Source organism: Bacillus sp. LR--39 (genome assembly GCF_053613335.1).
Genome location: NZ_JBSIOT010000001.1, coordinates 626,318 through 682,067, shown reverse-complemented (window position 1 = coordinate 682,067; position 55,750 = coordinate 626,318). Strand labels below are relative to the sequence as shown.

General features: G+C 47.9%; 63 protein-coding genes, 2 pseudogenes and 1 riboswitch (2 of these 66 cut by a window edge). Of the genes and pseudogenes, 13 read left to right on the top strand and 52 right to left on the bottom strand.

Annotation, left to right across the window (positions count from 1 at the left end; translation table 11 throughout):
• A protein-coding gene (locus ACWHAR_RS03520; RefSeq protein WP_007409427.1) for a segregation/condensation protein A crosses the window boundary here: on the bottom strand, window positions 1-505 show its 5' portion. The gene continues 251 nt to the left of window position 1, outside the view; 505 of the gene's 756 nt are visible here — the first part of the coding sequence; its start codon is at window positions 503-505; its stop codon lies beyond the left edge, outside the window.
• Window positions 506-712: 207 nt separating this feature from the next.
• On the opposite strand from ACWHAR_RS03520, the gene ACWHAR_RS03515 reads away from it, so the two are divergent.
• Both ACWHAR_RS03515 and ACWHAR_RS03510 read left to right on the top strand, forming a co-directional pair.
• Window positions 713-802 (top strand): YjcZ family sporulation protein, encoded by a 90-nt coding sequence (locus ACWHAR_RS03515; protein ID WP_003153376.1) that lies wholly within the window; start codon window positions 713-715, stop codon window positions 800-802.
• Window positions 803-889: 87 nt separating this feature from the next.
• Complete coding sequence (locus ACWHAR_RS03510) at window positions 890-1,411, top strand: DUF309 domain-containing protein (protein WP_032873229.1); 522 nt, start codon at window positions 890-892, stop codon at window positions 1,409-1,411.
• Window positions 1,412-1,476: 65 nt separating this feature from the next.
• Here the strand turns inward: ACWHAR_RS03510 and ribT are convergent, their stop codons facing one another.
• The 9 genes from ribT to ACWHAR_RS03465 all read right to left on the bottom strand — a co-directional run bounded on the left by ribT (window position 1,477) and on the right by ACWHAR_RS03465 (window position 8,133).
• A complete protein-coding gene (gene ribT, locus ACWHAR_RS03505; RefSeq protein WP_003153373.1) occupies window positions 1,477-1,851 on the bottom strand; it encodes a GNAT family N-acetyltransferase RibT in 375 nt (124 codons plus the stop codon).
• Between the two features lie 116 nt (window positions 1,852-1,967).
• Window positions 1,968-2,432, bottom strand: a complete 465-nt coding sequence (gene ribH, locus ACWHAR_RS03500) for a 6,7-dimethyl-8-ribityllumazine synthase (RefSeq protein WP_003153372.1) — start codon at window positions 2,430-2,432, stop codon at window positions 1,968-1,970.
• 32 nt (window positions 2,433-2,464) lie between these two features.
• Window positions 2,465-3,661: a bifunctional 3,4-dihydroxy-2-butanone-4-phosphate synthase/GTP cyclohydrolase II gene (locus ACWHAR_RS03495; RefSeq protein WP_003153371.1), complete on the bottom strand. Its 1,197-nt coding sequence runs from the start codon at window positions 3,659-3,661 to the stop codon at window positions 2,465-2,467.
• A gap of 14 nt (window positions 3,662-3,675) precedes the next feature.
• Complete coding sequence (gene ribE, locus ACWHAR_RS03490) at window positions 3,676-4,323, bottom strand: riboflavin synthase (RefSeq protein ID WP_032873228.1); 648 nt, start codon at window positions 4,321-4,323, stop codon at window positions 3,676-3,678.
• A complete protein-coding gene (gene ribD, locus ACWHAR_RS03485) occupies window positions 4,304-5,419 on the bottom strand; it encodes a bifunctional diaminohydroxyphosphoribosylaminopyrimidine deaminase/5-amino-6-(5-phosphoribosylamino)uracil reductase RibD (protein WP_032873227.1) in 1,116 nt (371 codons plus the stop codon). Before ribD ends, ribE begins: the two co-directional genes overlap by 20 nt.
• Window positions 5,420-5,550: 131 nt before the next feature.
• A riboswitch (FMN riboswitch) is annotated at window positions 5,551-5,697 on the bottom strand.
• 120 nt (window positions 5,698-5,817) lie between these two features.
• Window positions 5,818-6,162, bottom strand: coding sequence for a hypothetical protein (locus ACWHAR_RS03480; RefSeq protein ID WP_007409423.1), 345 nt, complete (start codon window positions 6,160-6,162; stop codon window positions 5,818-5,820).
• Window positions 6,163-6,407: 245 nt separating this feature from the next.
• Window positions 6,408-6,983 (bottom strand): signal peptidase I, encoded by a 576-nt coding sequence (gene lepB, locus ACWHAR_RS03475; protein WP_032861567.1) that lies wholly within the window; start codon window positions 6,981-6,983, stop codon window positions 6,408-6,410.
• An 80-nt stretch (window positions 6,984-7,063) separates the two neighbouring features.
• Window positions 7,064-7,555 (bottom strand): CcdC protein domain-containing protein, encoded by a 492-nt coding sequence (locus tag ACWHAR_RS03470; RefSeq protein WP_032873224.1) that lies wholly within the window; start codon window positions 7,553-7,555, stop codon window positions 7,064-7,066.
• Between the two features lie 146 nt (window positions 7,556-7,701).
• The gene (locus ACWHAR_RS03465; protein ID WP_003153363.1) at window positions 7,702-8,133 is read right to left on the bottom strand and encodes a peptidylprolyl isomerase; all 432 of its coding nucleotides are present in this window, start codon (window positions 8,131-8,133) and stop codon (window positions 7,702-7,704) included.
• A 284-nt stretch (window positions 8,134-8,417) separates the two neighbouring features.
• Here ACWHAR_RS03465 and ACWHAR_RS03460 point away from each other — a divergent pair, with 284 nt between their 5' ends.
• Window positions 8,418-9,317 (top strand): DUF1002 domain-containing protein, encoded by a 900-nt coding sequence (locus ACWHAR_RS03460; RefSeq protein WP_032873222.1) that lies wholly within the window; start codon window positions 8,418-8,420, stop codon window positions 9,315-9,317.
• A gap of 44 nt (window positions 9,318-9,361) precedes the next feature.
• Here the strand turns inward: ACWHAR_RS03460 and lysA are convergent, their stop codons facing one another.
• From lysA to ACWHAR_RS03340, 24 genes and pseudogenes are all read right to left on the bottom strand, one after another.
• The gene (lysA, locus tag ACWHAR_RS03455) at window positions 9,362-10,681 is read right to left on the bottom strand and encodes a diaminopimelate decarboxylase (RefSeq protein ID WP_025649809.1); all 1,320 of its coding nucleotides are present in this window, start codon (window positions 10,679-10,681) and stop codon (window positions 9,362-9,364) included.
• Between the two features lie 124 nt (window positions 10,682-10,805).
• Window positions 10,806-12,287, bottom strand: a complete 1,482-nt coding sequence (locus ACWHAR_RS03450; RefSeq protein ID WP_007612331.1) for a spore germination protein — start codon at window positions 12,285-12,287, stop codon at window positions 10,806-10,808.
• Window positions 12,241-12,849, bottom strand: a complete 609-nt coding sequence (locus ACWHAR_RS03445) for a stage V sporulation protein AE (RefSeq protein WP_087920769.1) — start codon at window positions 12,847-12,849, stop codon at window positions 12,241-12,243. The genes ACWHAR_RS03450 and ACWHAR_RS03445 overlap by 47 nt, the downstream gene beginning before the upstream one ends.
• A 3-nt stretch (window positions 12,850-12,852) precedes the next feature.
• Entirely contained in the window at window positions 12,853-13,203 is a 351-nt protein-coding gene (gene spoVAE, locus ACWHAR_RS03440) for a stage V sporulation protein AE (RefSeq protein ID WP_007409415.1), read from the bottom strand.
• Complete coding sequence (gene spoVAD / locus ACWHAR_RS03435; protein ID WP_015240132.1) at window positions 13,204-14,220, bottom strand: stage V sporulation protein AD; 1,017 nt, start codon at window positions 14,218-14,220, stop codon at window positions 13,204-13,206. It abuts the gene before it with no gap.
• 11 nt (window positions 14,221-14,231) lie between these two features.
• Window positions 14,232-14,684, bottom strand: coding sequence for a stage V sporulation protein AC (gene spoVAC, locus ACWHAR_RS03430; RefSeq protein ID WP_007612334.1), 453 nt, complete (start codon window positions 14,682-14,684; stop codon window positions 14,232-14,234).
• A 12-nt stretch (window positions 14,685-14,696) separates the two neighbouring features.
• Window positions 14,697-15,121 (bottom strand): annotated as a pseudogene (locus ACWHAR_RS03425) (stage V sporulation protein AB).
• The gene (locus ACWHAR_RS03420) at window positions 15,111-15,731 is read right to left on the bottom strand and encodes a stage V sporulation protein AA (RefSeq protein ID WP_032873220.1); all 621 of its coding nucleotides are present in this window, start codon (window positions 15,729-15,731) and stop codon (window positions 15,111-15,113) included. The pseudogene ACWHAR_RS03425 and the gene ACWHAR_RS03420 overlap by 11 nt, the downstream one beginning before the upstream one ends.
• Before the next feature lie 126 nt (window positions 15,732-15,857).
• Window positions 15,858-16,625, bottom strand: a complete 768-nt coding sequence (gene sigF, locus ACWHAR_RS03415) for an RNA polymerase sporulation sigma factor SigF (RefSeq protein WP_032873218.1) — start codon at window positions 16,623-16,625, stop codon at window positions 15,858-15,860.
• Between the two features lie 11 nt (window positions 16,626-16,636).
• Window positions 16,637-17,077, bottom strand: coding sequence for an anti-sigma F factor (gene spoIIAB, locus ACWHAR_RS03410; RefSeq protein WP_003153347.1), 441 nt, complete (start codon window positions 17,075-17,077; stop codon window positions 16,637-16,639).
• Window positions 17,074-17,427, bottom strand: coding sequence for an anti-sigma F factor antagonist (gene spoIIAA / locus ACWHAR_RS03405; protein WP_007409411.1), 354 nt, complete (start codon window positions 17,425-17,427; stop codon window positions 17,074-17,076). Before spoIIAA ends, spoIIAB begins: the two co-directional genes overlap by 4 nt.
• A gap of 95 nt (window positions 17,428-17,522) precedes the next feature.
• Window positions 17,523-18,692: a D-alanyl-D-alanine carboxypeptidase family protein gene (locus ACWHAR_RS03400; RefSeq protein ID WP_029973633.1), complete on the bottom strand. Its 1,170-nt coding sequence runs from the start codon at window positions 18,690-18,692 to the stop codon at window positions 17,523-17,525.
• A 136-nt stretch (window positions 18,693-18,828) separates the two neighbouring features.
• Entirely contained in the window at window positions 18,829-19,647 is an 819-nt protein-coding gene (locus ACWHAR_RS03395) for a purine-nucleoside phosphorylase (RefSeq protein ID WP_007409407.1), read from the bottom strand.
• An 11-nt stretch (window positions 19,648-19,658) separates the two neighbouring features.
• Entirely contained in the window at window positions 19,659-20,843 is a 1,185-nt protein-coding gene (deoB, locus tag ACWHAR_RS03390) for a phosphopentomutase (RefSeq protein WP_015417748.1), read from the bottom strand.
• 160 nt (window positions 20,844-21,003) lie between these two features.
• On the bottom strand, window positions 21,004-21,894 hold the full coding sequence (gene xerD / locus ACWHAR_RS03385) for a site-specific tyrosine recombinase XerD (protein WP_007612347.1): 891 nt from the start codon (window positions 21,892-21,894) through the stop codon (window positions 21,004-21,006).
• A gap of 7 nt (window positions 21,895-21,901) precedes the next feature.
• Window positions 21,902-22,129 carry a YqzK family protein gene (locus ACWHAR_RS03380; RefSeq protein WP_003153331.1) on the bottom strand — a complete coding sequence of 76 codons (228 nt, stop codon included), beginning with the start codon at window positions 22,127-22,129 and terminating at the stop codon, window positions 21,902-21,904.
• A 114-nt stretch (window positions 22,130-22,243) separates the two neighbouring features.
• Entirely contained in the window at window positions 22,244-22,693 is a 450-nt protein-coding gene (fur, locus tag ACWHAR_RS03375; protein WP_003153330.1) for a ferric iron uptake transcriptional regulator, read from the bottom strand.
• A gap of 112 nt (window positions 22,694-22,805) precedes the next feature.
• Window positions 22,806-23,450, bottom strand: coding sequence for a stage II sporulation protein M (spoIIM, locus tag ACWHAR_RS03370; protein WP_007409404.1), 645 nt, complete (start codon window positions 23,448-23,450; stop codon window positions 22,806-22,808).
• 104 nt (window positions 23,451-23,554) lie between these two features.
• Window positions 23,555-23,755 (bottom strand): annotated as a pseudogene (locus ACWHAR_RS03365) (hypothetical protein); the annotation flags it as partial.
• 56 nt (window positions 23,756-23,811) lie between these two features.
• Entirely contained in the window at window positions 23,812-24,102 is a 291-nt protein-coding gene (locus ACWHAR_RS03360; RefSeq protein ID WP_032873216.1) for a hypothetical protein, read from the bottom strand.
• Between the two features lie 111 nt (window positions 24,103-24,213).
• Window positions 24,214-25,527: an NAD-dependent malic enzyme gene (locus ACWHAR_RS03355; RefSeq protein ID WP_007409402.1), complete on the bottom strand. Its 1,314-nt coding sequence runs from the start codon at window positions 25,525-25,527 to the stop codon at window positions 24,214-24,216.
• A 12-nt stretch (window positions 25,528-25,539) separates the two neighbouring features.
• On the bottom strand, window positions 25,540-26,946 hold the full coding sequence (nhaC, locus tag ACWHAR_RS03350; protein WP_032873214.1) for a Na+/H+ antiporter NhaC: 1,407 nt from the start codon (window positions 26,944-26,946) through the stop codon (window positions 25,540-25,542).
• Window positions 26,947-27,087: 141 nt separating this feature from the next.
• Complete coding sequence (gene aspA, locus ACWHAR_RS03345) at window positions 27,088-28,515, bottom strand: aspartate ammonia-lyase (protein WP_003153322.1); 1,428 nt, start codon at window positions 28,513-28,515, stop codon at window positions 27,088-27,090.
• A 37-nt stretch (window positions 28,516-28,552) separates the two neighbouring features.
• On the bottom strand, window positions 28,553-29,542 hold the full coding sequence (locus ACWHAR_RS03340) for a type I asparaginase (RefSeq protein ID WP_003153321.1): 990 nt from the start codon (window positions 29,540-29,542) through the stop codon (window positions 28,553-28,555).
• Window positions 29,543-29,718: 176 nt separating this feature from the next.
• On the opposite strand from ACWHAR_RS03340, the gene ACWHAR_RS03335 reads away from it, so the two are divergent.
• Window positions 29,719-30,072 (top strand): helix-turn-helix domain-containing protein, encoded by a 354-nt coding sequence (locus ACWHAR_RS03335; protein ID WP_032873211.1) that lies wholly within the window; start codon window positions 29,719-29,721, stop codon window positions 30,070-30,072.
• Window positions 30,073-30,082: 10 nt separating this feature from the next.
• Here ACWHAR_RS03335 and ACWHAR_RS03330 read toward each other — a convergent pair whose 3' ends face one another.
• Complete coding sequence (locus ACWHAR_RS03330; protein ID WP_032873209.1) at window positions 30,083-31,246, bottom strand: TIGR00375 family protein; 1,164 nt, start codon at window positions 31,244-31,246, stop codon at window positions 30,083-30,085.
• Window positions 31,246-31,800 carry an NUDIX hydrolase gene (locus ACWHAR_RS03325; RefSeq protein ID WP_003153317.1) on the bottom strand — a complete coding sequence of 185 codons (555 nt, stop codon included), beginning with the start codon at window positions 31,798-31,800 and terminating at the stop codon, window positions 31,246-31,248. Before ACWHAR_RS03325 ends, ACWHAR_RS03330 begins: the two co-directional genes overlap by 1 nt.
• Before the next feature lie 78 nt (window positions 31,801-31,878).
• On the opposite strand from ACWHAR_RS03325, the gene mciZ reads away from it, so the two are divergent.
• Together mciZ and ACWHAR_RS03315 are read left to right on the top strand one after the other, a co-directional pair.
• Window positions 31,879-32,001 (top strand): Z-ring formation inhibitor MciZ, encoded by a 123-nt coding sequence (gene mciZ, locus ACWHAR_RS03320; RefSeq protein WP_032873207.1) that lies wholly within the window; start codon window positions 31,879-31,881, stop codon window positions 31,999-32,001.
• 62 nt (window positions 32,002-32,063) lie between these two features.
• A complete protein-coding gene (locus ACWHAR_RS03315) occupies window positions 32,064-32,984 on the top strand; it encodes an aldo/keto reductase (protein WP_032873204.1) in 921 nt (306 codons plus the stop codon).
• Between the two features lie 32 nt (window positions 32,985-33,016).
• On the opposite strand, the gene ACWHAR_RS03310 is transcribed toward ACWHAR_RS03315, so the two are convergent.
• Window positions 33,017-33,241, bottom strand: a complete 225-nt coding sequence (locus tag ACWHAR_RS03310) for a YqkE family protein (protein WP_007409396.1) — start codon at window positions 33,239-33,241, stop codon at window positions 33,017-33,019.
• A gap of 122 nt (window positions 33,242-33,363) precedes the next feature.
• On the opposite strand from ACWHAR_RS03310, the gene ACWHAR_RS03305 reads away from it, so the two are divergent.
• Window positions 33,364-34,278 carry an alpha/beta hydrolase gene (locus ACWHAR_RS03305; RefSeq protein ID WP_032873505.1) on the top strand — a complete coding sequence of 305 codons (915 nt, stop codon included), beginning with the start codon at window positions 33,364-33,366 and terminating at the stop codon, window positions 34,276-34,278.
• Window positions 34,279-34,317: 39 nt separating this feature from the next.
• Here ACWHAR_RS03305 and ACWHAR_RS03300 read toward each other — a convergent pair whose 3' ends face one another.
• The 5 genes from ACWHAR_RS03300 to ACWHAR_RS03280 form a co-directional block, all read right to left on the bottom strand.
• On the bottom strand, window positions 34,318-34,557 hold the full coding sequence (locus ACWHAR_RS03300; protein ID WP_003153307.1) for a DUF2552 family protein: 240 nt from the start codon (window positions 34,555-34,557) through the stop codon (window positions 34,318-34,320).
• The gene (locus tag ACWHAR_RS03295; protein WP_025649817.1) at window positions 34,532-34,894 is read right to left on the bottom strand and encodes an iron-sulfur cluster biosynthesis family protein; all 363 of its coding nucleotides are present in this window, start codon (window positions 34,892-34,894) and stop codon (window positions 34,532-34,534) included. The genes ACWHAR_RS03300 and ACWHAR_RS03295 overlap by 26 nt, the downstream gene beginning before the upstream one ends.
• A 71-nt stretch (window positions 34,895-34,965) precedes the next feature.
• A complete protein-coding gene (locus tag ACWHAR_RS03290; RefSeq protein ID WP_032873202.1) occupies window positions 34,966-35,934 on the bottom strand; it encodes a GNAT family N-acetyltransferase in 969 nt (322 codons plus the stop codon).
• A complete protein-coding gene (locus tag ACWHAR_RS03285; protein ID WP_015240143.1) occupies window positions 35,931-36,275 on the bottom strand; it encodes an antibiotic biosynthesis monooxygenase family protein in 345 nt (114 codons plus the stop codon). Before ACWHAR_RS03285 ends, ACWHAR_RS03290 begins: the two co-directional genes overlap by 4 nt.
• Window positions 36,276-36,286: 11 nt before the next feature.
• A complete protein-coding gene (locus ACWHAR_RS03280; protein ID WP_007612374.1) occupies window positions 36,287-36,757 on the bottom strand; it encodes a GNAT family N-acetyltransferase in 471 nt (156 codons plus the stop codon).
• A gap of 215 nt (window positions 36,758-36,972) precedes the next feature.
• On the opposite strand from ACWHAR_RS03280, the gene ACWHAR_RS03275 reads away from it, so the two are divergent.
• From ACWHAR_RS03275 to ACWHAR_RS03255, 5 genes are all read left to right on the top strand, one after another.
• The gene (locus ACWHAR_RS03275; protein WP_032873199.1) at window positions 36,973-38,199 is read left to right on the top strand and encodes a DNA polymerase IV; all 1,227 of its coding nucleotides are present in this window, start codon (window positions 36,973-36,975) and stop codon (window positions 38,197-38,199) included.
• Window positions 38,200-38,214: 15 nt separating this feature from the next.
• Window positions 38,215-38,559: a YolD-like family protein gene (locus ACWHAR_RS03270; protein WP_007409390.1), complete on the top strand. Its 345-nt coding sequence runs from the start codon at window positions 38,215-38,217 to the stop codon at window positions 38,557-38,559.
• 100 nt (window positions 38,560-38,659) lie between these two features.
• Window positions 38,660-38,866 carry a YqzH family protein gene (locus ACWHAR_RS03265; protein ID WP_003153294.1) on the top strand — a complete coding sequence of 69 codons (207 nt, stop codon included), beginning with the start codon at window positions 38,660-38,662 and terminating at the stop codon, window positions 38,864-38,866.
• Window positions 38,867-38,939: 73 nt separating this feature from the next.
• On the top strand, window positions 38,940-40,010 hold the full coding sequence (locus ACWHAR_RS03260; RefSeq protein WP_032873503.1) for an AI-2E family transporter: 1,071 nt from the start codon (window positions 38,940-38,942) through the stop codon (window positions 40,008-40,010).
• Between the two features lie 91 nt (window positions 40,011-40,101).
• The gene (locus ACWHAR_RS03255; RefSeq protein ID WP_007612383.1) at window positions 40,102-40,269 is read left to right on the top strand and encodes a DUF4083 family protein; all 168 of its coding nucleotides are present in this window, start codon (window positions 40,102-40,104) and stop codon (window positions 40,267-40,269) included.
• Window position 40,270: 1 nt separating this feature from the next.
• On the opposite strand, the gene ACWHAR_RS03250 is transcribed toward ACWHAR_RS03255, so the two are convergent.
• The 5 genes from ACWHAR_RS03250 to ACWHAR_RS03230 all read right to left on the bottom strand — a co-directional run bounded on the left by ACWHAR_RS03250 (window position 40,271) and on the right by ACWHAR_RS03230 (window position 44,826).
• Complete coding sequence (locus tag ACWHAR_RS03250; protein ID WP_029973629.1) at window positions 40,271-40,660, bottom strand: VOC family protein; 390 nt, start codon at window positions 40,658-40,660, stop codon at window positions 40,271-40,273.
• A 24-nt stretch (window positions 40,661-40,684) separates the two neighbouring features.
• The gene (coaA, locus tag ACWHAR_RS03245) at window positions 40,685-41,644 is read right to left on the bottom strand and encodes a type I pantothenate kinase (protein ID WP_032873194.1); all 960 of its coding nucleotides are present in this window, start codon (window positions 41,642-41,644) and stop codon (window positions 40,685-40,687) included.
• A gap of 74 nt (window positions 41,645-41,718) precedes the next feature.
• Window positions 41,719-43,068 carry a D-serine ammonia-lyase gene (gene dsdA / locus ACWHAR_RS03240; protein ID WP_032873192.1) on the bottom strand — a complete coding sequence of 450 codons (1,350 nt, stop codon included), beginning with the start codon at window positions 43,066-43,068 and terminating at the stop codon, window positions 41,719-41,721.
• A gap of 16 nt (window positions 43,069-43,084) precedes the next feature.
• On the bottom strand, window positions 43,085-43,861 hold the full coding sequence (locus tag ACWHAR_RS03235; protein WP_032873190.1) for an SDR family NAD(P)-dependent oxidoreductase: 777 nt from the start codon (window positions 43,859-43,861) through the stop codon (window positions 43,085-43,087).
• Window positions 43,862-43,866: 5 nt separating this feature from the next.
• A complete protein-coding gene (locus tag ACWHAR_RS03230) occupies window positions 43,867-44,826 on the bottom strand; it encodes an MBL fold metallo-hydrolase (protein WP_032873188.1) in 960 nt (319 codons plus the stop codon).
• Window positions 44,827-45,222: 396 nt separating this feature from the next.
• Between ACWHAR_RS03230 and proC the strand changes: the two genes are divergently transcribed.
• On the top strand, window positions 45,223-46,062 hold the full coding sequence (gene proC, locus ACWHAR_RS03225; protein ID WP_032873185.1) for a pyrroline-5-carboxylate reductase: 840 nt from the start codon (window positions 45,223-45,225) through the stop codon (window positions 46,060-46,062).
• Between the two features lie 36 nt (window positions 46,063-46,098).
• On the opposite strand, the gene ACWHAR_RS03220 is transcribed toward proC, so the two are convergent.
• The 5 genes from ACWHAR_RS03220 to ACWHAR_RS03200 form a co-directional block, all read right to left on the bottom strand.
• Entirely contained in the window at window positions 46,099-46,845 is a 747-nt protein-coding gene (locus tag ACWHAR_RS03220) for a polyketide synthase (RefSeq protein WP_014305356.1), read from the bottom strand.
• A gap of 59 nt (window positions 46,846-46,904) precedes the next feature.
• Window positions 46,905-48,152, bottom strand: coding sequence for a hydroxymethylglutaryl-CoA synthase family protein (locus ACWHAR_RS03215; protein ID WP_032873183.1), 1,248 nt, complete (start codon window positions 48,150-48,152; stop codon window positions 46,905-46,907).
• 57 nt (window positions 48,153-48,209) lie between these two features.
• Complete coding sequence (locus ACWHAR_RS03210; protein ID WP_032873181.1) at window positions 48,210-49,364, bottom strand: cytochrome P450; 1,155 nt, start codon at window positions 49,362-49,364, stop codon at window positions 48,210-48,212.
• Between the two features lie 81 nt (window positions 49,365-49,445).
• On the bottom strand, window positions 49,446-55,661 hold the full coding sequence (locus ACWHAR_RS03205) for a beta-ketoacyl synthase N-terminal-like domain-containing protein (RefSeq protein WP_032873179.1): 6,216 nt from the start codon (window positions 55,659-55,661) through the stop codon (window positions 49,446-49,448).
• Window positions 55,658-55,750, bottom strand: the final stretch of a protein-coding gene (locus ACWHAR_RS03200) for a type I polyketide synthase (protein WP_032873177.1). It continues 6,063 nt past the right edge of the window; 93 of the gene's 6,156 nt are visible here — the last part of the coding sequence; the start codon falls outside the window, past its right edge; the stop codon is at window positions 55,658-55,660. Before ACWHAR_RS03200 ends, ACWHAR_RS03205 begins: the two co-directional genes overlap by 4 nt.

Here is a 55,750-nt window from a genome sequence, read left to right as displayed (position 1 = left end):
GCCGCGTGATTTTTTTACGCTGAAGCACCTTTTGAAACGCGCCGATCATGTCATAAACGGTCACCGACAGTTTCTGCTCGGTCTGTTTGATTTCTTTTGCATACTCACTTAAATCACTCGGCGGCTTTGTAAATGACTTTTGTCTTTCTTCTTCCCGCTCTTTTAAATCCTTCGCAGCGGTTTTATACTTTCTATACTCAATCAGTTTTTCAATCAGCTCGTCCCGAGGGTCTTCTTCTTCAAGCATTTCGTCTTCAAACAGTTCTTCCTCTTGTTTCGGAAGCAGCATTCTGCTTTTAATACTGAGAAGCGTCGCCGCCATGACCAGATATTCACTGGCGACATCAAGTTCAAGCTCTTGCATTGTATGTACATATAATAAATATTGTTCAGTAATGGTTGCCACGGGTATGTCGTATATGTCGATTTCAAGACGGTTAATCAGATGAAGCAGCAGGTCCAATGGGCCTTCAAACGTATCAATTTTCACTTGATATTCTACCATTATCTCACCATTTTCAATATCACTCTCATTGCCGGAAAAACTGGCTACCCTTTAGTATAATCCACCGAAATGCTCTCGTCCAATACTTTTATACACGTCCTCCGTTATTTAGAAAATACTGAAAAAGAAGATATACGCCTATACCTTTAAAGGCGGATGCACATATGATAGCCGTGTAAACTTGAAACAAAGGGAGGCTGATTTCACATGAGCGGAGCTTGTTTCGGCGGAGGTTTTGCATTAATTGTCGTTCTGTTTATTTTGCTCGTTGTCGTAGGAGCATCTTACATCTGCTAGTTCCTCAGGCTTCAGGCACCAAGCCGCTCTTTTTTCCTTTTCATAGCGCTGTGGTACACTGGTTTTAGCATAAAAGGAGGAAGCGGCTTGTATCCTAAAGCTTATATCGGCTTTTTGGCCGAATTTCACGCATCAAGAGATTATTTTGAGTGTCATGAACTGTTAGAGGAATATTGGAAAGAAAGCACGGCTGAAAAGCGGAGCATTCATTGGGTCGGCCTGATTCAGCTTGCCGTCGCTCTGTATCACCAGCGCAGGGGAAATGAAGCCGGGGCGAAACGGCTGATTGCCAACAGCTTACGTATTCTCCGGTCTGAAAAGCAGGCGGTCTGTTCTCTCGGTCTCAGCCATCCGAAGCTGATTGAGCTGATAGAAACGCTGGCAGACGATATAGAAGCGGGCCAGCCTTATAAAAGTGTTATGCTGCCGATTACAGATGAAGCCCTGAAAAAAGCATGTCTTGCCGAATGCCGCCGAAAGGGCTATACATGGGGGCAAGACGGCGTATCAGATACCTTTCTTATTCATAAACACCGCCTGCGGGACAGGACGGATGTCATTAAGGAACGCGAACGGGAAATTGAGAGAAGAAAAAAAAGCAGAGGCTGACGGTCAGCCCTGCTTTTTCTATATCAAAACAGCTCCCGAAACCGTGAAGATTCCGGGAGCATTTGTCAGTTATTATATGAGATATCCTGATCTTTTTGATGTTGACAGCGTTCAAAAAAGCTTTGCGTTAATTCATTCGGAACGAGTGCCTCCGTTTTGAACAGACGTTTTAAGGCGTCCATCATTTGCTTTCCGATTCCTTGATGGCGGTGAGAAGGATTCACGCTGATATGCCGGATTTCAACTTCTGAGTCCTTTTTTTCGACTCCGATCGCTCCGACGATATCTTCATCCTCTTTCCAAAGAAAGAGCTGGCGGCCAGTATCCGTTTCATAGTCCTTTATTGTCTGCTGAAGCTGCTTGAGATCTTTTTCATTCGGCATAAATGACAGAAGACCCATCGCAATCTTTTCAAACGATTTTTTATAACGAATTAACATAAAAACCCCTCTATATCCAAAATGTCCATTCATGTTCTATCAAACGGATACATAAAGGCGATCCGTTTCCTCACATTATATCATTTTCGCCGCTGTTTTAAACGCTTTTCAACAAATTATTCAAATGAACGGTTTAAGTTTGCCATTTCAATGGCAGATACCGCGCAATCCGCTCCCTTATTTCCGGCTTTTGTTCCGGCTCGTTCGATGGCCTGCTCAATGGTTTCAGTCGTCACGATGCCGAAGATAACCGGGACGCCCGTCGCCGTTCCCGCCTGGGCAATGCCTTTTGCCGCTTCATTGCAGACATAGTCATAATGCGTTGTCGCTCCTCTGATAACCGTGCCGAGCGTAATGACGGCATCGTATTTTTTCGTTTCCGCCATTTTCTTTGCCGCAAACGGGATTTCAAATGCTCCCGGCACCCAAGCGACGTCAATGTCGTTTGATTCTACACCGTGGCGAAGCAACGTGTCTTCCGCTCCGCTTAACAGCTTGCTCGTAATAAATTCATTAAATCTGCCGACGACGATTCCGATTTTAAGTCCTGTTCCTACTAGGTTTCCTTGTATGATATTCATATGTTATCCATCCTTTTTTGTGAGATTTGTTTTTAGAAATGAAGCAGATGTCCAAGTTTTTTCATTTTGGTCTGTAAATATTGCTTGTTATGCTCACTCGCTTCCATTTGAAGCGGCACCCGTTCTGAAATGCTGAGACCGTATCCTTCGAGGCCGGCGATTTTCCGGGGGTTGTTGGTTAAAAGTTTCATATGCTGAACCCCTAAGTCGCGGAGAATCTGGGCGCCGATGCCGTAGTTGCGCAGATCAGGCAGAAAGCCGAGCGCTTCGTTCGCTTCAACCGTGTCATACCCTTGTTCCTGCAATCGGTACGCCTTCAGCTTATTGATTAAACCGATTCCTCTGCCTTCCTGGCGCAAATACAATAGAACGCCGCGGCCTTCTTCAGCAATTTGCGCAAGCGCGGCATGAAGCTGAGGTCCGCAATCACAGCGATGGGATGCAAATACATCGCCCGTCAGGCATTCTGAGTGCACTCTGACAAGAACGGGTTCGCTGTTAAACGGGACATCCCCCATGACAAAGGCGAGATGTTCTTTTCCGTCAACCTCGTTTGTATATCCGTAAACTCTAAACGTGCCGAAGTCAGTCGGCAGCGTAATATCAACTTCTCTGTTCACAAGTGTCGTAATGTTGTAACGGTACTCTATTAAGTCTTTTATCGTAATCATTTTCAGCTGGTGGCGTTCGGCGATTTCGGCTAACTCCGGCACTCTGGCCATTGTGCCGTCTTCATTCATAATTTCACAAATGACGCCCGCTCCCTGAGATCCGCAGGCTTTTGCAAGATCAACGGCTGCTTCCGTATGGCCGGCCCGCTTCAGGACGCCTCCTTTTTTTGCGATTAAGGGGAAAATGTGGCCCGGACGCTGAAAATCGTCAGACACAGATTCTTCGTTCAACAGCGCCTGAATGGTAAAGGATCGTTCCTGCGCGCTGATGCCCGTTTTTGTCAGCCTGTGGTCAATACTGACCGTAAACGCGGTCTCATGTGAGTCCGTATTATGATCAACCATCGGGTGAAGATCCAGCCGGCCGGCGATGTCTTCAGACAGCGGCGTGCAGATCAGGCCTCTCCCATGGGTCGCCATAAAATTAACCACTTCCGGCGTGGCATGCTCAGCCAGCGCTACGAAATCTCCTTCGTTTTCTCTGTCTTCATCATCGACAACAATGATGACTTCACCTTTTTTCAGCGCCTCTAACGCCTCTTCTATCGGATGAAACATATCGATCTTCCTTTCTAAAAGCCGTTCTCGCTTAAAAAGGCTTCCGTGATAGTTTGATTGCTTTTCGTTTGTTCTGTTTTGTGCAAAAAGCGGTATAAGTATTTGCCGATCATGTCACACTCAATATTTACGGTCGATCCGACTGTTTTCGTCTGAAAAATCGTTTCTGAGATGGTATGCGGAATGATGGATACCGTTACGCTTTCGTCTGATAAACCGAAAATCGTCAGGCTCACGCCGTCTACCGTAATTGAACCTTTCAATACGAGCGTTTTTGTCAATTCCGGCGAAAGTTTTAAATCGTAATAGACCGCGTTGCTTTTTTTCTCGATCCGCGTAATTTCCGCCGTTCCGTCCACATGCCCTGATACAAAGTGGCCGCCGAACCGTCCGTTGGCGGACATCGCTCTTTCCAGGTTTACTTTACTGCCTTTTGACAAGCCGTTCAGCGAAGTGGCTTTCACTGTTTCCGGCATAACATCAACCGTAAATTGATTGTCAGAAAATCCGGTTACGGTCAGGCAGATGCCGTTTACCGCAATGCTGTCGCCAAGCTTCACATCACTTGTCACTTTTGGAGCGGCGATGGTTAATGCCATGGAAAGGCCTGTCTTTTTGATTGCTTGGATCGTGCCTGTTTCTTCAACGATTCCTGTAAACATCGTCACCATCCTTTCCATCTTTAGGTATGGCCGTCAGTTTTATATCCGGCCCGATTTGGGTGATTTGTGTGAATTGTAAATGGGGGACATCTTTCATTGATTGAAAACCTTCACCGGAGATCAAGCTGGGAGCAAGCGTTCCTCCGATTAATTTAGGGGCGAAATAGAAATGAAGCTCTTGGAAACAGCCTTCCTTGACAAAACTTCCGTGTACGGATGCTCCGCCTTCCACATAAACGGACATTATGCCGTTTTCAGCAAGAATGCTGAGCACCTCAGGGACGTGAATGCGGTCTGTTTCCAGCGGAATAACTTTTATTCCGAGTGCGGTCAGCCGGTCTTTCTTTTGCACGTCTGCACCTTTGGCCGTAAATATCCATGTCGGCGCAGCGCCGTCAGTGAGCACATTTGCCGTTTCAGGAATGGTCAGCTTTGTATCGAGAATCACTCTGACCGGCTGCTTCACCGTATCGGGAAGCCTGCAGGTCAGGCTCGGATTATCAGCTTTGACTGTGCCTGCTCCGACAAGAATGCTTTGATGCGATTTCCTGTATTGCTGGGCATCAAGCCTTGCCGCCTCTGATGTAATCCATTTGCTGTCACCGGTTTCAGTCGCTGTTTTCCCGTCAAGGCTCGCGGCCGCTTTCAAGGTGACATACGGAAGTCCGGTCCGCATGAAGTGAAGAAACATTTTATTCAGCTCTTCTGCCTGCTGCCTGAGAAGTCCGGTTTTCACTTCGATGCCCGCTGCTTCCAGCATTCCGATGCCTTTTCCGGCTACAAGCGGATTCGGATCTTTCACAGCGATGAACACCCTTTTTATCCCCGACTTTATTATCAGTTCGGCGCATGGCGGTGTTTTTCCGTAATGGCTGCAAGGCTCCAGCGTCACATACAAATCGGCGCCTTTTGCGTGTCTGCCGGCCATATTAATCGCGTGAACCTCGGCATGCGCTTCTCCGTATTGCAAATGGGCGCCCATTCCGACGATCTGTCCGTTTTTGACGACGACAGCGCCGACAAGAGGATTGGACTGTGTCTGTCCTTCACCGCGTCTGGCAAGTTCTATTGCCGTATTCATATAATATTCTTCCATCGTTATCCCTCCCTTCTTCCGCGCAATTTGGCGTCAAAAAAGCCCCGAATGTTTACACAGTTCGGGGCTTTTCCAGTTTTAATCCATAGGAAATAAGACTATACAGTAAGTTTATTTTTTGCATAGCTTCTCTCATCCTTCTCCCATCCAGACTTTCACTGTCGGCTTCAGCTTTTCACTGAATCCACCGTATACAGATGCATACGGGTCACGGGCTGTAAAGCGCAAAACGCCTTATTACCGCCGGTCGGGATTTTCACCCAGCCCCGAAGGATACAATCAATATTTTTTTGTCCTTATCCGCTATTATAACATCCTTTGCGGCAGGCGCAATGAATTTGCACCTAATTATTCAGAAAAATAAAAAGCGCCCTTTTCTCATAAAAGGGCGCCTTTATTTATTCGTTCACTTTGACGACCTTCAATAAGCCGTCAATCCGGTTTGATTTGCTGAAATACGCTTTAATCTTATCTCCCTTTTTCACATCGGAGAGATCCTGCTTCAGCTTGTCGCCGTTAAAAATAATTTTTGTGCCGTTTTCTGCCGTACCGTGGTACTCAGTTCCTTCGATTTTCGTAATTTTATATGTTTTGACTGTATATTCTTCTTTTTCCTGGGACAGGGTTTGTCCGATTGCAGTCGGCACGTCTTTCAGTTCAATATCGTTTATGACCATATAACCGCCCGCTAATAACAGCAGCAGTACAAGTAAAATGGCTGCTTTTGTTTTAATTCTTCCCATTTTTCTACCTCCAGCCCGTATCAATCTATTCATTACTATGTCATATTCCTTTTGTTCATGAATAGAAAACCGTTCTTCCCTGCGTGAGTTACTCATATAACGTTTCATAAAGGGAAGATGTTTCATGTATCTGTAAAACTTTCTATCTATTAAATAGATATACGAATTTATGTTCTGTTTTTGAGGGTGGAAAGATAAATTTATATAAAAAAGCAGTTTTCTTATAAGAAAACTGCCTGTACGGTTTATTTCGTCTTGCGAATTTCGTTAAACGGGAAGAAGACGAATTTTGAAGTACCCGCTATTTGTTTTTTCGTAAAAAGACCGAGGCCGTTGCGGCTGTCCATAGATTCTCTGCGGTTATCACCCATGACGAAATATTTGTCGTCCGGCACCTTCACCGGGCCGAAGTCTTCTGTCAGCCGGTCATAGCCGTCTTGCTTCGCCTTGTGCTTGTTTGCCGCTAAATACGGTTCGGACACTTTTTTGCCGTTGATATACAGCTGATCGTTTTTCATTTGCACCGTGTCGCCGGGGAGTCCGATAATCCGTTTGACATAGTGTTCATTTTCTCCGTTCAGAACGACGATCTGGCCGCGTTTGAAGTCGCTTATGTATTTGACCGTCATATTGACAAAGATTCTCTCGCGGTCATGCAGCGTCGGATCCATTGATCTTCCATCAACGAGATAAGGGGCAAATAAAAAGTTTCGGATGAGCAGTGCCAGAACGACAGCGATGATAATGGCTTTCGCCCAATCAAGTACGGCGCTTTTTTTAGAAGTTTTTTCTTTTTCTGATTTCAAGTGATTTCCTCCCATTAGCCATGGTCGTTTTTATTTTACCATGAATCCCTGCACAGAGGGCAAATAAGCCCCGCACCTCATCCATTTTTTTCATTTTATAAGCCGGATCTGCTGATTTTACGGTATTTCACGAAGCTTCCGATCCGCCAAATGCACAAATACACAAAAGCAAGTTCCATCGTTAAAACGGCGAATTCCGCCGCGTCAATGTTTTTGAAATATTGGCTGAGCGCGATACGGATCGCAATAATCGCGATAATGACATATTTAAAGTTTTTATTCCGCTTGGAGTAGACAAAGCCGTCTTCCCGGATTTCATAGGCGGTTTGCGACAGCATGATGACACCGAATACCGCGCCTAACAGTCCGGCGATGGCGAGCTCCCAAAGAGCGGGAAAATGAAACGGCTTTCCCGGGATATTCATGAGCTGGCTGACGCTGAATGTAAAAATGACGGCGATAATTAAAAGCGGGAGAATGATGCCGAAGCCGCCGCCTTTAATCGGCCTGTTCCCCTTTTTCACCCTGAACCAAATTATAAGTGCGAGAATGATAATGACAAATAAAACGGTTGCCAATTGAACCAACGTTTCTACCTCTTTTCATTGTTGTAATCGGTCTTTATCACTATACCAGAGGAACTGCTATCGTTCATATATGTATTTTTTCATGATTTACACATGAGAATTTTCATATACATAAAAAAAACCCGCCTGAAAAAGGCGGGTTTTCATTATCCTTCTACACGGATTTCTTTCATTTTGTCCCCGTTAGACATGTTTTTCGCATGCTCTAAACCGCTTGTCACTTTTCCGAATACAGTATGAACGCCGTTTAAATGCGGCTGCGGCTCATGTACGATGAAGAATTGGCTTGAACCCGTGTCTTTACCGGCATGCGCCATTGATAAAGAACCGGCTTCGTGCTTATGCGGATTGCCTTCTGTTTCACATTTGATCGTTTTTCCGCTTCCGCCCATGCCTGTCCCAGTCGGATCTCCGCCTTGGCTGACAAAGCCCGGAATCACGCGGTGGAAAATAACGCCGTCATAAAAGCCCGTATTCGCCAGGTTTTCAAAGTTAGCGACTGTATTAGGCGCTTCATTCGGATAAAGTTCAAATTCGATTCTGCTGCCGTTTTCCATTTCGATGTAACCAGTTTTCATTCTCATTCCTACTTCCGTATTGTTTTTTGTCAAAGCCTTCTTCAATATGAATTTCAATTGTAAGCCGGCTTTCTTTTTGATATTCTTTTGAAGGAAGAGGCCTCTGCTCTTCTTTTCGCGGCTATTATACCACACCTTCAGCCGGAAAACGAATCTCCCCGCTTCCGCAGAAAGAAAATGAAACCTGAACAGCTTCACAGCCGTCTATGTATCGGAACTGCTTCACGCAGGCCCTCACAAACCGCTTCAAAACGGCATTTGTGAAAAGAAGGAGGTTAACCGCTTTGAAAAAAATGTGGATTGGATTGCTGGCGGCGGCCGTTGTATTGTGCACAATACCGAAAATCAGCCTGGCCGATGCCGCAGTCGGAGATGTCATCGTCACACTGGGGGCGGATCTGTCAAACGAAAACCGTCAGAAAGTGCTTGACGAATTAAATGTCCCTGATAACGCGACAAAAGTGACGGTCACGAATAAAGAAGAACATGAATATCTGGGAAAATATATATCGAATGCCCAAATCGGCACAAGAGCCATCTCTTCATCATCCATCACGGTGGCAAAGAAAGGGTCCGGGCTTGACGTTAAGACTCATAATATCGATTCCATCACGGATGAAATGTACTTAAACGCCCTGATGACAGCAGGAGTGAAAGATGCGAAAGTATACGTGACGGCGCCGTTTGAGGTATCAGGCACCGCAGCATTAACGGGAATCATCAAGGCTTATGAAGTCTCATCAGACAAAGCGATTTCAGAAGATGTAAAACAAGTCGCCAACCAAGAGCTTGTTACGACATCAGATCTCGGGGATAAAATCGGAGATAAAAACGCCTCCGCGCTGATCGCAAACATTAAAGATGATTTCGCGAAAAACGGTGTGCCCGATACAAAAGTAGGAATCGAGAAAAAGGTCGATGATGCGGCTTCAAATCTTAACATTACACTGACTGACGCTCAAAAAGACCAGCTCGTTTCATTGTTTAATAAAATGAAAAACGCCAAGATTGATTGGGGCCAAGTCGGCAGCCAGCTCGATAAGGCAAAAGACAAAATCACGAAGTTCATTCAATCCGATGAAGGCAAAAGCTTTGTTCAAAAAGTCATTGATTTCTTCGCTTCGATTTGGAATGCGATCGTGTCTGTATTTACAGGAGACAGCGGATCAAGTTCTAACAGCTGAATGCAAAAAGAGACCGGACGCCATTGTTCCGGTCTCTTTTTTATTTATTGTTTGACCCCCGTCTTAAACGGCAGATCCAGTTTTACAATGTCTTCATAAGTTTCCCTTCTAATGACAAGATGCGCTTCGCCGTCTTCCACAAAAACGACGGCGGGACGCGGAATGCGGTTGTAGTTGTTAGCCATGCTGTATCCGTACGCTCCCGTGCAGAAAACGGCGAGAAGATCGCCTTCTTTCACTTCCGGAAGATCTATATCCCAAATGAGCATATCACCGCTTTCACAGCACTTACCCGCGATGGATACCGTTTTGTCGTGGTGTTCTCCGATTCTGTTTGCCGATACGGCTTCATATTTCGCCTGATACAGCGCAGGACGGATATTATCGCTCATGCCCCCGTCAACCGCTGCATATTTACGGGTGCCGGGCACTTCTTTTTGCGAACCGATGGTATAAAGCGTCGTTCCGGCGTCTCCGACGAGCGAGCGTCCCGGTTCAATCCAGATCTCCGGAATGTCAAAAGCGTGCAGCGCTGCGTTTTCTTTTACCGCTTCGATAATTTTTTCCACATAAACGGCGGGATGAAGGGGTTCATCTTCCTCCGTGTAGCGGATGCCAAAGCCGCCCCCTAAATTCAGCACTTCAGAGACAAAGCCGAATGATTCTCTCCATTCATTCAGTTTTGTGAAGATTTTTTCTGCGGCCAGCACAAAGCCCGCCGTATCAAAAATTTGTGATCCGATGTGGCAGTGAACGCCGAGGAGGCGGATATGGTCTGACTGTAATACTTGTTCAATCGCCTTTTCTATTTGCCCGTTATGCAGATCAAAACCGAATTTGGAATCTTCCTGTCCCGTCGTAATATAATCATGCGTATGCGCCTCTACCCCCGGAGTGATGCGCAGAAGCACATCCATTGTGCGCCCTGATTTGCGGCACAGTTCCGCGAGTAAGGATATTTCATAAAAATTATCAACGACAATGCAGCCGATTTGATGATCGAGCGCCATTTTCAACTCTTCTTCGCTTTTGTTATTGCCGTGAAAATGAATCCTGTCAGCCGGAAAACCAGCCGCAACCGCCGTAAACAGCTCTCCGCCGGATACAACGTCCAATGAGAGCCCCTCCTGCTCAGCGAGCTGTATCATCGCAACAGAAGAAAACGCCTTGCTCGCGTACGCGACCTGCGCCTTTAAATCCGCATCAATGAATGCCTGTTTAAAGCTTTTAGCGCGCTCACGTATTAAAGCCACATCGTAAACATAAAGAGGCGTGCCGTAATGCTCCGCTAAATACAGCGCGTCCACACCCCCGATTTCCAAATGACCTAGTTTGTTTTGTCTGCTTGTGCCATGTAAGAACAATGCTCATTCCCTCTTTCTGATCCGCATATGGGTGATAAGGACAGCTTCTTTTGAGCTGTCCTTATACAAGTCCCGTATAAGTTAAGACATACAATATCATAATCTTCTGTCGGTTTCAATGCGATTATGAACCGCTTGGCTGTCTTTGACGGTCTTTCGGGTGAACAATGCTCGGCCTGACTTTCGCTCCCGGCACTGTCGTCCGGACGAGCACCTGCCACAGCGCCTTGCCGTTAAACGGTAAAAACGGCCATAAATACGGCGTGTGAAACGAGCGGATATTCGCCATTATGATCAGCAGCAATGTAAAGCCTATCACAAAGCCTTTCACTTGGAAAATGGCCACGAGAACCATTAAGATGAGGCGTATCATTTTATTGGCGAGGCTGAGCTCATAGCTCGGCGTGGTAAATGATCCGATGGCGGCGATCGATACGTACAGAATCACTTCTGCTGAAAACAGCCCCACCGCTATGGCGATTTGACCGATCAGCACCGCCGCAATCAGACCCATGGCGGTGGATAAAGCGGTCGGCGTATGGATCGCGGCCATCCTGAGAAACTCAATCCCCAAATCGGCCAAAAAGATTTGCAGAATGATCGGGATATGCGTATTTTTATTTAAACCGATAAAATCCAGTCTTTCAGGCAGAAGAGACGGTTCAAGAACAAAGAGGAACCAGATCGGAAGCAGGACCGTTGAAGCGATAATACCGAAGAATCTGATCCATCTTAAAAATGTTCCCACTGAAGGCGCCTGCCTGTATTCTTCCGCATGCTGAACATGGTGAAAAATCGTTGTCGGCGTTATGATCACGCTCGGTGACGTATCAACGACGATGATGACGTGCCCTTCCAAAATGTGATTGGCGGCCACATCCGGCCGCTCCGTGTATCTGACCATCGGAAACGGGTTGTAGCCCTGTTTGACGATGAATTCTTCCACCGTTTTATCAGCCATCGTCAATCCGTCAATGTCAATCGCATTCACTTCGTTTTCGACGATGCTGACAAGGTCCGGATCCGCGATGTCCTCTATATACACAATGGCAAGATCGGTCTTAGAGCGCTCGCCGACTTTCGTAATTTTGACGCGGAGCCTTTCGTCCCTGATTCGTCTTCTTATCAATGCTGTATTAATGACGATATTTTCGATAAAACCGTCTCTTGCTCCGCGGACGACCTTTTCCGTATCCGGTTCTTCAGGTGTGCGTCCGGGGTAACTTCTGACGTCAACGATAAAGGCGAAGCCCGCGTCTTCAACGATAACGGCGACAAGTCCGGAAAGCACCTGATCCGTTACTTCGTCGAGCGTTTTGACTTTTTGGACCTGCTGATTAACAAGCCTGTTTTCAACAACGTCAATCGCTTCATCCGCATTCTCGTCATAATTATTGATGTCGACGAGCTGTTCCATTAAATGAACGATAAACAAAGTATCGGTTAATCCGTTGACAAAGTAAATCTGGACTTCCCGGTCTAATACTCGAACTTTGCGGACGCCGACATCATAGCTCGTTCCCATACCGACGCGGTCTTTAAAAAATTGTTCATTTTTTCTAGGATCCCGGTACACCTTGATCATGTTTTCCGGTTTTTCCGGCATGGCTTTCGCTCCTTTCTAAAATGAATTCGACCGCCTTCATCGTGATCGGCGAGCCTTTGGATATGTCATCTTTTCTCCCCATCTTTCCTATGTCGCCGATGCCCACAATGAGGGGAACGTCCAATTTATCCAGACAATACACCGTATCTCCGTTCATTCTGTGCTCGTCCATTTCTCTCATTCCGGTTTTATCGACGCCAAACTCCGTCACTTCTCCATCACGGTCAATGGAGACATCGACTTTCGTCCATTCAGCCTGATGGGTCTTAGAAGCGACCGCAATCACCCCCAGCACTTCAATGTCCTGATGTGAGGCGACATATTTCAGCGCCGTTTCGCCCGGCCCTTCCCCTTGCAGGCCTGAATCGTCAAACATGACAAACACCGGGTCATTCGGCGCGGCTTTAATCAGCTGAACAAGTTCGGGGCCGCTTCTCGTTGACGGATTGCCTTTTGATTGGGAAATACACCGTCCGCCTGCTTGTTCCGCGGCATATTCAATTGTTTTGGCGGCGTATACGTCCCCGTCTGTCACAAGAATGACCTTCCGTTTCGTCATCAGGCATTATCCTTTCGGTTTAAAAATAACGGCTACAAGAAATGCGAATAAAATCGCTGAAGATATACCGGCGGAAGTAAGTTCAAAAATCCCCATGGCGATCCCGATAAATCCATGCTCGTGAGCTTGATGCATGGCGCCGTGCAATAAGCTGTGACCGAAGCTGACGATGGGAACCGTCGCGCCCGCGCCCGCGAATTCGATAAATTTGTCATATATTCCGAACCCATCTAACAAGGCGCCGATGACGACAAAAGTTGTCATTACATGGGCGGGTGTCAGTTTAAAAATGTCAAGCAGCAGCTGACCGATAATGCATATGATTCCCCCGCAAACAAAAGCCAACAGATATTCCATTTATGATGCACCTCCCGCCCGCTCAAATACCACACCGTGCGCGATGGTCGGAATGGTTTCCTTCTGCTGGATCATTGTCGGACTTAAAAGCGCTCCTGTCGCGACAACGAGTACCCTGTTTAGAGTCCCTGCTTTTAATTGGTTAAAAATATGTGTGTACGTAACAAGCGCGGAGCAGGCGCAGCCGCTTCCTCCCGCAAACACCTGCTGGTCCGGCGTATAGATGAGAAGACCGCAGTCATCGTGTTTCGTTCCCACGGGATAGCCTTCTTCTTTGAGCAAATCTTTCACGATCGGCGAGCCGACGCCTGAAAGGTCACCCGTTAAAATCAGATCATAATCATCCGCCGTACGGTTCAAGTCCTGCAGGTGCTGTTTGATTGTGTCGGCGGCAGCGGGCGCCATGGCGGATCCCATATCGAACGGATCTGTTATTCCGAGGTCGCTTACTTTTCCCACTGTTGCGCTTGTAATCTTGATATCAGAAGGGTTTTGGCTGATAATGACCGCCCCGCCCCCCGTGACCGTTGAAGTGGCGGTATCCGGTTTTTGCCCGCCATACTCCGTCGGATTGCGGAATTGCCGTTCTGCCGTCGCGTTATGGCTGCTCGTGGCTGCGATCGCCCGGTTCGCAAAACCGCCGTCAATGAGCGCGGATGCGACGGCAATCGTTTCCATTGAAGTCGAACAGGCGCCGAACAGACAGAGGAACGGAATTTTCAGATGTCTGGCGACGTAGTTGGCGGTCACATTTTGATTTAAAAGATCCCCCGCGAGCAACAAATCAATATCGCTCTTTTTCAAATTCTGTTTTTGCAAAGCGGAGTTGATGGCATCTTCCATTAACTGACGTTCCGCCATTTCCCAGTTTTTCTGATTGCAATGCATTTCATCGTATGTCTTATCAAACAGCGAACCGAGCGGGCCGTCTTTTTCTTTCGGTCCGGCTGCCGTCCCCGCCGCATTTACAAATAACGGGTTTTCAAATACCCAGGTTTGCTTTCCGGTCAATTTCATTTTTTCTCCTCCTACGAAAACAGTTTTTCACAAGCAAACCGTATCAGGCCTACGATATAGGCTGCCACGACGCCGAATACAATGACGTTTCCCGCCAATTTAAACATGTTTGTCGCTACCCCGAGCACGAGTCCTTCACTTCTGTGTTCCAGAGCGGCGCTTGTCATACTGTTTGCAAAACCTGTCACCGGCACGGCTGAACCCGCTCCGGCAAACTGCCCGAGTCTGTCATAAATACCGAATCCGGTCAAAAGGGCGGATATTAAAATAAGAGTGGCGGACGTCGGGTTGCCCGCTGTTTTTTCATTAAAATTAAAAAAGTGGATGTAAAAGTCTTGAAGAGCCTGCCCGATCAGACAGATCAAACCGCCGATCAGAAAGGCTTTGACGCAATTCCAAACATATGGCGGTTTCGGCTGATAGTCTTTCACTTTTGTTTTGTAATTTTCTTTTAAGTTTGTCACGTCGGTTCCTCCTTATGAATGATGGATAAAATACAGCCAATGAAATAAAGAGCCGGCTATTTTGCCGAACACAATGGCCATCAGCAATATGATGATTTTGCTGCCGAAGCCGATCCGTTTGGCAAGAATGGGAAGCACATTCAGCACTTCTGTAAGCGCGGCGGCCAGCATGCCGACAAACATGCCGGCCAAAAGCCCGACCGGAACGGCCAGCCATTCAGATAAAAAAAATGATTCATATTTAAGGTTTCCCAGCCGCCGAACACAGCTCCTGAAATAACAGCTCCTTCGTAGGCCTGTACAAAGCGCATTGTTTTTGTCAGCTGCATAAGGCGGGGGACGATTCCCATAACGGTTAAAAAAGCCACAAAGCCCGCACCCACGGTCAGCCCTCCGCCAAGCCCGACAAATATAACGAAAAGAATGCTAACGATCATGCAGATCTTTCATCGTCTCTTCATTTTCGTGCATTGCGACATAGTGATCGAGATCAAGCTGATAATTAAACATCTCGACTTCCAGCGGGCTTGGCTCTTCATTCAGGCGTTTTTTGAAGATGTGATTAAAAAAGACGATCATACCGAGACCGAGGCCGATGCTGTATGGAATCTGAAGCAGATACGGATATTCATTCCGTTCGCCCGTTATGATTTCATATAAGGCGATATGAACTTCTCTCATACTGACATCTTCATGAAAATTCATAATGGCAAGACATGAACCGATAAAAAGCAGGAGCCAGACACCGACGAATAAAACGGCTGACAGCTGCTTTTTCTGGTAATGGATTTCCACTATCGTTTCAGCGCCGCCGACGGTCTGTACATCAAGCGCGGGAAAAACGGTATGAATGGTTTTCAGCACTTTTATGATGTCCAGCACGACGATATTTTTGTCTTTTTTCGTGACCTTATACAGCGGCAGTGCCGACAGTTTTTTTTTCAGCTTTTGCTGTCCCGCGATCTGCGCGGCGTCGCCGATTGTGATGATATCTCCGGTATGAGCTTTCACGCGGTGGCGAAGTCTGAGAAATATTCGTCTTTCCATCTTGCATCACCATCTTTCGGGTGGTTATATATGTAGTATGTGGTTCACTTTTGTTCTCATTCATCAGCGGCAAAAGACCATAAATTACCACCGATGCACAAATAAAAAAAGCCGGCCCGTAAAAGGTCAGCTTTCCGTATGATCCATCTGCACTTTAATCTGCTTTAATATTTTTTTCTCCAGCCTCGATACCTGGACTTGGGAAATCCCGAGCCGTTCGGCTACCTCCGACTGTGTCTGATCTTTATAATATCTCAGATAGACAATGAGTTTTTCCCGTTCTTCCAAATCACTGATCGCTTCCTTGAGGGCGATTTTGTCAAACCACTTCTCTTCTGAATGATCGGCGATCTGATCAAGCAGGGTGATCGGGTCTCCGTCATTTTCATACACGGTCTCATGAATGGATGAAGGCGCCCGCACCGCTTCCTGCGCAAGCACCACATCCTCCGCATCAATTTCTAAATGATCCGCGATTTCCTGGACGGTCGGCACTCTTCCGTATGTTTTTGACAGTTCATCTTTCGCCCGGCGTATTTTATTGCCGAGCTCTTTTAAAGACCTTGATACTTTGACGGTCCCGTCATCGCGGATGAAGCGCTGGATTTCTCCGATAATCATCGGCACGGCATAAGTTGAAAAACGGACATCATAGGACAAATCGAATTTATCAACGGATTTTAACAATCCGATACAGCCGATCTGAAACAGATCGTCCGGCTCATAGCCTCTGTTTAAGAACCTTTGAACGACGGACCACACAAGACGCATGTTTTTTTCTATGAGGAGGTCTCTTGCCTGCTGGTCGCCCCCTTGGCTCTTTTTGATTAATTCTTTGACTTCATGGTCCTTGAGCTGCGCGTTTTTGCTGTTTTTCTTAACCTCCACATCCATAACAAATCTCCTTAATTACAAAGCGCTTTGCTTTTTGATAGGTGTTTTGTTAAGCGTATCGTCGTTCCCATCTCCGGCGAGGAATCAATCGTGACATCATCCATGAAGTTTTCCATAATGGTAAAGCCCATTCCGGAGCGCTCAAGCTCGGGTTTTGTCGTAAAGAGCGGCTGGCGCGCTTCCTCAAGATCCGTAATCCCGAGGCCTTCATCACGTATGGTCAGATAGACGACATGATCCTCCAGCGTAACGGAGATGTACACCTTTCCGTCGCAGTTTTCTTCATAGCCGTGGATGATCGCGTTTGTTACAGCTTCTGATACGACGGTCTTGATTTCCGTCAACTCATCCATCGTCGGGTCGAGCTGTGCGATAAAAGAAGCAACTGTTACGCGCGCAAACGATTCGTTCTGACTGAGGGCTGAAAATTCAAGATGCATCTCGTTTTTCATGATGCCACCCCCAACGTTAAAAGCGCTTTTTGTTCTGATTGTTCGAACCTGATGATTTTAAACAGGCCGGACATGTCAAACAGACGTCTCACCGCGGGCGAAATCGCGCACACGACCATTTCTCCGCCGAGCTGTTTAATTTGTTTATAACGCCCTAAAATCACGCCGAGGCCGGAGCTGTCCATGAAGGTAAGATCTTCAAGGTTCAGCACGATGTGACGGATGCCGTCAGCCTCCAGCGATTCAGTAACCTTTTGTTTTAATGATTCTGCCGTATGATGGTCGAGTTCACCTGTTAATCGAATACAAAGCACGGATTCTTTGACATGAAAGTCAATTCCAAGGCTCATGCTCATTCCTCCTTGATATGATCGGATAATGAGTGTTTCGATTTTCGGGAAAGCAATTCCTTCACTATGACAAAACTAGTGCCCGTTCGCCACGATTATTTAAATTTTGTCCAATCTCCCATCGTCCGCTTCAGAAAAGTGAGAAAACCCGCTTTTTCCATGTCGTCTTTTGCCGTGACCGGGCTTTCAACGAGCACCTTTCCGTCTTTTTTCAGAACGAGGCTGCCGAGCACCTCTCCTTTTTTAACCGGAGCCGTTACATTGCCGTTGATTTTCACTTCTTTTTTTACTTTGTCCATGTTCTCTCCCTTTTTGGCCAGAAGAGAAATCGGCTCAGATGTGGTCAGCTTGATCAGTTTCTTTTTTCCTTTTATCACTTTTACCGTTCCGACGATTTGATCCCGTTTGTACAGCGGGTGTGTTTTGAACTGGCTGAAGGCGTAATCAAGCATTTTGGTCACTTGGGCATTTCTTTCTTTCGGGGTGCTGGCTCCGAAAACGACAGCAATGACCCTCATATTTCCTTTTTTAGCGGTGGCGGTTAAACAATACTTCGCTTCGCCTGTAAAGCCCGTCTTCACGCCGTCTACACCCGGATAAAATTTGATCAGCCGGTTTGTATTGACGAGCCAGAACTTTTTGTCTGTATTTTCTCTTAAATAATCCTCATACGTTCCCGTAAATTGAGTGATTTTATCATACTTTAATAATTCCTTCGCCATTTTCGCCATGTCATAAGCAGAGCTGTAATGGTCTTTTTCGGGCAGTCCCGTCGGGTTTTTGAAGGAGGTATCTTTCAATCCCAATTCTTTTGCTTTTTTGTTCATCCGGCTGACGAAATCCTCTTCTGAACCGGCGATATACTCCGCCATTGCGACAGATGCGTCATTTCCGGAAGCTATAGCAATTCCTTTGAGCATTTCTTTTACCGTCATTTCTTCTCCGGGTTCAAGGAAAATCTGTGATCCGCCCATGGACGCGGCATGTTCACTCGTCCTGACTTTATCGCTCATCTTTATTTTCCCTTTGTCAAGCGCTTCCATGATTAAAAGCATGGTCATGATTTTTGTCATGCTTGCCGGCGCCAGACGCTCCCGGCTGTTCTTGTTATAAAGAATGCTTCCCGTATCGCGTTCAATCAGCACGGCGCTTTTGGCTTCATGAGCGAGCTCCGATGTATGTTTTCCGTCCGGCTTTGCAAAAGCGGACGGTGCTGATGCCGTTAATAAAATGCCAATCAACAAAGTGGATATAAGACGTTTCATCTCCAAAGCCCTCCATTTCATAATCCTTTTTATTTTTTCCAAATCCGGTGGTTTTATACGCCTCATCTGGAAAATGTTTCGTGTTGAGGGCACAAAAAAACAGCTGCTTCCGAGGAAACAGCTGACTGATGCTGACTTATTTTTGAGAACGTGCGACTACGGCTTTTACAAGCTTCAAAAAGCCGCCTTTTACTTTTTCCGTCATTTCCATTACTTCTTCATGGGATAACGGCTGGTCTAGAATACCTGCCGCCGCGTTGGAAATACATGAGATGCCGAGCACGCGCATCCCCGCGTGGTTGGCGACGATGACTTCAGGCACGGTCGACATGCCGACAGCGTCAGAACCCATCGTTCTTAAAAACCGAACCTCAGCAGGCGTTTCGTAAGACGGCCCCGTGACAGCTGTATACACCCCTTTTTGAACAGGAATGCCCAGCTCATCGGCCGTTTTTTCAGCCAAGCCTGACAGCTCTTTGTCATAGGCTTCTGACATGTCCGGGAATCTCGGTCCGAATTCTGCTTCGTTCGGCCCGATTAACGGGTTGGTGCCCGTAAAGTTGATGTGGTCTGTAATAATCATCAGATCGCCGGCGCGGAATTCAGTGTTGATACCGCCGGCTGCGTTCGTCACGACAAGGGATTCAACGCCGAGCGCCTTCATCACGCGGACGGGAAATGTGACCTGATCCATTGAGTAGCCTTCATAGTAATGAAAGCGGCCCTGCATCGCGATGACCTGCACACCTTCAAGCGTTCCCATCACAAGCTGGCCGGCATGGCCTTCTACCGTTGAGACCGGAAAATCAGGGATCGTTTCATATGTAAGCTTGACAGCCCCTTCAATTTCATCGGCCAATACGCCGAGCCCTGACCCTAAAATCAGACCGATCTTTGGTGTTTCTTTCACGTGTTCTTTAATAAATGCAGCAGCACGTTCGATCTTTTGTTTCAAAAAAAGTCCCCCTACTGTAATCTTGATAAAAAGCTTTTTCCGTATTCCGGCTTTTCCGTTTTGAAATTATCCGCAATGGTTGCCCCGATATCGGCAAATGTATCCGCAAGCGGCAGCTGTTCAGTGTGTTTGTGCTTTTTGCTGTACACAAGAAGCGGCACATACTCCCTCGTGTGATCCGTGCCGTGATGGACAGGATCATTGCCGTGATCCGCAGTGATGATAAGCAGATCGTCTTCTTTCATTTTCTCAAACACTTCCGGAAGCCTCGCGTCGAATTCCTCGAGCGCTTTTCCGTACCCTTCCGGATCGCGGCGGTGTCCGTACAGCGCGTCAAAATCAACGAGGTTGGCAAAGCTCAGGCCCGTGAACTCTTCACCGAGCGTTTCAATCACTTTGTCCATGCCATCCATATTAGATACCGTGCGGCGGGAAGATGTAATGCCTTCTCCGTCATAAATATCAGAAATTTTGCCGATGGAAATGACGTCTAATCCGCTGTCTTTCATTCCGTTCATTACCGTGCGGCCGAACGGTTTGAGCGCATAATCATGACGGTTCGGCGTGCGTTTGAAGCTGCCCGGTTCTCCGACGAACGGTCTTGCGATAATCCGGCCGACCATGTACTTCGGATCAAGCGTCAGTTCTCTGGCCGTTTCACAGATGCTGTACAGTTCGTCAAGCGGAACGACATCTTCGTGAGCCGCAATCTGCAGCACGGAATCTGCTGATGTATAAACGATCAGCGCACCCGTTTCCATATGTTCTTTTCCGAGCTCGTCCAGAATCGCCGTGCCTGAAGCCGGCTTATTGCCGATGATTTTCCGTCCTGAACGCCGCTCAAGTTCCTGAAGAAGTTCATCCGGAAATCCTTCCGGGAACACTTTAAATGGTTTTTCAATGTAGAGGCCCATAATCTCCCAGTGCCCCGTCATCGTATCTTTCCCGTTTGACGCCTCCTGCATTTTTCCGTAGTACGCAAGAGGGTGCTCCGTTTTTTCCACGCCCTTAATGTCTCCGATCAGTCCGAGACCGAGCTGCGCCATATGGGGCATATGTAAGCCGTTCATGTGCTCTGCGATGTGTCCGAGCGTATTTGCGCCTATATCATTAAAATCGGCGGCGTCCGGCGCTTCACCGATTCCGACAGAATCCATTACGATCAAAAATACCCGGTTATATTTGTATTCAGACATCATAAAAACCTCCTTTTCTTCCATCTGTCCATTGTAGCTTACAGAGGTCAGACAACTCAAGTATAAACCGTTTACATTCTTGTTGACAATGCCGATTCAAATAATTAGAACCTTCTCTGTATTCCGGCAAAAAAAGCCGCGGCCCCTCTGGCAGCGGCTCCTAAGCGCGCGGATGATACTGTTTGTACACGTCCTTCAGCCTTGTTTTCGTCACATGCGTATAAATTTGCGTCGTGGAAATATCGGCATGTCCGAGCATCTCCTGCACGGCGCGCAGATCCGCCCCGTTTTCGAGCAGGTGCGTTGCAAAAGAGTGCCGAAGCGTGTGCGGTGTCAGCTCTTTTTTAATCCCCGCTTCAAGGGCGATTTTTTTCAGGTTTTTCCAAAAACCTTGACGGCTGATCTGCCTGCCGTGATGATTCAGAAAAAGCGCTTCGGTTACGTTTTTCTTTAATAATTTCCCTCTGGCTTTTTCAATGTATGCTTCTATCGCATGAGAAGCGGCTTCACCAATCGGCACAATCCGCTCTTTCCGCCCTTTTCCGAAGCAGCGGACAAATCCCATCGTCAAATGGACGTCGGATAATTTCAGCTCGATCATCTCGCTGACCCTGATGCCGGTCGCGTACAGCAGTTCAAGCATGGCTTTATCCCTGAGACCGAACGGGCTGTCAAGCTTAGGCGTGTCCAATAACCGCTCAACTTCGTGAAGCGCCAATACTTTCGGAAGCGTCCGCTCTGTTTTTTGTGTTTCAATATGTACCGAAGGATCTTTATCCGCGGCTTTTTCCCTTAACAGAAATTGATGAAAAGACCGGATTGACGCCAAATGCCTCGCAGACGTCTTGCCGGATTTCCCGGAGTCCTTTATATGCTTTAAATATTGAATAATATGAAGACGGGTCACATCATTCCATGAAGTGATCTGAAGGCTTTCAGTTAAGAAGAGAGAATAACTTTTCAGATCACGCTCATAGGACATCATCGTATTTTGGGACAGCCCTCTTTCAACCCTCACATAATGGATGAAATCCTTAATTTGATCCTTCACTCTTGATCTACTCCCCGTTTTGGTAAAAAAAGATCAATCGGCCGAACCAGCCGTCTTTCTCCTCATGTTCCGTTTTGGCCACTTTGACGGCGGAGCCTTCCGGTTTATCGTACCGATGATAGTTTTCATACTCTGAATTCACCCATATCATAGCATAATAGAACAGCGCGGTAAAACCTGTGAACAGAATAAACACTTTGATCGTATCCGCGGCTGTTTTTAGGAATCTGCCCATCTTTCGATCGACCCTTTCTTTTGGCGGCTGTAGTACACCTTATGCCAATTTCAAAGGCTTTTATACATAAAAACAGCAAAAAACCCTTTCCTGGCAGAAAAGGTTCGTAGGCTTTTACTCTGTTTCATCCCCGCGGCAGCGGTGGCAGATTCCGTGAAAAGTCAATCTATGATCTTTAATTTTAAATTTCCAATCACGTTCAATCACTTCTTCAACGTCTTCAAGCAGATCTTCTTCAATTTCATCGACGGCTCCGCACTCCATGCACACCAAATGGTGATGAAAGTGAGCCGCGCCTTCTTTGCGAAGGTCGTAGCGGGATACGCCGTCCCCGAAGTTAATTTTATCAACGACTTTTAGCTCTGTTAATAATTCTAATGTACGGTATACTGTAGCGAGACCAATTTCAGGAGATTTCTCTTTTACGAGGAGGTATACATCTTCTGCGCTTAAATGGTCTTCTTCGTTTTCAAGCAGCACTCTTACCGTTGCTTCCCGCTGTGGCGTAAGCTTGTAGCTTGACGAGTGCAGCTGCTTTTTAATTCGATCAATACGGTTTTCCATGTCTTTCCCTCCTACGCCGCATTCCATGACTCATTATAACAAAATACGCGCAGAGTTCCAACTATAATTATTATAAACTGATAAATAAAAGTATTATTTTGTGATAATCATTCTAAAATATGCGTGATGACAGCTTTTCCATAAACAGCGGAGACACGTACGCCTCGAGCAGCGAGGCGATGACCGAGAAGAAAACGATGAGAATCAGCACGAAGGCGTAGCGTCCGAACCATTGGATCGGCGCGTCATGAAGGCTGCGTTTGACAAACAGCTGCCGGATCAGTTTCAGTGAAAAAGCGATGGAGCATGTCCCCATGATAAGATATGCGGGAATGAGAACGATGTTTTGCGGCAGAACCGAAATAAATGACAGGAAAAACCCGTTCATCCCCATTTGATTCACTAAAAAACCGACCGTGAAGCCGACGACGATTCCTTTCAAAAACACCATAATGAAAATAACCGGGAGACCGATCACGGAAATACCGAGAATCCACATCAGCCCCAAATATTTCACATCATGAAAGACGGCCTGCCAAAACATTTCTGAAGCGCCGGCATGTTTTCCGTCAGACAGCTGTCCGAAAAACTTGCTTAAATAGTAATACAGATCTTCTTTCTGCGTGATGGTCATGCTGTTGACGATGATCGCCCCGAAAATGACCCCCATCAAAAACAAGACGAACACAAATATATAAAGTGACAGATGATCCTTTACATGGCGAAAAAACAGTTCTTTGTACGATTGTTTTCTCATACCGCTTTCCTCCCGCTAATCTATTGACTTGATTTAGTAGATTGTATGAAAGAAAAGAGAAAACATGACAGAGAAATCATAGAAAGGCGCGAGATTCGGGCATAAAAAAAAGAACCCCCGTCATCACTCCGGTGATCATAGGGGTTCCTTTTTTTATGCTTTATTCTTTCAAGCCTGTCTTTTTTGGTTTTCGTCACTCTTTCATGGGTGCTGAAAGACGGCGCCGTCCCCCTTGACAGGACTGCGTCACGCATCCCGTTTCTTTTGAGATGCTCCCGCATTTTTTTCGTTTTGCTCTTCGCCATGTGCCAATCGCTCCTTTTTCCCTTTTCTTTATCATAACAAAAAAATCCAGATGTGTTCATGAATACGGCTCATGTTTCGACCGGTAAGCGCGCAGAGACGTTTTCGCAGATGAATAGCTCCCCATTGCGGCGTATCCGTAAAAAAATCCCATAAAAATCCCCGCATACACGTGTTCATGGTGACCGAAAACGATAGACACAACATTTCCGACAGCAAGGGCAATCGTGGGAACGAATATGCCCGGAACCCGGCAGAACACTTTGATCAGCTGTGTGACGCATAAGACGACCGGCACGCCGATCACAGCATCCCAAATATTTGTATGGATCAGCGGAAAATAATCCACATCGACACCTCTTTATTCCGTCTTTTGCTATCGTTAGCCTGCCTAAGAATTCCGCTTCCTATTCATGATAAAAAAACAGCACCGGCACATGTCCGGTACTGTAAGAGTTGTTTATTTTCCTGCCGCGGCCCGTTCTACGGCTGCTGATACGGCCTGATGCACGTCCGCATCCAAAGGCTGAGGCACGAGATCGCCGTGTTTTGTGCAAGAGGCGATGGCTTCTGCGGCCGCCACAAGCATTTCATGGTCGATTTTCTTGCTTTTGGCGTTCAGCGCGCCGCGGAAAATCCCCGGGAAGCCGAGAACATTATTGACCGAACGGCCGTCAGCTGCATAAGCGGCTCCGGCTTGTAATGCCTCTTCCGGTTCAATCTCCGGCTTCGGATTAGATAAGGCCAGAATGACATGTCCTTTTCTGACATCCTCTTTTTTAATGAGACCCGGAACTCCTGTGGTGCTGATCACAATGTCACACGTGTCCATTAATTCTTTGATGCTTCCAAGCGGCTGACCTCCGTACTGAGCGAGGCGGTTCATTGCGTCTTCTGACTTGTCCGTTCCGCAGACCGCTTTGACTCCGTATGCCATAAACATGCGGCAGATGGCGACGCCTGCCGCGCCGAGACCGATCTGACCGACCTTCGCTTCTTTTAAATCAAGACCGGCGCTTTTACAAGCGGAAATGGCGGCGGCGAGCGTGACGACCGCCGTGCCGTGCTGGTCATCGTGCATAACCGGAATGTCCAGTTCTTCTTTCAGGCGGTCTTCAATGTCAAAGCAGTGAGGCGAACCGATATCTTCAAGCAGAATTCCGCTGAACCCCGGAGAAATATGTTTTACCGTGCGAATGATTTCTTCCGGATCAGAGGTATCGAGCAAAATCGGAATTCCGCTGATACCCGCCAGCTGGTCAAAAAGCGCGGCTTTCCCTTCCATTACGGGCATTCCGGCGACAGAGCCGATATTGCCGAGGCCGAGAATCGCCGTGCCGTCGGTGACAATGGCGACAGAATTGCTGATTGTCGTATAGATGGACGCTTTTTCAGGCTCGTTTTCAATCAGTCTGCACACATCGGCGACGCCCGGCGTATAAACACGGCCAAGCTCAGCCAATGTCCGGATCGGCATTTTGCTTTTCATCTGAATTTTGCCGCCTTCATGAGCAGAGAGCACTTCATCTGAGACTGTATGAAGCCGGATGCCTTCACCGAGAGCTTCAATGGCTTGAATGATTTCCTGCAGCTGCTCTTCATTTTCAGCCTGCACCGTAATGTTGCGCATTGTGTAGTTCGGGCCGACTTTAACGGTTTCAACTTCCCCGATATCTCCGCCCATCACTCCGATGGCGGTTGCCACTTTTCCGAGATTTCCGGGAACAGTCGGCGTTTCAATCATTAACGTCCGAATCATATGCTTTGTAATCATGAAATGAACCTCCTAACCCAATTTTTGAGATTGCAAGGATTTTTCTTTCGTGTACCAAATGAATTTCCCCGTGTATCCGTACAATATTGCCAGTCCGATAGATACAAAACTGAGCCACATGAACGGCAGATAAGAAAACGTGGACACGCCGAGAATGCCGGCCATATAGATTCCGTTGTCAGACCACGGCACCATCCCTGAAGTAAGCGTGCCGCCCACCTCTGCGTTCCGGGATAAAACTCTTCTGTCAAGTTTCAGTTTATCATAACTGTTCTCCATGATTTTCGGCGTCAGGATCAATGACACGTACATCGCACAGCCGAAAATGTTTCCTAAAAGGGCGACGATCAATGTCGAAAGCGTTACATTTCCCGGTGTGGTCAGCTTTTTCTCAAAAGTTGAGACAATCACTTTTAATACGCCGAGCTTCTCAAGAATTCCTCCAAAACCGAGACCGAACAGGATAACGGCTAACGTATCCAGCATACCGGTAATGCCTCCGCGGTTTAACAGGCCGTTTAAAAATTCGACGTCCGTTTTAATAGAAAAACCATTATAAGCAGTCGCGATGGCACTGGCAAAATTCATTCCCTGAAAGACGGAAGCCCAGATTGCGCCAAGCAAAGCACCGATGATAATAACGGGCATAGACGGCTTTTTCAAAATCAGAAGGACAACGACGACAACAGCCGGAATGAGCATCCATATATGAATGTCAAACGTTTTCTGCAGTGAAGATTTTAAAAATTCCACTTTGTCGAGATCAATATTTTTTCCGCCGTATATAAATCCCGTTACGGTAAATAGAATGGCCGTAATAATATAGGACGGAATTGACAGATACATCATCGCTCTGACGTGTGACAGCACATCCACCTTAGAAAGCGTGGAGGCAAGCACCGTACTGTCAGACAGCGGTGAAAGCTTGTCTCCGAAGTAAGCGCCGGACAAAACGGCTCCCGCTACGATCGGAAGCGGTATACCCATTCCCTCTCCGATGGCAATCATGGCGATTCCCGCGGTTCCCACGGTTCCCCACGACGTTCCGGTCGCAACGGACATAACGGAACAAATAACCAGTGTAGCCAGAAGGAAAACATGAGGATTAATAAACTCTAAACCATAATAAATTAACGTCGGCACAACGCCGCCGGCAATCCATGTCCCGATGAGCGCACCGACCGAAACAAGAATCAACACCGCTTCAAGACCGTTTGATATCCCGGTGACAATCGAATCCTGCAAGTCTTTATATGAATATCCCAGCCTGACTCCGAGAATAATAGCGAAAAACCAGGATATTAATAGAGCTAGCTGGATCGGCAAGTCTAAAAACACTGTGAACGATAAGACAAGTGCTAAAAACCCGAATAATAAGATAATTATTTCCAATAAATTTGGCAATCTGACCTCTTTCACAAGAAAATCCCCCTAGAAGAAAAAAGCTAAAACGCTTTCATCAAATGATATAACAAATTATACTATACTGCCTCATCCCTTTGTATGGCAACCGCCTATTCACTAAAAAACGTGAAAAGGCGGCTGTTGTTGCTTTAAAATTTATTTTTCTAATAGATCTTTTCCGGCAATTCCCGGTTTTGTCATTTCATACGGATTCAAAATGATATCCAATTCTTCTTCTGTCAGCACATCATTTTGAAGGCAAAGATCTCTTACAGATTGCCCCGTCATGATGGCTTCACGGGCAATTCGCGCAGCCGCTTCATACCCGAGGTGCGGATTGACCGCTGTAATGACGCCGACGCTTTTTTCCACGTATTGCTTGAGACGTTTTTCGTTGGCTTCAATTCCCGCCAGACAATGATCGGTAAATGACCGGAACCCGTTATTCATGATGCTGATGGATTGAAGCAGGTTAAATACGAGTACCGGCTCCATTACGTTAAGCTCCAGCTGGCCCGCTTCTGAAGCGAGGCAGATCGTATTGTCATTCCCGATGACCTGGAAGGCGATTTGGTTGATCAGCTCTGCCATTACAGGGTTGACTTTCCCAGGCATAATGGATGATCCCGGCTGACGGGCGGGCAGTGAAATTTCCGCAAGTCCCGCGCGCGGACCTGAAGCCATTAAGCGCAGATCGTTGGCGATTTTAGACATGTTCATCATGCATACTTTCAACGCGGCTGAAACTTCCGTATACGCATCAGTGTTTTGAGTGGCGTCAACCAAATGGCCGGCGCCGACAAGCGGCAGTCCGCTGATGTCAGCCAGGTGCTTCACAACCTGTTCTATGTAGCGCGGATCGGCGTTAAGTCCCGTACCTACGGCCGTTGCCCCCATGTTTACTTCATACAGATGCTGGCGGGATTGTTTAATTCGCTTTATGTCACGCTCAAGCACGCGGCTGTATGCTTCAAATTCCTGTCCGAGACGGATCGGCACAGCGTCCTGAAGGTGTGTGCGCCCCATTTTAATGACAGAATCAAATTGTTTCGCTTTATCTTTAAAGACACTGAGCATATGCGCCATCGTATCAAGGAGCTTATCCAAAAGTTTCAAGGTTGAAATATGGATTGCTGTCGGGAACACGTCGTTCGTCGATTGTGACATGTTGACGTGTGTGTTCGGGCTGAGGTGAATGTATTCACCTTTTTTATGCCCCATGATTTCAAGAGCTCTGTTGCCGATTACTTCGTTGGCATTCATGTTCATGGACGTTCCGGCTCCCCCTTGGATCGGATCGACGATAAATTGGTCATGCCATTTTCCCTCAAGAATTTCATCTGCGGCCTGTACAATCGCATTTCCGATTCCTTCATACAGCCGTTTTACATCCATGTTGGCAAGCGCCGCCGCTTTTTTGACGATGGCGAGCGCATTAATCATTTCTTCGTGGATGCGGTAGCCGGTAATCGGAAAGTTTTCTTTCGCGCGCAGCGTTTGTATTCCGTAATACACATCAGCTTCAATTTGTTTTTCTCCGAGGAAATCTTTTTCCTGACGATATTCTTTTTGCGCGTTTGTCATGCTAAAACCCTACTTTCTCTTTGTGGTAGTCATGTTTTTACAGTACAACGTCGTCTGCGATCGGTGTCTCCATAATGTTTTTGACTTCAGCCAAGTTGTGAGACTGGCCGAGCGCCCACATTAATTTCGGCACGATGGCTTCCGTGTTCATATTTCTGGAGCGGATAATGAGATCTTGATTGACTCTTCGGCCGACTTCATAGACGCTCATGTCCTCTCCTTCTTCAAGACATTGTGTCGTAATGACGACGACAATGCCGCTTTCAATCATTTCATTGACTTTGGCGAGAATGTCTCTTCCTTCAAACGGCACGCCGCCGCTGCCGTAGCTTTCAATGACGATTCCTTTGTACATGCCCTTTAATGCGTCAAACATTTCCGGTTTCAGCCCCGGGTGGAGCTTGAGCAGGCACACGTCCGTGCAAAGTGAAGTATTGACCGTAAAAGCATCGTCTTTTGGCATGTGCACTTGTTTGTTGTATTCAATTCCGTTTTCGGTAATAAACGCGATATACGGATAGTTAATGCTCTCAAATGCATCATAGCTTTTCGTTCTTAATTTAATGGCGCGTGTGCCTTGAATGACTCTGCCGTCAAATACGACGTATACGCCGCCCACCCCTTCACATGCGAAGCGGATCGCGTCCGTGATATTTTTTTTGGCATCGGTTTTTTGAAATGTAATCGGGATTTGCGAACCCGTAATGACGATCGGTTTATCAGCATGCTGAAGCATATAAGACAGTGCCGCTGATGTATAAGCCATTGTGTCTGTTCCGTGCGTAATGACGAACCCGTCATATGCGTCATACTTTTCTTTGACAGCATTTGCGATTTCGGCCCAGTATTCAGGCTGCATATTTGTGCTGTCGATGTTCATTAACGAATGGGTTTCCATCGTGTAATCGTTATCAAGTTTTGATACGTAGGTTAACAATTCGTCTGCTTTCACCCCGGGTGCAAGCCCGTTTTCTCCTTCGACTGAGGCGATTGTTCCTCCGGTTGTTAACAGCAATAATTTTTTCATACCCTGCACCTCTTCATCCATTTCTCAAGATGTGTTAAGCATTCGCTTTTCGCATACTTTTAATCAAATTATAGACAGACGAATGAAATTAATCAAGTGATTATTATTCAATTCGCGTACACTTTTGCATATCGATATGATATAATTTGCTCAAGTGAAAAGGAGCGGTTTTGAATATGAATTTAGATCGTTTAACTGAACTGAGAAAAAAGAAAAATTGGTCTCTTCAATATACGGCTGACCGTCTCGGCATCGCCAAAAGCACGTACGCCGGGTATGAATCAGGATACCGGCGTCCGTCATTCGAGGCGCTGGGCACGCTTGCCGATCTGTTTGACACGACGTGCGACGATTTACTCGGGCGCACTGAAAAAAAGGCGGAGCCGTTTGCCCAGACCATCGAATTAACAAACGCCGCACAAGGCCTCGGCACACTGACCGTTGACGGACAGCCGCTTAATCAGGATGAAATCATCGAATTGATTGCGTTTGTCCGCACGAAAAAGAAGGTGCAGGAGGAGCTCCGCTAAAAACCGGCTTTTACGGCTTGATTCTGCCGTACGTCCCTCCGCCCCCGGCCTCAAGGACGAGCTGCCCGGTGCGCGCTTTATGAATGACAGCCGCTATTTTAGGCTGGACGACACGCGCCAATTCCTCTTCTTGCGCCTGATGAAGAATCGCCATCTCCGTCCCGAAAGCCCGCTTCAGTTTTTCTAACGTTTTCGGCCCGACCCCGGGAATGAACTGCAGCGGAATTTGATGAATATACGGCGGCCGCGGCATGCGGCTTTTTTTCGGTCCGCTCAGTTCCTCCAGCCGTTCACTGACCCCTTTTGTCATTGTTTTCCCCCCGCACTCCGGACAGGCGGAAGCTCCTTTTTCAACCGGGCTGCCGCAACGGTCGCAAGCCGTCCGGTAATACTTCCCGAGCTTCGGGTTCAGCCCGTAATTCGCCGTGATTTTTCTTCCGTCCTTCCCTTTTAAAGCCAGCGAAAATTCCGTGAAATTCGCTTCTTTAAGAAGCATTTCATTATATTCTCTGCCGATTTTTCCTAAGGAATGCGCATCAGAATTTGTTAAAAATGTATACGGATCAAGTTCTGTTACCCGCGAAGCCATGTCGGTGTCGCAGCTTAACCCGAGTTCCGCCGCATCAATGAGCGCCGGGTCGAAAACTTCTGTCAAAGAAGATATGACCCCTTTTCCGTACAGGCTTTTATGCGGGGTGAACATATGGGCGGGAATAAACAGCCCGCCCAATTCCTTTGTTTTCCTTTGAAGATTCAAACCGGTTTCATAAATGCGCTGGGAACTGAGATGGATATTTTTAAGCCTTTTTGCGAGCCACTCAGAAAACATCTTCATTTCGGCAAGAGCCGGCATAAAGACGAGAACGTGAATCGGCCCGCGGCATGTGTGATCATAGATTTCAAGCTCACTGCCCAACAGAAGCGTCGTATTCCGATACCGGATGCCGCCTTCTTTCAGCTCACGGTATCCGCCTTCATCAATTCCGCGCTCGATTTCTTCTATGACTTCCGGGGAATGGCAGTCGATGATGCCCAATAGTTCAATTCCCTTCCCCTCACTGGCTTCTTCTAAAATCCGGTGCAGCGTCAACGTTTTGGCCCCGGTGATTTTGACCGGTTTTCCCGTATAGGTGCGGCCGATATGAATATGCAGATCCGCATAGATGGTTTTCATCATTTTTCCTTCAGCGCTTCTTTCAGCTGGAGATACTGAATCGCGTACGCCGTTTTTGCGTCATACACCCTGCGGGATTCAATCAGCTTCACGGCCTCTTCAAGCGTGACCTGCATGACTTCGACAAATTCATCCTCATCCAGCTCTCGTTTTTCTTCCAGCGGCGAAAGCCCTTCCGCAAGAAAGAGATGCACGATTTCATCAGCAAACCCGGGTGATGTGTAAAAAGCGGTGATTTTCGTCAAGGTTTCCGCCGTATATCCCGTTTCTTCCTCGAGCTCTCTTAACGCCGTATGTTCCGGCTCTTCCCCCTTTTCAAGCTTCCCGGCCGGAATTTCAACGATTGTCCGTTCCAGCGGCTTTCTGAACTGGTTCACCAAAATGATTTTTCCTTCCTCAGTCACCGCAAGTACGGCCACCGCTCCCGGATGTTTGACGATTTCCCGCTTGCTTGTTTTTCCGTTCGGGAGCTCTACATCCTCTAAGTAAAGATCTATGACTTTCCCGTCATACAGCTTTTTTTTCGCAAGTGTTTTTTCTTCTAAATGTTTCATCATGTCATCTCCCGTTCTGTCTCTCTATTATGCCTCATATATTTTATCATACATGCATGAGAGGGAGGTGCTTTTCGATTGAAGGTGTACCGGAAGGATAAGAGTATCGTATTGGTCGGAAAGGCGTGGGAAGTGCGGGCTAAACTGAAAGAATACGGACGGACATTCCGCTATGTCGGAGATTGGATCACCAGGCCTTAACAGTTGAAAACTTCGCGCCTTTATATTACGGTCAATAAAAGACTATTAAAAGGAGCGAAACGATGAGAAAACGCACACTGGGACATTCTGATTTAGAAATAAGCGAAATCGGGCTCGGCTGTATGTCGCTGGGCACGGATAAAGCTAAAGCGCTGTCTATTTTGGATGAAGCGATCGAGCTTGGAATCAATTATTTAGATACCGCTGATCTTTATGATTTCGGCAGAAATGAGGAAATTGTCGGGGAAGCCGTCAAAAACCGCAGGCACGACATCATTTTAGCCACGAAAGCCGGAAACCGCTGGAATGATGATAAAGACGGCTGGCATTGGGACGCTTCCAAAGGATACATAAAAGAAGCGGTCAAAAACAGCCTGCGCCGGCTGAAAACGGACTATATCGACCTTTATCAGCTGCATGGCGGCACGATGGAAGACCATATTGACGAAACGATCGAAGCTTTTGAGGACTTAAAACAGGAAGGTGTCATCCGGTATTACGGCATTTCCTCGATTCGTCCGAATGTTATTAAAGAATATGTGAAAAAATCAAATATCACCAGCGTTATGATGCAATACAGCCTGCTGGACCGGCGTCCCGAGGAGTGGCTTCCCCTTTTAGAGGAGAACGGAATCAGCGTAGTCGCAAGAGGGCCTGTCGCTAAAGGGCTTCTTACGGAAAAACCGCTTGATCAAGCGGCCGCAAGCGTAAAAGAGAACGGCTATTTAACATATTCTTTTGCAGAACTGGCAGAAACCAAAAAAGCGATCAGCGCTGCCGCACCTGACTTGAGCATGACGGAGCTTTCTCTTCAATACTTACTGTCACAGCCGGCCGTCGCTTCTGTCATCACCGGAGCCAGCTCACTTGAGCAGCTGAGAGAAAACTGTTCGGCTGCAGAGGCCCGGCGTTTAAGCAGCCGGGAAATCAAAGCCTTGCAATACCATACAAAACGGGACGTATACGAAGCCCATCGTTCTTAAACAATAAAACCGGCACCTTTTCAGATGCCGGTTTATTTATATTTATGCCAATCGAGACTGCTTTCATTCAGCAGCTCTTCAAAGCTTTTATGTTTTTCTTTTTCTTTTCGTTTTCTGATTTGTTCCGCCTTTTGCTGCGCCTGTTTTTTCTCGTCTTCTTCCTTCAGCTCACTTTTCATTTGCAAAAGCCTGGCCTTCAGATCTTCCTCCAGATCGTCTTTTAAGCTGTGTTTTTCTTTAGGCAGCTGCTTTTTCATCATTACGCCCCCCGTATCTGAATATGGTGAGGCAAGTGTACCACGGAGCGCCGGAGGCCGGCAACGTTCACGGTCCTGAAAAGCCGGAGGAAGGATTTTTCATATTAAAGGAGGGCACCTGTGTGAAAAAATGGCTGGCGGTGTTCGGTTCGGCTTGCGCAGTCTTTTTGGCTGCCGGATTCGCTTTTACGAATCTGATTATGTTTATGAAGAAAAAGACGGATGAAGAAATCATGAAAAAAGAAACGGCGGACGGGCATGATAGATTTGATTCCTTTCAGGCCATGGAAAAAGAAGATGCCGTCATCCTGTCGCGCCACGGGTATGAGATCAAAGGCTTTTACGTCGCCCCGCATCATACGGCAAACACCATGATTATTTGTCACGGCGTTACCGTAAATTCGTTCAATTCATTGAAATACATGGGTTTATTTTTAGATTTAGGCTGGAATGTGCTCGTATATGACCACCGCGGGCACGGAAAAAGCGGCGGCAGAACGACGAGCTACGGCTATTTTGAAAAAGATGATTTGGAAGAAGCCGTGAATTGGGTGAGACACAAAACCGGAGACGTCGGTCAAATCGGCATCCACGGGGAATCGATGGGAGCGGTGACGGCCTTATTATACGCGGGCGGGCATCAGGATGAAAACGGCGCTGATTTTTATATTGCGGACTGTCCGTTCGCAAGCTTTCGCGATCAGCTCGCCTACAGGCTGAAGCGGGAGTTCCGGCTGCCTCCGTGGCCGCTTCTGCCTTTGGCTGATTTCTTTTTGCGGATGAGAGAAGGATACCGTATCCGTGATGTATCTCCTTTATCGGTTATCAGCCGAATCCGGCAGCCCGTGCTGTTTATTCACAGTAAGGAAGATGATTATATACCTTCCGCTTCTTCCGAATTGCTGCACCGCAGAAAACGCGGCCCTAAGATGCTCTATCTGGCCGAATCGGGCGGGCATGCCATGTCGTACACCAAAAATCCGGAGAGCTACCGTAAAGCCGTTCAAACCTTTTTAGATACCATGACGCAAACGTAAAAAAGCGAAAGAACGTATGCTGGTTCTTTCGCTTTCCCGTCATAAAACGTCGGTAATCCCGTCCATATTTTCTCCGATCCAGTCAATGGCGAGGTCGATTGTCGTAAACTCCTGCGCTTTGAAGGTCATCTCATCCTGAAGCAGCCAGACATCCTTCTGAACGGATTCAGCGCCTCCAATAGACCAGTGCAGCAGACTGTACGGGTGGTTGTTGTTCAGAAAGGATACCCACGTTTTATGCTGTGCCGTCTGTTTAATGGCTTTCAGCTTTTGATTCACTTTCCGTTTCTCCCTGCTTTACTAATATGCTCATTCTCGGGCTCAGCATCTCTGCCGGGCTTTTTAAGACGAGCGTTTTTGCCTTTTCATTGTAATCGATTGTCATTTCCTCGTCAAAAAACACTTTTTGTGAGGTCTGGATGTAAAGCGGAAGTCCGTTGGTTTCAATGGCTTCGCATTGTCCCGTTAATTCGTCCGCCAGCCAGATGGCCGGCACACCGCTCACCGCGCACCCGCAGCCTTCTGCGTCATAGCGGAGCTGCGCTTTTTTCCCCGGGTTGGCGTCCATCGCCTGCTGAAGTGTGTGTTTCGCCGCATCCGTCACATGTATTTGCATAGATGATCCTCCGTTTTTCATTTTCGCCATTGTAGCATACCGAGCCGCTGTATGCATTGTTTCTGCTTTCTTTACAGCAGCCCGCTCTCCCAGTCCTTTGCCTCTTGTTCAGCCGCCTTGATCCAGTCATTTTTCCCTTCACTATACTTTGCCATATCGTATGGGTATGTCTCAGCGAGGTGCCGTTTCAGTTCCATGTATTGAGCCGCTTTTTCAGGCTTTGCGGTGAGGTAATCCCGGAACAGCAGATGACGCTTCACGTCCGGATGGCCTGTTTCGTATATGTGAACGTGGTGTGTGCGCTTGCTGCCGCCTTTTTGAAAGAAACGCCGGCCCTCTATCCCGTTTTCCCCTTTCGCCTCATAGCCGAGTGCTTCCAGCTGCGGACTGAATCGGTCAGCGTCCGAAATATCTTTGACCTCCGCCAGTATATCGATGACGGGTTTGCCGGCCATGCCCGGGATGGAGGTGCTGCCGATGTGGCTGACAGAATGAAGTGCTGAGCCGAAGATTCGGATCAAGTCCGCCTTCTCTCTTTCAAACATTTCTTTCCATTCCGGCTTGTACGGAACAACTTCCGCTTTCCTCTTCGGATAAAGATGAAAAAACGAGAGGGTCAGCCCTTCCGCCGTCTCTATCTGTCCGGCTTCTGTGAACCCGGTTTTTACATAGAGAGAGACTGCCGGAACGTTTTGGCTGGCGGTAGCCGCCTCTATTTTTTGGGCGTCCCGGTTCTCGTCTATCACAAATTGAATAAGCGCCCGTCCGATTCCTTTCCGAAAGCCTGAAGGGTGCACCGTCAGCCTGCATATGACAAGGTCATATCCCTTTTTTTCATACGAAATGACGCCTGCAAGCTGATCTTTTTCCTTGAAACCGGCAAACGTCTCCCGTGACCGCTGTATATCATCGGGTGTTTCATGCAGGGCGGGAATGCCGAAAAAGCCGATCAGCTCGGCTTCTTTTTGATAAGAGCAGCGCTGAACCGCCGCAATTTCCCGCGCGGTCTGTTCTTGTGTATGCTGTAAAAATGTAATCAATCTTCCGCCCCTTTTGACGCAAACATCCGCTGTGACTCCGTCTTCGTAATGCGGACCGCGTACGCTTCATACCAGGCGGTTTTTCCTTTTTGTTTTGCCGCCTGGTGGTCAGTATGATCTTTCCACCTTTTAATCGCCTCCAGGCTGTCCCAGTAGGAAACCGTGATGCCGCAGCCGTTTTCCTCCCGAACGCTTTCCGCGCCTAAAAAGCCCGGCTGTCCGCCTGCCAAATTCATCATGCGCTCTGCCGTATGTTCATATTCCTCATCATATTTTCCCTTTATTGATGAAAAAATGACCGCATAATAGGGCGGTTTGGGCGTGTCAGCTAAAAAACCCATATTCATCCCCCTCATATGTATTTCACAAACAGAATCCGGTCTTCTCCCGGACCGTCATAATTCGCAAAAACAGGGATTCCGTTTACGGTTTTGGTTCCTTTTTCAACTTCAAAGCCTAATTTTGTATGATAAGCGATTGATACTTTATTGACAGGCGCCGTCACGCAATTGACTTTTGTGCAGCCCCTTTTCTTCACGGTCTCCATAAATCGGTCGTAGAGCTGTTTTCCAATTTGCATTTTTCTGAAATCCGGATGCACACCCGAAAAATGAATGTAGGCTGTCTCAGGGTCTGATTGTGACTGAAAACCGATTAAAAAACCGGTCATTCCCTCCGGCCCGTACGTGATAAAGCTTGTGTCCTGAAAATGTTCAAAAAACAAGCGCGGCAGTTTGTCTTTCATCTGCCTGCCGCCCCACCATTCATTCAAAACAGACGTAACCATTTCATAGTCTTCAGAGGTAATTGTTCGAATATCCATTATCGATTGACTCTCCTTTTCGTCCGGCAAAATGAATGTCAGCTCTTCTCATTGGAATATAAAAAATTATATGTGGGTTGTTTGCAATTGTAAATGATTTCTTTTCAAGCAAACGAATCAGCACGTCTTCCAGCCGGGGAATGATTTACCAGTATAAACGTGATCATTGTTCGGGTACAATGAAAAACAGAACAAACGTTCCCGGAGGTTTTTTTATGGCTGATATTCTTCTTGTAGATATGCAATCGTTTTATGCGTCTGTGGAAAAAGCGGAAGCGCCTCATTTCAAAAGCCGGCCCGTGATTGTCTCGGGAGATCCCGAAAGACGCAGCGGCGTCGTGCTTGCGGCTTGTCCGCTCGCCAAACGATACGGCGTAAAAAATGCCGAACGGCTGTGGGAAGCGCAGGCCAAATGTCCCGACGCCGTTATTGTCCGTCCGCGGATGCAGCGGTATATTGATGTATCCGTCATGATTACCGAACTGTTTGAACGGTATACCGATCTTGTAGAACCCTACTCCATCGATGAGCAGTTTCTCGACGTGACCGGAAGCAGGCGGCTGTTCGGTGATCCTTTTACAATTGCCGAAAGCATTCAGCAAGCGATTATGCGTGAATTCGGAATTTATGCCCGTGTCGGCATCGGGCCGAATAAGGCGCTCGCGAAAATGGCTTGCGACCATTTTGCCAAAAAAAACGCATCCGGCATCCACAGATTGGATATGTCAAATATCAGGCAGGATCTGTGGCCGCTGCCGGTCGGAAAATTATTCGGCATCGGAAAACGGATGGAGCATCATTTAAGACGGATGGGCATCAGCACAATCGGCGGGCTTGCCGGGCACCCAGCCGAACTGCTGAAAAAACGCTGGGGCATTAACGGCGAATTGCTTCAGCGGACAGCCCGCGGCATCGATCCCTCTCCGGTCACCGTCAACACGCACAGCCGGCAAAAAGCGATCGGCCATAACATGACCCTCCCGAGAGACTACAGCCGCTTTGAGGATATTAAAGTCGTGCTGCTGGAGTTAAGCGAAGAAGTGGCCCGCCGCGCCCGTTTCAAACAATACATCGGCCATACGGTTTCGGTCAGCATCAGAGGCGCTGATTTTGAATTCCCTTCAGGTTTTCACAGACAGAGAAAGCTGATCTCTCCGACTAATTTCGGAATGGATATTTTTAAAGCGGCGGTCAAGCTCTTCAAAGAGCATTGGAACGGTGAGCCCGTCCGCAGCGCCGGCGTCTCCCTTTCCCAGCTGGAGCCTTGTGATTATGTTCAGCTGAGCCTGTTCGATGCCCAGGAAAAAAAGATCAGTCTCGGCAAAGTATTGGATGATATTCATGAGCGGTACGGCCCTGCGTCACTCCTCCATGCCGCTTCACTGACAGAGGCCGGCCAAGCCTTTCACCGGGCTGAAAAAATCGGCGGGCATTACAAATAATTTGAGGTGATATACATGAATCCGAACAAATTAACACCCGGGTATAATGTCATGTGGGAATCAAGCCGGATGATGCTGCCCGAACATCGGGAGCAGCTGCTTGCAAAAAAACGAAAAGAACGGGAATTCCGGCCTCCGGAACTGAGCGAAGAGCAACTGAACGACATGAACCGCATCATTGCGGCGTCGATTGAAGAAGACAGGGCCATCTCGGTCACCTACGCTTCAGCACACGGTCCCCGCCGCTTTTGGGGATGGGTAAAACAAGTGAGGCATGACGAAAAGCGTTTAAAAATCATAAACGATGAAGATGCGTTAACGCTGCCGTTTCATCGTATTCTCTCAGCTGAATTGGAATAAAAATCCTACCCCGGCCTGACAGAAAATATGATAGAAGAGTGGGAGGATCACATGATATTTAGTAGAATAAAGATGAATGACAAGAATAGGAGAATATACGATGGATCAATTTATAGAAAAAATGCTGGGACAAGCCCTCCGCCAGTATGGACGGAATGTGTCGACAGATCCGCTGAGCCCCTATGAAAAACAGAGTTTAAAAAAAGCTTTAGAAGAAAGAAGGAATGAAGAACCCGATGAGGATCTTCATGCCCATGTAGAAGATATTATCTACGATTACGTCACCAATCAGGGGCAGTTTTCCTGACACGGACGTTTATGCACCGGGCGATAAGGGAAACGTCCGAGAGTAAACCCTTAAAGATTGCGTGGTGCAGGATATGCCTATCGGGCCTTATTTCAGGATCGGTTATGCCGTTCTTCTGTTATTTCTCATCATTTATCTCGGAACATTAATAGACTTTTTGTTCCAGCCTGTGGTGATTACGGTTAAAACCTTATTTCCGCCTATTGTATTATCGGGCGTCCTCTACTATTTGTGCCGCCCGCTCGTCAGACTGCTGCATGCGAAATTAAAGCTGCCCGAAGGAATCGCGATTTTAGCGATTTATGCGGGAACAGCCGGCCTTTTTGTCCTCTTCCTTTATACGGCGGGCCCTGCCGTTCAAAAACAGTTTACAGCCTTCACAGATCATATTCCGGAGCTTTCCGCAAAAGCTGAAAATTGGATCGGGCATCTTCAGGACAGCAAATGGTTCTCCCGGCTTCAGCATGGGGATTCCTTTAAAAAATTAGCAGACAAAGCCGCAAATTATTCCGGTTCAATCGCTGATTCTCTCAGCAGCCTGGCCGGTACGGCTGCCAATGCCGCCATCACCGCCGCCATTATTCCGTTTGCGCTGTATTACATGTTAAAAGAAGGAAACAAAGCCCCCCGGCGTCTGCTGCGGCTTCTTCCGGAAAAACATCAAAAAGAAGGAAAACAAATCCTTCAGGACATGGATGAAGCTCTCAGTTCATACATACAAGGACAGCTGCTCGTCAGTTTTTGTGTCGGCGTACTCGTCACAATCGGCTATTTTATAATCGGGCTCGATTATCCGCTCGTTCTGGGCGCGTTCGCCATGGTGACAAACCTGATTCCGTTTATCGGGCCTTGGATCGGCACATTTCCCGGAGTCATTGTCGGATTGTTCGATTCACCGACCGAGGCGGTGCTGGTGATTACGGTCGTCGTCATTGTCCAGCAGCTTGAAAGCCAGCTGATTTCCCCGCAAATTATGGGACGGAAGCTGGACATTCACCCGCTGACCATTATTTTTCTTCTGCTTGCCGCCGGCAAATTCTCAGGAATTGCCGGGATGCTGCTGGCCATTCCGGGATATGCGGCCGCAAAAGTGGTCATAAGCCACATGCAGAAACTATTCATTCTCAGAAAAAAACAAGGCTAGGAGAGAAATGATTCATCCCCCATGTCTTCACATCGGTCAAAATGAAAAAACGGCGGGCTGAAGAAGCCCGCCGCACACGGAGGTAAAAAAGATGAACATCGGTGATGTCATTTTTCAATTGATTTCATTTATTGCAGCCGCGGTTTTCCTGTTTGCCGTGATATACGTATTCAGAAGCTTGAAGCAGCGCCGCATACAATTGGACAGAATCGAAAAGAAACTCGACGCGCTGCGCGAAGAAAAAAACGAAAAGTTATAGTTCATTCAGAAGCAGGAGCAACGAGCTCCACTTTTATCCGATCCGGATCCTCCGTGTATACGGCGTAATGCGTGCTTCCGCCTGCATATGGATGGCGGTCCCTGTAAAGCACGGGGCATCCTCTGGCAAGCAGCTTTTCTGTCATCTCGTCAACCTGCTCTCTTGATGCAGCATGAAAAGCCAGATGGTTCAGCCCGACCCGGCATCTGTGGTACTCCGGTGTTAAAAAACGCTCCTCTGTCTGTACAAGCACAACATAAAATCCTGCGTTTTTCCAGCTGATGCCGGAGTCCCAATTTTGAAATTCCCTATAACCGAGCTCACCTAAAAACCATCCCCAAAACCGGGCGGAGGCTTTCAAGTCAGATACATACAACTCAATATGATGTATCATAATATCCGCTTCCTCCTCACATCACACCCGCCTTACCAGCACCTCTTCAACTTTATGGCCGTCACCTTTTCTCAAAATCAAATCCGATCTGAATTTTGTCGGCAGGATATTTTCATACAGATTCGGCCGGTTGACGCTCTCCCAAATGGAGGCGGCCATGGTATCCGCTTCTGCATCAGACAAATCCTTAAATTTATGAAAATAAGAAGCCGGATCCTGAAAAGCGGTTTCTCTTAAGAGGCGGAAACGTTCCAAATACCACGTGAAAATCCGGCTTTCTTCGGCATCCACATAGATCGAAAAATCAAAGAAATCGGATACAAAAATCCGCGGATCTTCCCTGTCGTCCTCTAATGTCGGCGACTGCAGGACATTGATTCCTTCGATAATAACGATATCCGCACCTTCGACAACCTCGACGGCGCCCTCTTCCCTGTCATAGGTAAGATGGGAATATACGGGCGCCTCCACTCTCTCTTTCCCTGACTTTATATCGTTCAGAAATTCAAGCAGCGCTTTCACGTCGTAGCTTTCCGGGAATCCCTTTCTGGACAGAAGGTTTTTCCTTTTTAATTCCACTGTCGGATACAAAAAACCGTCGGTTGTCACCAGGCTCACCTTCGGCCTGTCCGGCAGACGGGAAAGAAGCTTTTGCAAAATTCTCGCCGTCGTGCTTTTGCCGACGGCGACGCTGCCCGCGATTCCGATGATAAACGGGATTTTCGCTGAATGCGGATGCTTCAGAAACACATTGACATGCTGATTCCGTCTTGCGGCAGACGTGACATGAAGATGGAGCAGGCGCACAAGCGGAATGTAAATCGTTTCTACTTCTTCCACCGACAGGTAGTCATTCAGCCCCTCTACGGCCTTGGCTTCTTCCTCTGAAACGGCAATGGAAAGATGGCCGCCGAATCCGGCCCACGACTCGCGGCTGTGCTGCGTATACAATGTATGTAAATTCAATTCTTTACTTTTCACAATTCACACCAATCTCTCTGTATGGCTTTCCGATAAAAAACAAACGCTTACAAAGATTGTAACGGAAAACCGCTTCACTGTCTGCCCATTTTTTTCAAAAATGAGGAACCGATCCGGCTGTACTCTTCCATTTCCTCCTCCGGAACCATGCTTCCGCCGGTGCTCCACACAAGGTGCACGGCATTTTCCATCTCAAGCCCCCGCTCTTTTATATAACGGTTTCCGGCTTCGGTCTGAACGACCTTGACGGCTCCGGCCAGTCCGGCGAGTGCAGAGGGTTCAAGGCTCTTATTCTCGGCCGCCCTTAATTGATAAAGCAGCGAAAAAAGCGTGCCGTCATCGGCGGTATAACAGCCGCTGAGTATAGGTTCCATCAGAGGGCCGGCCAGTCCGGACGGCCTTCCCACCGCGAGTCCGTCGGCGGCCGTTTGATTATCAAGACCGATATCCTGCACGCTGATTCCGTCATGCAAGCCGGAAAACAGTCCTAACAGCATACACGGTGAATGCGTCGGCTCACCGAAAAAAATATGGACATGCTCGCCATAGATCAGCTTTAGCGCAAGCGCGACGCCGCCCGGGCCTCCTCCGACCCCGCACGGCAAATAAACGAAAAGCGGTTCATCTGCATCAGGCTTTATGTTCATTTGATCGAGCTGCTTTTTCACACGGCTTCCCGCAACGGCATACCCCAAAAACAGATCCCGGGAATGCTCATCATCAATAAAATAACAATAAGGGTCCTGCTTCGCCTGCATGCGCCCCTCTTTGACAGCCAGACTGTAGTCTGCTTCATATTCGATGACGCGAACCCCCTTTTCCCGGAGCAGCTCCTTTTTCCACTGCTTTGCGTCACTGGACATATGAACGGTCACACAAAAGCCGAGCTTCGCGCCGATTATGCCGATACTCAGACCTAAATTGCCCGTAGAACCGACGGCTATAGAGTATTTTGAGAAAAAAGCGGTAAACCGTTCTTCAGTCAATATACTGTAATCGTCGTCTGCTGAGAGCATTCCCGCTTTTACCGCGAGATCTTCGGCATGCTTCAGCACTTCGTAAATCCCGCCGCGCGCTTTAATGGAACCGGAAATCGGAAGTTCGTCGTCGCATTTCAAAAGCAAACGCCCAGGGAAAGCCTGAGCGGCGCTGTGTTCCAGACGCTTTTTCATTTCATTGATTAAGACAAGCGGAGACTCAATGAGGCCTCCCGCCGCTTCCGTCTCCGGAAAAGCCGACGCGATATAAGGCGCAAACCGGCGCAGCCTTTCTTCCGCTTCGGCAATCTCCTTTTTCCATTCAGCACCATGCTTTACTGGATCATCGGTTTTATGCGGGTTGATCCAAAATACTTCACGCGCCTCCGCCATTTGCCTGACGAAAGGATCTGCCATCAATGCCTTGTGTATATCACGGTCGGACATTCCTTTTTCCCCCTTGTTACTTTTTCTTTAATGCGCGGCCGGCCAGTTTTTCTGTAAACGATGGGAAAAGCTGATACAGCTTCGTCCCGAGGCTCATCCATCGCGGAAGATTCATTTCCCGTTTATCCGTCAGAATCACGGATGTAATGCGCTCTGCCACATGGTCGGCATCAAGCATCCATCTGCCGACGCTTTTCACATAACCGCCCTCTTTATCTGCAATTGTAAAGAAGTCTGTTTTGATCGGACCGGGATTAACCGTTGTCACGGCTACACCCGTACCGGCCAGCTCAAGCCGCAGCGCGTTGGAATACCCTAACACGGCGTGTTTCGTTGCGGAATAAAGGCTTGATTTCGGCGTCGCCAATTTGCCGGCCTGTGAGGCGATATTGATAATATGGCCGCTTTTCGCATGAAGCATCACAGGAAGACAGGCCTTCGTACAGGCGATTAATCCGAAGACGTTGACTTCAAACATTGCCTTCATATCATCCAAAGATGAATCAGCGGCCGTTTCAAAAATGCCGAAGCCGGCGTTGTTGATTAATACGTCTACATGACCGATCAAACGCCTTACGTTTTCAGCCTCTTCTGCATGCCGGACGTCAAACGGGATGACATCACACTGTCCGCCGCGCGCGGTAATCGTCTTTTTCACTTCCTGCAAGCGGTCCTCCCGCCTGGCGGATAAAAAAACATGAGCCCCTTCTGCCGTGCAGGAATATGCAAGCCGTTCTCCGAGTCCGCCGGATGCTCCGGTGATCCAAATCCGCTTATCCGTTAATCTGCCCATTTCCTTCACCCCTTCACAGCTTTAAACTTCAGAGTGTTCCCCGACTGAAAGGATACAACCTTCCCTTCGGCGGCCAGCACGTCAAGATGGCCGATCGTTTCTGACATCGTTAAAAACAATTCATTTTCATAAACAGCCGGAAACAGCCGCCGGCATACCTGGAAAGCCGTCAGCGTTTCCTCTGACAACAGGCGCAGCACATATTCCGACCGGTTTCTCTGTTTTTCAAGCCGCCTGTCAAAAGCAGGCTTTACGTCTGTCAGCAGATCGCCGTGTCCCGGATATAAAAAGGACGGGTTTACGTCATACAGCCGCTTCATTGAGTTCAAGTAGTCGAGCATCGGGGCCGCGCGCACGCCCCCCTTTTCCGGAGCTTCCAGAATCGGATTGGTGGAGCTGTTGGACAAAAGCAGATCGCCGCTGAACATTTCACCGCTTTTTTCATGGTAGAGCGCAATGTGAGAAGCGGCATGACCCGGGATTTCGAGCACCGTCCAGCCGTTAAGCCCGTCAATTTTTCCGCCTTCCCTCACTGTTTTCGTTAACGGACGGTTTGCAGAAAATAAGTATGACAGCTTAACTGTTTTATGTATGTCTTCAGGCATCAGGGGAACGTCCATTTCAGTCATAAGCGACAGAAAAAAGTCCTCCTGCCGGGCGATATACGACTGATCCTGAGTAATGTACCTGTCATTCAGCGGATGCCCGATCACTTCCGTATCCTCAGAAAAAAGGTGCAGCAGACCTGAATGATCTGCGTGATGATGAGTGAGCACCACCTGTTCTATATCCGCCGCAGAAACCCCGTGTTCCTTAAGCTGCAATGAGAGCGATTCAGCCGCTTCCTTTGTATTCGGGCCGCAATCAATAAGGGTTAAGGCTTCATCTTTTACTAAATAAACGATAACGTCGCCGACTGCAAACGGAGTCGGCACACGTATCGGGATGATCTTTCTCGCTGCCATGTTTACGCTCCTTCGTTCTTTTCATTCCTGAATAATCATATTTTAGCGTTTTCTTTTCACTGTGTCATTATTGCCGCATATCGGAAAAAAAGATTGACATCCCGCTATTGCGCATAGCATAATGAACAACAAACTAGAAAACACGGAACGCGATGACGAGGAACTAGTATATAAACAACGGCAGCAGAGAGCAATGTCCCCGGCTGAAAGACATTGCGGCCCTCTTGTTTACAGAACCTGCCCTCAGAGCGGTTAGGAAAACCTAAACGTATCCCCTCGTTACGGGATTTGAGCTGAGCACGGCTGATTCGTGCTAATGTAAGGTGGTACCGCGAAACCTTTTCGTCCTTTTTGACGGGAAGGTTTTTTTGTGTTTTGAAAAGAAGGAGGATTTATATGAAGAAAATCGGTTTTATCGGGGCCGGATCAATGGCGGAAGCAATGGTGAACGGACTGCTGCAAAGCGGAATGACAGCCCCCGGACATATATATATGACAAACCGGTCAAATGACAGCCGGCTGAAAGAGCTCCAAAAAACGTACGGAGTGAAACCGTGCCGGGATAAAGAAGAATTTTTCAGCAATACCGACATTATCGTTCTCGCCTTTAAACCGAAAGATGCGGCAGAAAGCATTGAGAACATTCGCGAATACGTGAAAGATCAGCTTGTGATTTCTGTCATCGCAGGGCTGACGATTCACACGATTCAGCAATATTTCGGCAGAAAGCTCACCATCATCCGGGCGATGCCGAATACATCCGCGGCCATTCAGCAATCGGCGACCGGTTTTTCCGCAAGCTCCGAGGCGAGTGAAGCTGAAATCCGGACGGCAAAAGAGCTTCTGGAAACAATCGGAGAAGCGACGCGCTTTGAAGAAAAACACCTTGACGCCGTCACAGCCATTGCCGGAAGCGGTCCCGCCTATGTGTACCGGTATGTCGAAGCAATGGAAAAGGCCGCCCTTCAAGCCGGCCTGCCGGAAGAAACGGCAAAAGAGCTGATTTTACAAACCATGGCCGGGGCGACGGAAATGCTCAGAACAAGCAGCAAACGGCCTGAACGCCTGCGCAAGGAAATCACAAGCCCGGGCGGCACGACTGAAGCAGGCCTTCGCGCATTAGAAGAGCGCCGCTTTGAAGAAGCCATCATGCACTGCATCGCAGAAACCGCAGCCCGGAGCGCCGAAATTAAAGAACAATTCGCAAGCTCCGTTCTGCAAAAGACGGACCAGTGATAAAGCATGGGGCTTCCCATGCTTTTTTCATTCTGTTTAACTGCCGTATAAGCGGCTGATTCTCTCTTTTACTTCAGGAAGATGGAATGTGGCTTCGTGCATGTTCACCTCTTCCTCAACCGCTTTTGTCAGCTCTCTTTTGATCCGTGCGGTCACATTGGTTTTCAGCGCAACCAGTGAGGCTCTCGGTTTATCCGCCAGCAGCCGGGCTAATTCGCGGCCTCTTTGAAGGGCGTCTTTTTTCGGCAGCACTTCAAACGGAACTCCCCGTTTTTCCAGAGCGGCGCCGCTGAAATTCGCGGCCGTAAACAGCATTTCTTCCCCGAGGACAATTCCCAGTTTTTCAGGCACAATATACGTCGCGCCCATTCCCGGTGTAAATCCGTACTTCATATAATTACAAGAATAAAAACTCTCTCTGCTTAAAATCACGAAATCCGAGCTCAGACCGATCGTAAAGCCGGCTCCGATCGCATGCCCCTGCATGACGGAAATCACGGGAATCCTGCAATCCAATAAAAGACTGTGAAGCTTTAAATCTGTAAATTGGAGCTTTCCGCTCTGAATGGTCAAAAGCCCCTCCTGCGTTCCTCCCGTGCAGAAATAATTTCCGTAACCCGTCAGAAGGACGGTTTTATAGGACGGATGGGCATTGATGTCCTGGAATACCCGGTGCAGCTCTCTGACAAACTCTTCTGACAGCCCGTTTTTCCCGGCCGTATCCTGCATTGTGACCTGCACAATGCCCGGTTCTGTTTCCTGTACATCAATCATTGGATTCATGTTTATTCTCCGTTTCTTTAAAAATACTCAAGCCTTGCCGGCTCTGAGTGTTTCTGATATTAAGTCGTCCATTCATACTTTCTGTGAAACTCTTTTATTTCAGTCAGCACCAATCGTGTTTTTCCTTGATGCGCATTCGGGATGTCTGCTGCGGGCGCGGCATTTCTTGTGCCGAATTTTACGATGCCGCTGTCTTGGAGCAGCCGGTCATAATCAGCCATCGATAAACGGACGCGTTCATCCAAATGCCGGCTGATCTGAAATTGATTCTGCCGCGTACGGCTTTGCGGCATAACGACACCGCTGTAAAATTCAGAGCAGCAGCCCGAACCGTATGAAAAACAGCCGACGCGTTTCGGCGTTTCAAAAGAGCCGTTATCAATCGTGCTGGCAAGAGATAAAAATACGGTGGCCCCCATGATGTTGCCGACGCGCTGACAGTATTGAATCCCAGGCAGCACGCGTTGCTGAAAATCCGCTTCAATGTCTTGCGGCTTAGCCTTTGCCAATTTTCTCATCATCGTCCGATGCGCTCCTTTTACCATTCCGCCAAACGGAGTATGAAAAGAAAGGTATTGAAATGTATTCTTATAATCCGCCCCGCTCACACGCTTTCCGTATTCCTGAAATGATTTTTCACAGCAGTCCAAATAAGACATGAGCGACAGATCAGCATCCCCCGCTTCACTATCCGGAATCGGACGGCAGGTATCCATGACTTCATACCCGTAATACCCGCTTGCGCCTTGATCAAGCAAAAAGACATGAGGGGTGCTGCTGACTAAAAGCGCCACAGCTCCGGCCCCCGCACTCGGTTCGGCATAGGACCATTCCTCCGTCAACGCGTCACCGCCATCAGCAACTAAAAAGCGGGAAATATCCGTTCCGATGATGAGCGCTTTCGCTCCCGGCGATGTTTGCGATAAGATGAAATTCACACCCATTTGAAACCCGGCCGTTAAAGAATAGCAAGCCTGTTTCACCTCAAATAACCGGCAATTCCGCTTCAGCTGCAAATAATCATGGACGTATGTACTGATGGATTTGCCAAAATCAATCCCGGATTCCGTACAGATGATGACCATTTCAATCTGATTCCGTTCCTCTTCTGACAGAGAGTCGATAATCGGTTTTGCGGCATTTACGGCGAACGTAATCGGATCTTCAAACGGAAGCGCCACCACTTTTTCTTTCATCAGCAGGTTCTCAAACCTTTTTTTATCCAAGTTCCGATGTTCCGCAAGCTCCATGACGTCTACATACGCGGTTCCGCCAAACACATTCATTGCTTCGATTCCTACATTCATTTCTCCAAGCCCCCAGAGTAAAGAGGCTTCCTGCGGAAGCCTCTTTTATTTTTCCGTTCAAAATTCAACAAGCAGCCTGTCAACGCCGTGAAATACAGGGCTCGGAACCAGATTCGGCTCTTGATCCTTAGTAAAACGCCATGCGGGCATCTGTTCAAAAAAGTGGGAAAGCGCGATTTTCGCTTCAAGCCGGGCCAGCGGCGCTCCTAAACAATAATGGCTGCCCTGACCGAATGACAGATGCTGATTCGGCTTTCGTCCCAAGTCAATCTGATCGGGATTTTCAAACTTCTTTTCATCTCTGTTTGCCGATCCAATCCACGCATACACTTTTTCTCCGGCCGGAATCGTTTTTCCGCCAATCTCGCTCTCAACCGCGGTGTAGCGGGTTACCCGCTGAATGGAAGGTCTGAGGCGGATGACTTCCTCAATAAAGTCAGGAAGGAGCGCCTTATTTTCAAGCAGCCGGGGCAGAATGTGCGGGAACTCCTTGAGACTGAGAAATGAGTTTCCGATCACATTTTCCGTCGTTACGTGCCCCGCGACAATCAACAAGCCGCAAAAACCGATTAATTGCTTGTCTGACAGCGGCTCTCCGTCTAAATCAGCTGAAATTAAATGGCTGATTAAATCATTTTGCGGCTGTTTTCTCCGCTGTAAAATAAACTGCATGAAGTATCCGATCATCTGCTTTTGCACTTCATTCATTTTCTTTTCATCTTTTACATTCTGGCTTTGGTCGACCCAGCTTTTAAAGATATCTCTGTCTTTCGGAGGAAATCCTAGAAGCTCTGCGATCACGATAATCGGAAGCGGAAATGCGTAATCTTCAATAATGTCCATCCTGCCTTTTGAACGGACGGCCTGAAGCAGGTCATCAGCGATAGCGGCTATACGCGGTGCAAGAGTCTCAACCGATTTCGGCATGAATGGCTGATTGACCAATTTTCTGAAGACGGTGTGTTCAGGCGGGTCCATTTTCAAAAGGCTGTCTTTGTTAATATGCCGAATCATTTTTTCCTGTTTGTCCGCACTTAAGTATTTATGATCGGAAGAAAAATGACTGTAGTCAGAAATCACCCGTTTCACTTCATCATAGGTGAAGATTTCCCAGCAATCTTCCTTTTCATTGTAATGAACGGGAGAGGTTTCTCTCATCGTTTGGTACCACTTGTACGGCTGCTGCTGTCTGATTTTTGTTAAACTGGTCATTTTCATTCCTCCAAGATGTGATCAAGATTTGAAATGACCCGCCGAAGCTTACGAGTAAACCCGGCGGGCGGATATGTGAATTTACGGTCTTGTTTTGGCGGGCTGCTTCAGCATCTCACCATGCACATTCAGTATCTTTTCCTGCAGCTGCAGGAAGCTGTGTTCTGTCATTCCGTCTGCCGAATATAAAACGCCGCAAAATTCAGAAATCGTTTCGGCTGCGCTGTCTTCAGCCAATAACGTCATATGGTTGGATACCGCCACATCCATGATGGCGATGTTTGTCATATGCTCTTCCCACTGGCTCCAGTAGTTGACGAAATCAGCAGATAAAATATCGGCCCTGATTGTAAAATACGGATCAAGCTCACCCAAGAAAATACCGTTTTTATTTCGGAAATAATAGCATGTCACCCCGTTCGGATCCGGAAGCGGCAGGAGTTCGTAATCAGTGATTTCGTAAGCGTCCTGAACATTTATATTCTGCCTGATCAGATTTTTCACCAACGCGTCCGTCTTCGTTAACCCCCGCTGTTTGGCTTTTGCGATTAATTGCTCTAAAAATATGTCTTCATGAAGATCGGCATTCAGTTCATCACGATGAATCAAGGTTTCAGATATGCGTTCCGGATGTTGATAGATCGGTGCAAATAAAGCCATGTTCACCGTCTGCAGCATCATATTTTTATCAAATAATTCATCAGAAATGTTTATTTCCCGCGCACCCGCCGCGTCAAAGGAGTCGAGCATGACGATTGACTCAACGGTTTCTCCAGCCAGCTGCAATTGCCGGGTGACTTCATAAGCGAGCATGCCCCCTAATGAATAGCCGCCTACATCGTAAGGACCCCGGGGCTGCACGGTACGTATGAGCTTAACGTAATATTCGGCCATGTTTTTAATGCCGCGGATCGGTTCCCGGTCTGTCATCCACCCTCTTGCCTGAATTCCGTAAAAAGGACGCCCGGTCCGTTCGGCAACGGGCTGGTACAGCTCCACTGCCCCCAGCGCGGAATGAAACCAGAAAATCGGTCTTCCCTTTCCACCCGGGTTAAGACAGATCAGCTCGGGCGGTTCTTGATCATCTGCCTCTTCTGATATATCGTTTTGTTTCGTATGTTCCCCATGTACTTCCTCAGTGTCTTTTTGGACAGAACCGGTCAGATACCCGGCTAATGTTGCGATTGTCGGATATTCATAGACCAGATTTGCCGTAATAGACGCTTGATAGGCTTTATTAATGGACTGAACCCATTCCACACCGATAATAGAATCCAGCCCCATATCAATGAATGCCTCATGCTCATCAATATCTTCCGGCTTCAGAAACAGGATGTCCGCAAGGCTTTCTTTGAGCTCTTTGCGCAAAGTGCCGTCAGAGATGCCGGCAAGGGGAGTTTCTGCTTCCGGGATTTGCGGACGTACCGCTGTTTCCTCCGCTTCAGCATACTCGGGTTTCTTTATTTGCCCCGCTATATATTCCGCAAGCTCCTTAAGCGTCGGGTGTTCATACACCTTATTGGCAGTAATCTCAGTGTGGTGCGTTTTATTTACTGTTTGTATCCATTCAACCCCGATAATGGAGTCAAGCCCCATGTCGATGAAAGGCTCATCAGCATCAATATCTTCCGGTGACAAAAATAAAATATCTGCCAGGCTTATCCTCAATTCTTCAAGCAATGTTCTATTGTCTTCGAAAACGGCTTTTTCTGGCTGCCGGACAGAAACAGTACCATCCAAAGGCTGTAACACGATCGGTTTTTGCAATATCTCCGGTTCAAACGCTCTCATTTCGATCTCAGTTAAAGGAGTCAGAGAAATCAGCCCTTCATGTTCAGGCTGGGGCGAAGACGGGAGAACGGTTTGCGTTTCAGACTTTTTCATGGCTTGACCTGGTAAAGAACTGTTTACATCAGCCGCCCAATACCTTTCTTTTAAAAACGGGTAGGCAGGAAGCGGCGTTTTATAATATTGCCCTCCGTCAAAAAGCCGTGTAAAAGGAAGATCATACCCTCTGCAAAAAAGGTCAGCGATATGTGCCAGGCTTTCTCTGTACTGTGCGGGCGAAGCCGCCGAGCGGCACTGTTCAATGCATTCCATTCCGAATGTTTTCATTCCGGCTTCTTCTGCCGGCTTCTGATCCTTCAAATTGGACACAAACACACCCGGAAGCTCTCTTTTTACAAGCCACTCCGATAATACCCGCTTCAGTTCGTCCGCACTGCTTACGATACAGGCAAACCGGTGATGTAAATGCTTTCTGCCGAGCAGGAGCGTATAACTTATATTTCCCAGATCGCTGTCTTTGTTCTTGCTGAGTGAATCCAGCAGGCGTTCTGCCTGAATTTCCAGCTGACGCTCCGTCCGCGCAGATAAAGGAATGAGGCAGGCCGGTTTTGCCGGTGACCGGCGCACGGTTTGCGGCGCCTCTTCAATCACAAGATGGGCATTTGTTCCGCTGAATCCGAATGAACTGATGGCGGCTCTGCGCGGTGCATCCGGATTCCGTTCCCATGGTATCAACTTTTCATTCACAAAAAACGGGCTGTCCGCAAATTGAATATGCTGATTGGCTTGATGAAAATGCAGGGAAGCCGGAATCTGCCGGTGCTTCAGCGAAAGCAGGATTTTAAACAGTCCGGCCATCCCCGCGGCCGCAGCGGCATGTCCGAGATTGGTTTTTACAGAGCCGATGGCGCAATATCCTTTTTTATCCGTATAGCGGCGGAAAGCGCGCGTTAAGGCGCCGAATTCGATCGGGTCGCCCAGTGCAGTGCCCGTTCCGTGAGCTTCCACCATTTGAATGGTTTCCGGATCAATGTGAAAAGTGTCATAGACATGCCGTTCCAATCGTTCTTGAGAAAGCGCGCTTGGAGCGGTGATTCCGTTTGTAGCGCCGTCCTGATTCATTGCAGAGCCTTTTATGACGCCGTACACATGATCTCCGTCACTAACGGCGTCGCTAAGACGTTTCAGCACCACCGCTCCCACGCCTTCCCCCGGAACGAACCCGTCCGCGCTTTGATCAAACGTATGGCAGCGTCCGGTCGGTGACAGCATATTCGCCTTATTTGACGACTGATAAAAAGCGGGAGTGGATTGAATGAAAACCCCGCCCGCCACCGCCATTTCCGTTTCTTTCGTCCAGAGCCCCTGACATGCCAAATGAATGGCTGTCAGCGAACTGGAACATGCCGTATCAACAGTGATCGCCGGACCTTGTAAATTAAGGTGATAGGCGATCCTTGCCGGAGTGACGGAATTATGATTGCCCCAAAAAGCCTGCGCGGGCCCCTGCTGTTTAAAAATGGCCTGGTAATCTCCGCCGCAGGAGCCGGCATACACGCCGCATTCCCGGCCTCTTACCGAGTCTCCCGCATATCCCGCATCTTCAAGCGCTTTCCATGATTCTTCCAAAAACAGCCGCTGCTGCGGGTCCATATAGGTCGCTTCACGTCCCGATATATGAAAGAAAACGGGGTCAAAACATTCAATGTCCTCTATAAAACTGCCATACTGGCATTGGCTGTCAGAGACATCCCATCTGTCTGCTTTTTTAATCAGATCCCGTCCGGCGGCTAAGTGTTCCCAAAACTCTTGGAGATTCTCCGATTCAGCAAACCGCCCGCTCATCCCGATAATCGCGATCGGTTCTTTTTCAGGTAACACAGCTGCTGATTTTACTGTATCGGCCGGATCCTTTTGTTCGGGGGGGTACGTCATTTGATACGGCTCAGAAACGCTGATGACGATTTTTCCGATATTTCCGCGGTCATCCAGACAGTGATACGCTTCTTTTATGTCTTCAAAGGAAAAGATTTTTGAGATGACAGGCTGAATGACTCCCTCTTCCGCCAGCCGCTGCAGTTCCAATTGATAATCCTTGACCTGATCCGGATTTTGAAGGGACAGCTTCCGCAAATCCACGCTGTGAAACGATTGATTGTTATGAAGGACGGACAAGTCGACTGATTTAGCGGATTTCAGCGCAGTCATGGCAATTTCGATATATCTTCCGCCCGGCGCCAGGCAATTCATTCCTTTTTGCATGGCATCACCGGCCAGGGTATTAATGACAACATCCACCCCACGGCCGCCGGTCATTCGCATGATTTCCGTTTCAAAATCTTCTTCTAAATAGCAAATGGTATTGTGGACCCCGAGCGAATGCAAATACTCAATTTTTTTCTGTGATCCGGCCGTGGCATATATTTCCGCACCGATATGCCGGGCCATTTGCACCGCGATCAGCCCCGTTCCTCCCGTCGCGGTCTGAATTAATATTTTTTCGCCTTTTTTAAGTCCGGCTTTCCGGAAGGCGTCTATCATTGTCACCGCCACGGTGGGAAGAGCGCATGCTTCTTCAAAGGTCAGCCGGGCCGGTTTATGATAGACTTGATGTTCTTTACATGTGATGAGATTCGCCTGAGATCCAAATTCCTCTCCCATGCCGACAATCACTTCATCACCTGGAATGACGGATGTTACATGCCTCCCTGTCTTGATCACGACGCCGCTTGCTTCAAATCCCGGAGTGAACGGATAAGGCGGCATCGTCGGGTACAGCCCTCTGACACAAAGCAAGTCTCCGAAGTTTAAAGAAAAGGCGCGGACGGCTATTTGAACTTCGTCATCTTTTGTCTCGGGCACTTCACTGCGGGCAATCGTCAGATCTTCAATGCCGCCCGGACGGTCAATCACAACCCGGAACATTCCCGAGTCATCGGACTTTGCGAAAGAAGGCGGCATACGTTCTTGTTTCGGTTTCTGATAACCGTTTTCCTTTCTTTCCGTCTGCAGAGGTTTTTCAGCAGGCCGTTCTTCCTGAAGCGCCGGGCGGATTTTCGCTCTTTCGGTCTCCAGAGATGAGGCTATGATGGTTTCGTATTCTTCCGAGATATAACCGGTCAGCAGTTTCACATGATAGTAATCAAATAAAATCGTTGTCTGCAGTGTAAGATTCAAACGCTTATTAATCTCGTTAATCACATTGACGGCCAAAATGGAATCAATGCCGTATTCAGAGAAATTCAGTTCTTCCTGAATATCCTCTTCTTTCATTTTTAATACATCGGCAATACTTGTTTTGATGACTGAGCGGACATGGGAAACGACCGATTCCCCATCAGCCTTAACAGCTTGATGCTCCTCTGGCGCGCGGCTGCGGGAAACAGGCTGTGCGGGCTTTCGGAAAACTTCGGCCGGGGCGGCGTATGGCTTTCTGCCGTCTCTGATCCCTTGCATCCGGACGAGTCCGTCACTCTCAGCTGCGATAATCTGCTGACCTAAATCATGAGCCGTTTCAGCAGGGAAACAAACCGCTCTGTATCCTTCCGAATGCAGCACACGCTCCCACGATTTTGGATATAAGCCGGGACTTCCCGGAATCCGAAGCTCAGCATCCTCATAGGACCACCAGCCGTCAAGCAGCCCGAAGGTTAAATGGGTAAAAACAGAACGATCGCTGATTTCGTTTATCAGAATCATTCCGTTGTATTTCAGAAGCGCTTTCAGACGGCGCAGTGTCAAACCGATATTTTTTGTGGCGTGAAGCACATTGGCGGCGATGACAATATCGTAAACACCCGTTTTGATATTTTGTGATTCGCAAGGCTCCTCCGCATTAAACAAGGCTGTTGTCAAATACGGCACATCAGGTCCGTATTCCTGTTCGGCATGCATTAAAAAAGCTTTAGAAACGTCCGTATAACAATATTCCGCAATCTGTTTTGCAAATGGTTGCAGTTTTGTAAACAGCATGGCGCTCGTTCCGCCCGTCCCGGCCCCTACTTCTATCAGCCTGATGCGGGCATCGGGGTGTTCTGTAAGATAGGCTTTCAGGTAAGCGGCCGCGGCATCTGCTAACACTTCATTAAAATAATCCGCGACAGGATTATGCTTATAAACACCTTCAACGAGCCGCATTGACGAATCGGGAAATACGATATCCGTAGCCGGACGTTCCCCTTTTAAAATGGAAGGCATCGCTTTTATCGTCGCCTCAGCCAATTCAGCTTGCGCAAGCTCCCCATTGGGAAGCAGGCGTTTATGGGCATTCCACTCATTCCAGACTGTGCGGCTGTCCGGACGCTGATCCGTGAGGAGGGTGATCGTGTATCCGTCATACGCGATATATCCGTTTTCTTTTAATAGATTCAGGCTTTCTTCCAGCCATCTGCCGTATGTGCCGATCACGCCGGCGCTCCGCATGGATGCTGCAGGTGTAGTGACAGGCTCGCTGAAAAACCCGATTGACTGTAATTGGTAAAAGAGCAGTTTGCAAAGAAGGCTGTTCATATGCGCAACTCCATTTCTTGTTTTAAAGTCTCAAGCCGTTCATTCCGATCCGGATTTTGCCGCTTGACGCTTTCCATAAATGAAGGCTT

Coding starts and splice junctions, on each gene's coding strand:
- ACWHAR_RS03515 (WP_003153376.1), top strand. CDS start 713: ATGAGCGGAGCTTGTTTCGGCGGAGGTTTTGCATTAATTGTCGTTCTG.
- ribT (WP_003153373.1), bottom strand. CDS start 1,851: ATGTTAATTCGTTATAAAAAATCGTTTGAAAAGATTGCGATGGGTCTT.
- ribH (WP_003153372.1), bottom strand. CDS start 2,432: ATGAATATCATACAAGGAAACCTAGTAGGAACAGGACTTAAAATCGGA.
- ACWHAR_RS03495 (WP_003153371.1), bottom strand. CDS start 3,661: ATGTTTCATCCGATAGAAGAGGCGTTAGAGGCGCTGAAAAAAGGTGAA.
- ribE (WP_032873228.1), bottom strand. CDS start 4,323: ATGTTTACAGGAATCGTTGAAGAAACAGGCACGATCCAAGCAATCAAA.
- ribD (WP_032873227.1), bottom strand. CDS start 5,419: ATGGAAGAATATTATATGAATACGGCAATAGAACTTGCCAGACGCGGT.
- ACWHAR_RS03480 (WP_007409423.1), bottom strand. CDS start 6,162: ATGGGAAGAATTAAAACAAAAGCAGCCATTTTACTTGTACTGCTGCTG.
- lepB (WP_032861567.1), bottom strand. CDS start 6,983: ATGGGAGGAAATCACTTGAAATCAGAAAAAGAAAAAACTTCTAAAAAA.
- ACWHAR_RS03465 (WP_003153363.1), bottom strand. CDS start 8,133: ATGAAAACTGGTTACATCGAAATGGAAAACGGCAGCAGAATCGAATTT.
- ACWHAR_RS03450 (WP_007612331.1), bottom strand. CDS start 12,287: ATGCCGGAAAAACCGGAAAACATGATCAAGGTGTACCGGGATCCTAGA.
- spoVAE (WP_007409415.1), bottom strand. CDS start 13,203: ATGGAATATCTGTTGGCTTTTGTTTGCGGGGGAATCATATGCATTATC.
- spoVAD (WP_015240132.1), bottom strand. CDS start 14,220: ATGAAATTGACCGGAAAGCAAACCTGGGTATTTGAAAACCCGTTATTT.
- ACWHAR_RS03420 (WP_032873220.1), bottom strand. CDS start 15,731: ATGGAAAGACGAATATTTCTCAGACTTCGCCACCGCGTGAAAGCTCAT.
- sigF (WP_032873218.1), bottom strand. CDS start 16,625: ATGGATGTGGAGGTTAAGAAAAACAGCAAAAACGCGCAGCTCAAGGAC.
- spoIIAB (WP_003153347.1), bottom strand. CDS start 17,077: ATGAAAAACGAGATGCATCTTGAATTTTCAGCCCTCAGTCAGAACGAA.
- spoIIAA (WP_007409411.1), bottom strand. CDS start 17,427: ATGAGCCTTGGAATTGACTTTCATGTCAAAGAATCCGTGCTTTGTATT.
- ACWHAR_RS03400 (WP_029973633.1), bottom strand. CDS start 18,692: ATGAAACGTCTTATATCCACTTTGTTGATTGGCATTTTATTAACGGCA.
- deoB (WP_015417748.1), bottom strand. CDS start 20,843: ATGTCTGAATACAAATATAACCGGGTATTTTTGATCGTAATGGATTCT.
- ACWHAR_RS03380 (WP_003153331.1), bottom strand. CDS start 22,129: ATGGGCAGATTCCTAAAAACAGCCGCGGATACGATCAAAGTGTTTATT.
- fur (WP_003153330.1), bottom strand. CDS start 22,693: ATGGAAAACCGTATTGATCGAATTAAAAAGCAGCTGCACTCGTCAAGC.
- spoIIM (WP_007409404.1), bottom strand. CDS start 23,450: ATGAGAAAACAATCGTACAAAGAACTGTTTTTTCGCCATGTAAAGGAT.
- ACWHAR_RS03355 (WP_007409402.1), bottom strand. CDS start 25,527: ATGATTACAAAGCATATGATTCGGACGTTAATGATTGAAACGCCGACT.
- aspA (WP_003153322.1), bottom strand. CDS start 28,515: ATGACAAACGCGCAAAAAGAATATCGTCAGGAAAAAGATTTCCTCGGA.
- ACWHAR_RS03340 (WP_003153321.1), bottom strand. CDS start 29,542: ATGAAAAAATTATTGCTGTTAACAACCGGAGGAACAATCGCCTCAGTC.
- ACWHAR_RS03335 (WP_032873211.1), top strand. CDS start 29,719: ATGAATTTAGATCGTTTAACTGAACTGAGAAAAAAGAAAAATTGGTCT.
- ACWHAR_RS03330 (WP_032873209.1), bottom strand. CDS start 31,246: ATGAAAACCATCTATGCGGATCTGCATATTCATATCGGCCGCACCTAT.
- ACWHAR_RS03325 (WP_003153317.1), bottom strand. CDS start 31,800: ATGAAACATTTAGAAGAAAAAACACTTGCGAAAAAAAAGCTGTATGAC.
- ACWHAR_RS03315 (WP_032873204.1), top strand. CDS start 32,064: ATGAGAAAACGCACACTGGGACATTCTGATTTAGAAATAAGCGAAATC.
- ACWHAR_RS03310 (WP_007409396.1), bottom strand. CDS start 33,241: ATGAAAAAGCAGCTGCCTAAAGAAAAACACAGCTTAAAAGACGATCTG.
- ACWHAR_RS03295 (WP_025649817.1), bottom strand. CDS start 34,894: ATGCAAATACATGTGACGGATGCGGCGAAACACACACTTCAGCAGGCG.
- ACWHAR_RS03285 (WP_015240143.1), bottom strand. CDS start 36,275: ATGGGTTTTTTAGCTGACACGCCCAAACCGCCCTATTATGCGGTCATT.
- ACWHAR_RS03280 (WP_007612374.1), bottom strand. CDS start 36,757: ATGGATATTCGAACAATTACCTCTGAAGACTATGAAATGGTTACGTCT.
- ACWHAR_RS03275 (WP_032873199.1), top strand. CDS start 36,973: ATGGCTGATATTCTTCTTGTAGATATGCAATCGTTTTATGCGTCTGTG.
- ACWHAR_RS03270 (WP_007409390.1), top strand. CDS start 38,215: ATGAATCCGAACAAATTAACACCCGGGTATAATGTCATGTGGGAATCA.
- ACWHAR_RS03265 (WP_003153294.1), top strand. CDS start 38,660: ATGGATCAATTTATAGAAAAAATGCTGGGACAAGCCCTCCGCCAGTAT.
- ACWHAR_RS03260 (WP_032873503.1), top strand. CDS start 38,940: ATGCCTATCGGGCCTTATTTCAGGATCGGTTATGCCGTTCTTCTGTTA.
- ACWHAR_RS03255 (WP_007612383.1), top strand. CDS start 40,102: ATGAACATCGGTGATGTCATTTTTCAATTGATTTCATTTATTGCAGCC.
- dsdA (WP_032873192.1), bottom strand. CDS start 43,068: ATGTCCGACCGTGATATACACAAGGCATTGATGGCAGATCCTTTCGTC.
- ACWHAR_RS03235 (WP_032873190.1), bottom strand. CDS start 43,861: ATGGGCAGATTAACGGATAAGCGGATTTGGATCACCGGAGCATCCGGC.
- ACWHAR_RS03230 (WP_032873188.1), bottom strand. CDS start 44,826: ATGGCAGCGAGAAAGATCATCCCGATACGTGTGCCGACTCCGTTTGCA.
- proC (WP_032873185.1), top strand. CDS start 45,223: ATGAAGAAAATCGGTTTTATCGGGGCCGGATCAATGGCGGAAGCAATG.
- ACWHAR_RS03220 (WP_014305356.1), bottom strand. CDS start 46,845: ATGAATCCAATGATTGATGTACAGGAAACAGAACCGGGCATTGTGCAG.
- ACWHAR_RS03215 (WP_032873183.1), bottom strand. CDS start 48,152: ATGAATGTAGGAATCGAAGCAATGAATGTGTTTGGCGGAACCGCGTAT.
- ACWHAR_RS03210 (WP_032873181.1), bottom strand. CDS start 49,364: ATGACCAGTTTAACAAAAATCAGACAGCAGCAGCCGTACAAGTGGTAC.
- ACWHAR_RS03205 (WP_032873179.1), bottom strand. CDS start 55,661: ATGAACAGCCTTCTTTGCAAACTGCTCTTTTACCAATTACAGTCAATC.